The 57,671-nt window shown below is 50.5% G+C and carries 51 protein-coding genes, 1 riboswitch and 1 other annotated feature (1 of these 53 only partly in view); of the genes, 34 read left to right on the plus strand and 17 right to left on the minus strand.

Translation table 11 applies throughout. From position 1 onward, the window contains the following. The 15 genes from HMPREF9453_RS12130 to HMPREF9453_RS07455 all read left to right on the plus strand — a co-directional run. Positions 1–473, plus strand: a 473-nt coding sequence (locus HMPREF9453_RS12130) for a hypothetical protein (RefSeq protein WP_008859934.1), incomplete at its 5' end; no start/stop codon positions are given. Between the two features lie 135 nt (positions 474–608). After that, positions 609–773 carry a hypothetical protein gene (locus tag HMPREF9453_RS12135; protein WP_187368067.1) on the plus strand — a complete coding sequence of 55 codons (165 nt, stop codon included), beginning with the start codon at positions 609–611 and terminating at the stop codon, positions 771–773. A gap of 109 nt (positions 774–882) precedes the next feature. Next, the gene (locus HMPREF9453_RS12140) at positions 883–1,272 is read left to right on the plus strand and encodes a hypothetical protein (RefSeq protein WP_187368068.1); all 390 of its coding nucleotides are present in this window, start codon (positions 883–885) and stop codon (positions 1,270–1,272) included. 146 nt (positions 1,273–1,418) lie between these two features. Continuing rightward, positions 1,419–1,589, plus strand: coding sequence for a hypothetical protein (locus tag HMPREF9453_RS12285; RefSeq protein WP_008859935.1), 171 nt, complete (start codon positions 1,419–1,421; stop codon positions 1,587–1,589). Positions 1,590–1,639: 50 nt separating this feature from the next. Continuing rightward, positions 1,640–2,050 carry a hypothetical protein gene (locus tag HMPREF9453_RS07405; RefSeq protein ID WP_008859936.1) on the plus strand — a complete coding sequence of 137 codons (411 nt, stop codon included), beginning with the start codon at positions 1,640–1,642 and terminating at the stop codon, positions 2,048–2,050. Positions 2,051–2,226: 176 nt separating this feature from the next. Further along, positions 2,227–2,460 carry a hypothetical protein gene (locus HMPREF9453_RS07410; protein ID WP_040380176.1) on the plus strand — a complete coding sequence of 78 codons (234 nt, stop codon included), beginning with the start codon at positions 2,227–2,229 and terminating at the stop codon, positions 2,458–2,460. Continuing rightward, a complete protein-coding gene (locus HMPREF9453_RS07415) occupies positions 2,457–2,969 on the plus strand; it encodes a hypothetical protein (RefSeq protein ID WP_008859937.1) in 513 nt (170 codons plus the stop codon). Before HMPREF9453_RS07410 ends, HMPREF9453_RS07415 begins: the two co-directional genes overlap by 4 nt. Positions 2,970–3,219: 250 nt before the next feature. Continuing rightward, positions 3,220–3,858: a hypothetical protein gene (locus HMPREF9453_RS07420; RefSeq protein ID WP_008859938.1), complete on the plus strand. Its 639-nt coding sequence runs from the start codon at positions 3,220–3,222 to the stop codon at positions 3,856–3,858. Next, the gene (locus tag HMPREF9453_RS07425) at positions 3,858–4,274 is read left to right on the plus strand and encodes a hypothetical protein (protein ID WP_008859939.1); all 417 of its coding nucleotides are present in this window, start codon (positions 3,858–3,860) and stop codon (positions 4,272–4,274) included. Before HMPREF9453_RS07420 ends, HMPREF9453_RS07425 begins: the two co-directional genes overlap by 1 nt. Before the next feature lie 267 nt (positions 4,275–4,541). Beyond that, entirely contained in the window at positions 4,542–5,927 is a 1,386-nt protein-coding gene (locus HMPREF9453_RS07430; protein ID WP_187368069.1) for a DUF2157 domain-containing protein, read from the plus strand. Then, complete coding sequence (locus HMPREF9453_RS07435) at positions 5,924–6,595, plus strand: hypothetical protein (protein ID WP_008859941.1); 672 nt, start codon at positions 5,924–5,926, stop codon at positions 6,593–6,595. Before HMPREF9453_RS07430 ends, HMPREF9453_RS07435 begins: the two co-directional genes overlap by 4 nt. A gap of 17 nt (positions 6,596–6,612) precedes the next feature. Beyond that, positions 6,613–7,086, plus strand: a complete 474-nt coding sequence (locus HMPREF9453_RS07440) for a SixA phosphatase family protein (protein WP_008859942.1) — start codon at positions 6,613–6,615, stop codon at positions 7,084–7,086. A gap of 3 nt (positions 7,087–7,089) precedes the next feature. After that, positions 7,090–7,899 (plus strand): bifunctional hydroxymethylpyrimidine kinase/phosphomethylpyrimidine kinase, encoded by an 810-nt coding sequence (gene thiD, locus HMPREF9453_RS07445; protein ID WP_008859943.1) that lies wholly within the window; start codon positions 7,090–7,092, stop codon positions 7,897–7,899. After that, entirely contained in the window at positions 7,896–8,486 is a 591-nt protein-coding gene (gene yfbR / locus HMPREF9453_RS07450) for a 5'-deoxynucleotidase (RefSeq protein WP_008859944.1), read from the plus strand. The genes thiD and yfbR overlap by 4 nt, the downstream gene beginning before the upstream one ends. 285 nt (positions 8,487–8,771) lie before the next feature. After that, entirely contained in the window at positions 8,772–9,596 is an 825-nt protein-coding gene (locus HMPREF9453_RS07455; protein WP_008859945.1) for a basic amino acid ABC transporter substrate-binding protein, read from the plus strand. 589 nt (positions 9,597–10,185) lie between these two features. On the opposite strand, the gene addA is transcribed toward HMPREF9453_RS07455, so the two are convergent. Both addA and HMPREF9453_RS07465 read right to left on the minus strand, forming a co-directional pair. Continuing rightward, the gene (gene addA, locus HMPREF9453_RS07460; protein WP_008859946.1) at positions 10,186–14,040 is read right to left on the minus strand and encodes a helicase-exonuclease AddAB subunit AddA; all 3,855 of its coding nucleotides are present in this window, start codon (positions 14,038–14,040) and stop codon (positions 10,186–10,188) included. A 487-nt stretch (positions 14,041–14,527) separates the two neighbouring features. Continuing rightward, entirely contained in the window at positions 14,528–17,962 is a 3,435-nt protein-coding gene (locus tag HMPREF9453_RS07465) for a PD-(D/E)XK nuclease family protein (protein ID WP_008859947.1), read from the minus strand. A gap of 194 nt (positions 17,963–18,156) precedes the next feature. Here HMPREF9453_RS07465 and HMPREF9453_RS07470 point away from each other — a divergent pair, with 194 nt between their 5' ends. The 3 genes from HMPREF9453_RS07470 (at position 18,157) to HMPREF9453_RS07480 (ending at position 20,981) form a co-directional block, all read left to right on the plus strand. After that, the gene (locus tag HMPREF9453_RS07470) at positions 18,157–19,323 is read left to right on the plus strand and encodes an MFS transporter (protein ID WP_008859948.1); all 1,167 of its coding nucleotides are present in this window, start codon (positions 18,157–18,159) and stop codon (positions 19,321–19,323) included. A 237-nt stretch (positions 19,324–19,560) separates the two neighbouring features. Next, entirely contained in the window at positions 19,561–20,178 is a 618-nt protein-coding gene (gene tatC / locus HMPREF9453_RS07475) for a twin-arginine translocase subunit TatC (protein WP_050805711.1), read from the plus strand. 161 nt (positions 20,179–20,339) lie between these two features. Then, the gene (locus HMPREF9453_RS07480; RefSeq protein ID WP_008859950.1) at positions 20,340–20,981 is read left to right on the plus strand and encodes a Flp family type IVb pilin; all 642 of its coding nucleotides are present in this window, start codon (positions 20,340–20,342) and stop codon (positions 20,979–20,981) included. Between the two features lie 172 nt (positions 20,982–21,153). Here HMPREF9453_RS07480 and HMPREF9453_RS07485 read toward each other — a convergent pair whose 3' ends face one another. The 3 genes from HMPREF9453_RS07485 to HMPREF9453_RS07495 all read right to left on the minus strand — a co-directional run bounded on the left by HMPREF9453_RS07485 (position 21,154) and on the right by HMPREF9453_RS07495 (position 23,805). After that, a complete protein-coding gene (locus tag HMPREF9453_RS07485; protein WP_008859951.1) occupies positions 21,154–21,849 on the minus strand; it encodes a hypothetical protein in 696 nt (231 codons plus the stop codon). 139 nt (positions 21,850–21,988) lie between these two features. After that, on the minus strand, positions 21,989–22,825 hold the full coding sequence (locus tag HMPREF9453_RS07490) for a formate/nitrite transporter family protein (protein WP_008859952.1): 837 nt from the start codon (positions 22,823–22,825) through the stop codon (positions 21,989–21,991). A 65-nt stretch (positions 22,826–22,890) separates the two neighbouring features. Then, positions 22,891–23,805 carry a LysR family transcriptional regulator gene (locus tag HMPREF9453_RS07495; RefSeq protein ID WP_008859953.1) on the minus strand — a complete coding sequence of 305 codons (915 nt, stop codon included), beginning with the start codon at positions 23,803–23,805 and terminating at the stop codon, positions 22,891–22,893. A 518-nt stretch (positions 23,806–24,323) separates the two neighbouring features. On the opposite strand from HMPREF9453_RS07495, the gene fsa reads away from it, so the two are divergent. The 3 genes from fsa (at position 24,324) to HMPREF9453_RS07515 (ending at position 27,741) form a co-directional block, all read left to right on the plus strand. Continuing rightward, positions 24,324–24,971, plus strand: a complete 648-nt coding sequence (gene fsa / locus HMPREF9453_RS07505) for a fructose-6-phosphate aldolase (RefSeq protein ID WP_008859954.1) — start codon at positions 24,324–24,326, stop codon at positions 24,969–24,971. A gap of 178 nt (positions 24,972–25,149) precedes the next feature. Continuing rightward, positions 25,150–26,472: an MATE family efflux transporter gene (locus tag HMPREF9453_RS07510; protein ID WP_008859955.1), complete on the plus strand. Its 1,323-nt coding sequence runs from the start codon at positions 25,150–25,152 to the stop codon at positions 26,470–26,472. 252 nt (positions 26,473–26,724) lie between these two features. Then, positions 26,725–27,741: a uroporphyrinogen decarboxylase family protein gene (locus HMPREF9453_RS07515; protein WP_008859956.1), complete on the plus strand. Its 1,017-nt coding sequence runs from the start codon at positions 26,725–26,727 to the stop codon at positions 27,739–27,741. A 253-nt stretch (positions 27,742–27,994) separates the two neighbouring features. Here the strand turns inward: HMPREF9453_RS07515 and HMPREF9453_RS07520 are convergent, their stop codons facing one another. The 3 genes from HMPREF9453_RS07520 to potE form a co-directional block, all read right to left on the minus strand. Continuing rightward, positions 27,995–28,861, minus strand: a complete 867-nt coding sequence (locus tag HMPREF9453_RS07520; RefSeq protein ID WP_008859957.1) for an EamA family transporter — start codon at positions 28,859–28,861, stop codon at positions 27,995–27,997. A 167-nt stretch (positions 28,862–29,028) separates the two neighbouring features. Continuing rightward, complete coding sequence (locus tag HMPREF9453_RS07525; RefSeq protein WP_008859958.1) at positions 29,029–30,159, minus strand: aminotransferase; 1,131 nt, start codon at positions 30,157–30,159, stop codon at positions 29,029–29,031. A 282-nt stretch (positions 30,160–30,441) separates the two neighbouring features. Next, positions 30,442–31,785: a putrescine-ornithine antiporter gene (potE, locus tag HMPREF9453_RS07530; RefSeq protein WP_008859959.1), complete on the minus strand. Its 1,344-nt coding sequence runs from the start codon at positions 31,783–31,785 to the stop codon at positions 30,442–30,444. A 671-nt stretch (positions 31,786–32,456) separates the two neighbouring features. Here potE and HMPREF9453_RS12145 point away from each other — a divergent pair. From HMPREF9453_RS12145 to HMPREF9453_RS07550, 4 genes are all read left to right on the plus strand, one after another. Beyond that, positions 32,457–32,690 carry a hypothetical protein gene (locus HMPREF9453_RS12145; protein WP_187368070.1) on the plus strand — a complete coding sequence of 78 codons (234 nt, stop codon included), beginning with the start codon at positions 32,457–32,459 and terminating at the stop codon, positions 32,688–32,690. A 57-nt stretch (positions 32,691–32,747) separates the two neighbouring features. Continuing rightward, complete coding sequence (greA, locus tag HMPREF9453_RS07535) at positions 32,748–33,221, plus strand: transcription elongation factor GreA (protein ID WP_008859960.1); 474 nt, start codon at positions 32,748–32,750, stop codon at positions 33,219–33,221. A gap of 28 nt (positions 33,222–33,249) precedes the next feature. Further along, complete coding sequence (gene lysS, locus HMPREF9453_RS07540) at positions 33,250–35,190, plus strand: lysine--tRNA ligase (protein ID WP_008859961.1); 1,941 nt, start codon at positions 33,250–33,252, stop codon at positions 35,188–35,190. A 95-nt stretch (positions 35,191–35,285) separates the two neighbouring features. Next, a riboswitch (THF riboswitch) is annotated at positions 35,286–35,409 on the plus strand. Between the two features lie 50 nt (positions 35,410–35,459). Beyond that, positions 35,460–35,975: a folate family ECF transporter S component gene (locus HMPREF9453_RS07550; protein ID WP_008859962.1), complete on the plus strand. Its 516-nt coding sequence runs from the start codon at positions 35,460–35,462 to the stop codon at positions 35,973–35,975. 99 nt (positions 35,976–36,074) lie between these two features. Here the strand turns inward: HMPREF9453_RS07550 and HMPREF9453_RS07555 are convergent, their stop codons facing one another. The 3 genes from HMPREF9453_RS07555 to HMPREF9453_RS07570 all read right to left on the minus strand — a co-directional run bounded on the left by HMPREF9453_RS07555 (position 36,075) and on the right by HMPREF9453_RS07570 (position 39,601). Next, positions 36,075–37,580 (minus strand): IMP dehydrogenase, encoded by a 1,506-nt coding sequence (locus HMPREF9453_RS07555; RefSeq protein ID WP_008859963.1) that lies wholly within the window; start codon positions 37,578–37,580, stop codon positions 36,075–36,077. A 325-nt stretch (positions 37,581–37,905) separates the two neighbouring features. Further along, complete coding sequence (locus tag HMPREF9453_RS07565) at positions 37,906–38,466, minus strand: TetR/AcrR family transcriptional regulator (protein WP_008859964.1); 561 nt, start codon at positions 38,464–38,466, stop codon at positions 37,906–37,908. A 301-nt stretch (positions 38,467–38,767) separates the two neighbouring features. Beyond that, positions 38,768–39,601: a MetQ/NlpA family ABC transporter substrate-binding protein gene (locus HMPREF9453_RS07570; protein WP_008859965.1), complete on the minus strand. Its 834-nt coding sequence runs from the start codon at positions 39,599–39,601 to the stop codon at positions 38,768–38,770. Between the two features lie 44 nt (positions 39,602–39,645). Next, positions 39,646–39,890 (minus strand) — a binding site (T-box leader). 270 nt (positions 39,891–40,160) lie between these two features. Here HMPREF9453_RS07570 and HMPREF9453_RS07575 point away from each other — a divergent pair. The 4 genes from HMPREF9453_RS07575 (at position 40,161) to HMPREF9453_RS07590 (ending at position 43,450) form a co-directional block, all read left to right on the plus strand. After that, positions 40,161–40,649 carry a MarR family winged helix-turn-helix transcriptional regulator gene (locus HMPREF9453_RS07575; protein WP_008859966.1) on the plus strand — a complete coding sequence of 163 codons (489 nt, stop codon included), beginning with the start codon at positions 40,161–40,163 and terminating at the stop codon, positions 40,647–40,649. 103 nt (positions 40,650–40,752) lie between these two features. Further along, on the plus strand, positions 40,753–41,865 hold the full coding sequence (locus tag HMPREF9453_RS07580; protein ID WP_008859967.1) for an HlyD family secretion protein: 1,113 nt from the start codon (positions 40,753–40,755) through the stop codon (positions 41,863–41,865). Further along, positions 41,846–42,964 carry an ABC transporter permease gene (locus tag HMPREF9453_RS07585; RefSeq protein WP_008859968.1) on the plus strand — a complete coding sequence of 373 codons (1,119 nt, stop codon included), beginning with the start codon at positions 41,846–41,848 and terminating at the stop codon, positions 42,962–42,964. Before HMPREF9453_RS07580 ends, HMPREF9453_RS07585 begins: the two co-directional genes overlap by 20 nt. A gap of 57 nt (positions 42,965–43,021) precedes the next feature. After that, complete coding sequence (locus HMPREF9453_RS07590) at positions 43,022–43,450, plus strand: universal stress protein (RefSeq protein WP_008859969.1); 429 nt, start codon at positions 43,022–43,024, stop codon at positions 43,448–43,450. Between the two features lie 81 nt (positions 43,451–43,531). Here the strand turns inward: HMPREF9453_RS07590 and HMPREF9453_RS07595 are convergent, their stop codons facing one another. The 5 genes from HMPREF9453_RS07595 to HMPREF9453_RS07620 all read right to left on the minus strand — a co-directional run bounded on the left by HMPREF9453_RS07595 (position 43,532) and on the right by HMPREF9453_RS07620 (position 49,351). After that, entirely contained in the window at positions 43,532–44,707 is a 1,176-nt protein-coding gene (locus HMPREF9453_RS07595) for an acetylornithine/succinylornithine family transaminase (protein ID WP_008859970.1), read from the minus strand. Positions 44,708–44,770: 63 nt separating this feature from the next. Next, complete coding sequence (gene argB / locus HMPREF9453_RS07600) at positions 44,771–45,625, minus strand: acetylglutamate kinase (protein WP_008859971.1); 855 nt, start codon at positions 45,623–45,625, stop codon at positions 44,771–44,773. A 486-nt stretch (positions 45,626–46,111) separates the two neighbouring features. Continuing rightward, positions 46,112–47,080: an N-acetyl-gamma-glutamyl-phosphate reductase gene (gene argC, locus HMPREF9453_RS07610; protein WP_008859972.1), complete on the minus strand. Its 969-nt coding sequence runs from the start codon at positions 47,078–47,080 to the stop codon at positions 46,112–46,114. 14 nt (positions 47,081–47,094) lie between these two features. Then, a complete protein-coding gene (argF, locus tag HMPREF9453_RS07615; RefSeq protein WP_008859973.1) occupies positions 47,095–48,105 on the minus strand; it encodes an ornithine carbamoyltransferase in 1,011 nt (336 codons plus the stop codon). Between the two features lie 67 nt (positions 48,106–48,172). Continuing rightward, a complete protein-coding gene (locus tag HMPREF9453_RS07620; protein WP_008859974.1) occupies positions 48,173–49,351 on the minus strand; it encodes a M20 metallopeptidase family protein in 1,179 nt (392 codons plus the stop codon). Between the two features lie 587 nt (positions 49,352–49,938). On the opposite strand from HMPREF9453_RS07620, the gene HMPREF9453_RS07625 reads away from it, so the two are divergent. The 3 genes from HMPREF9453_RS07625 to HMPREF9453_RS07635 all read left to right on the plus strand — a co-directional run bounded on the left by HMPREF9453_RS07625 (position 49,939) and on the right by HMPREF9453_RS07635 (position 52,707). Next, positions 49,939–51,453 carry a DEAD/DEAH box helicase gene (locus HMPREF9453_RS07625; RefSeq protein ID WP_008859975.1) on the plus strand — a complete coding sequence of 505 codons (1,515 nt, stop codon included), beginning with the start codon at positions 49,939–49,941 and terminating at the stop codon, positions 51,451–51,453. A gap of 182 nt (positions 51,454–51,635) precedes the next feature. Continuing rightward, positions 51,636–51,920, plus strand: a complete 285-nt coding sequence (locus HMPREF9453_RS07630) for a glutaredoxin family protein (RefSeq protein WP_008859976.1) — start codon at positions 51,636–51,638, stop codon at positions 51,918–51,920. 67 nt (positions 51,921–51,987) lie between these two features. Further along, positions 51,988–52,707 (plus strand): class I SAM-dependent methyltransferase, encoded by a 720-nt coding sequence (locus HMPREF9453_RS07635; RefSeq protein WP_008859977.1) that lies wholly within the window; start codon positions 51,988–51,990, stop codon positions 52,705–52,707. A gap of 222 nt (positions 52,708–52,929) precedes the next feature. Here HMPREF9453_RS07635 and nadE read toward each other — a convergent pair whose 3' ends face one another. Further along, positions 52,930–54,810, minus strand: a complete 1,881-nt coding sequence (gene nadE / locus HMPREF9453_RS07640) for an NAD(+) synthase (RefSeq protein WP_008859978.1) — start codon at positions 54,808–54,810, stop codon at positions 52,930–52,932. Between the two features lie 190 nt (positions 54,811–55,000). On the opposite strand from nadE, the gene HMPREF9453_RS07645 reads away from it, so the two are divergent. Next, entirely contained in the window at positions 55,001–56,101 is a 1,101-nt protein-coding gene (locus HMPREF9453_RS07645; protein WP_008859979.1) for an MBL fold metallo-hydrolase, read from the plus strand. Positions 56,102–56,358: 257 nt separating this feature from the next. Continuing rightward, on the plus strand, positions 56,359–57,671 hold the 5' portion of the coding sequence (typA, locus tag HMPREF9453_RS07650; RefSeq protein WP_008859980.1) for a translational GTPase TypA. The gene runs 508 nt beyond the window's last position; only the first 1,313 of its 1,821 coding nucleotides appear in the window; it begins with the start codon at positions 56,359–56,361; the stop codon falls past the right edge of the window.

The raw sequence follows: 57,671 nt of genomic DNA on the forward strand, positions 1-57,671 counted from the left end.
AATTATACCAAACTGGCAAGACTCATGCTATTTTTCTGTTTACAAAGCCTGGACTTTCAAGGGGTGCAGGGGATTTTTACCTGCGAAGTTTGAGTCAAAACGTAAAAAATCATGAGCTGAATATATTTTTGTATATTGTACCTATCCTTTTCACTGCTCTAAGTGGAATAAATTGCGCAATGTTGCAATTACTAACGTCGACAAATCTGACGGAAATCATTATGGGGTTTGGTCATGGGATGGATAGAGGAACTATAATTATGTCTTTTGGAATTTTAGGTATAGCTGATTATGCAGTGGCTTTATATTATTATCTACATAACAATAACCAAAGCAATTCGACCAAATGTGCCCAAAAGCAAAAAAGGGCTAATCCATTAATTCTTCCAATTTTAATGATTGTTAATATTGGCTGGCTGTATTTATGGAAAGATGCAGTTTATGTTTTGGTGAAATTGATTTTGCATATTTAGAACTAATATTATTAATAATTATTCACCGTTGAGGATCGATTTACATTGAAAAAGCCATTCTCTGTACTTGGCGCATTAAATTGAGAAATATGGGGAACAAGGAAGATTACAAAACAGACGGTATGTATATTTCCTATGTTTTATCATATCTCTCATATGGCACAAACTATTTCGTACGTAGCTGCAGAAACTAATCATCCCATCATAGGAGCAGTCATATCTATTATTGGAGAAAGTGTATCAGATGAACTCTCTGAACAGCTGAAGGATAAAGCAAAAAAATCTTTTGGTAACCGATGAGGAAAAAGAAAGTGAAAAAGAAATAGAAAGGGTCAAGATACAGAAGGATAATTAATTAAATGTCTTATCCAAAGAAAGGGATGCTATATTGATACAGTATAGATTGATTTTGCTTATGGACAGCGTTTTATTTATGATAAGCAATCGCCTGCAGCAAGGCGAGACGAAAACGCAAAAATTATATTATTATGCAGGCGGTTTATCAGGCTTATTATATTTTTCATGGCTTTTATACATTAGTGTAAACCATTATGATTTTAATGTAGCAGTCATGTTCTGCTTTATTTGTGCTATTTTTATTCTGCAGAATAGAAGATCTCAGTGGTGCTCCAGAAAAAAATATGATATACAGATAAAACTATATGGGGATAATTCAAAAGAAGCAAAGCAATGCAGGAGGCATATCAGCTGTTTGCGGATATTAAATAAAGCTTATTATATTGGATTGGCGATTTTTATATTTGTGCTTGGGGTTGGATTCCATAATGGAAAACTTTAAGGGAATATATTTGGCTAGACAAGATTTCTTATGCTGCTTTCATCTATTACATATCTGTTGTAGCAAACTTCATGCAACTCCACAACCACAATGACGCTTTTGGAAAGTATTGATACTTTAATGGGATTATTTCTTAATTTGCGTTTTTGGGGGACTGGGGGATTAGTGCAGGAGAAAACATCCACCTCACTGGAAGCACCCTGGAAGCCTTGGGAGACCGGGGATCCCTTATCCTCCATGCAGGAAAGAACATCACCCTGGACACCGGCACCCTGAGTGCCAGGAAAGACATGACGGAAAACAGGGACACTATATAAGGACCTATCGGAAAACGGAAATGGGCAATACCTTAATGGTAGGAAAAGATATGACCTTATCTTCCGGAGGGAATCTTTCTGCAAGAAGCAGCATCCTGGCTTCAGAAAATGGTAAAGTCACCCTGGCAGCGGGGGATGACGTGATCTTTTCAAACGGGTATAATGAAGCCAGGAATGACTACGGCCTGAAATACAAAGAAAAGGGCTTCCTCTCCGGCAAGATTACTGCTGTCAAATGCCATGACGAAGAAAAGAAAGCATCGCCTGCCATCATCTCCGGAGACAGTATATCCATTCTCTTCGGAAAGGACACCAGAATATCTGCATCCCAGATCATTGCTTCCCACGATGTGACGGCAGCGGCTGGCGGAATATCCATATTTCCTCAGCCCCTGAATACGAGTCCCATGATTACGAAAAGCAGGTCAAGAAGAACCAGGAGCAGGATATTTCTACCTTGAATCGGAATACAGAAAGCAGCCTGAATAAGCCGAAGGAAATCTTCGATAAATCCAAGGTGGAAGAAAAACAGGAACTCATCCAGATGAAATAGGGAAACCATGGACAGAAATGTATAAACACGGAGTCCGAGGCCCGGGGGGGCGCACTTGGATAATACAATGCAGTCGGAAATGCAGTGGGTGGGATTGTAGATATCACCGGCGATTTTAATACCTATAGCGGAAAAGACTTGGAAATAGCTGTGGGAATTGATACGTTTAAGCTTGCATTTGGAATCTTAGGAGGAGCATTGGCACCAGTTCCTGGTATAGTAATTTCAGTACCATTGGATCACGGCGCTTATTGGATTAAGCAAAATCTTATAATAACTGATAAGCAAAAACAGAAACGGGGAGATAATAAAAAATGATTGCAGCCTTATCTATTATTACCATGCTGGCCTTCTTCATAAGTCTATTATTCAACTGGATAACCTCATACAAAAATATGGAAACGAATGCATTCAAGATTATCTATACGATGGGATATATAGGAGCACTCTTAGCAGTATTCATTATCCTTGATTTTATCTATCGCATTTCTCAGCCATATTCAGTGATTTCAATGAAATTTATTGTAGGAACACTTTTATCCATGGGAATATTATTCCCTGTCTCAGGATATCTTATTATAAGGATGAAGATATTAAATGCTAAATATGCGTATAAAAGACATAATGCTCCTTTCCCTGAAGATTACGAATGGTGGATTGAATTAAAACGGATAGCATTTGTTTTGAACATTGTTGATATTATTATCGCTGCTTTGATTTTATTAGATACAGTTTGCAGCTGGGATGATTCTATCATTGGGCGGAATTGGAATAATACAGTGGTTAATGGTAAAATGATTTCCAATTATAATAAATATGATTGTTGATTTGAAATAATTGCATTCATTGACAAAAGGAGGAAGGACATTAAGAAAGAATGTCGAAAATATTATTGTTGGGACAACGGGAGAATAGGGGGGGTATAGTTTGGGTATAACTATCTAAACTAATCAGCAGGTAGATAAATCAAATAAAAATGGCGTTCTGGTTATCAAAGATAACGAGTCTGGAGCAGGTCGAATCATAGATTTAGAGGGCAGAACTGGAGAAGTATTTAGTAGTTTGGACTATCCGAATATGCTGAATCCTTATTCGACTGATTTGGTATTTACCCGCACAGATTCGGGCAACCAACATCCTCAGGGAATATATTCATTTGGAGAGCATGATGGATATATAGTGATTAATCATGCATTATATCCAGATGCGGTGTATGACTGGACTGAAACAGACGTAATGGGGAAATCCCTGCTTTCGCATAAAACAACAATGTCTATTGATAAGTTCTCGCTTGCTAAGGATACAGTTGAAGGCATCGGCACTTATCCGTTTGCGCTTGCAAATAAATACGGTGTGGATGCAGGTCATGCAAAATTGTTAGCAACAGGTCCGCTAAAAGCATTGGATATTTACCAGACGTGGCAGGACGATTGGAAAAATTATAGTGGTATTGACTGGTGGGGCGCACAGGGGATTAATATTGGGATTCCGGTAATTTTAAAGGTAGGAATTGGCTTTGCATCATCAGCAATTGTAATTAAGTCGACTGATAATCCAGTTTTAGGGACTATGGCAGGAGTGATGGATAGTATGGTTGCCGGTGAAGCAGAAAGTCAAACCATAAAAGAAGTTAAGGAAAAATTATTGAAAGATAATGATTCAAAACGAAATGAAAAGGAAAATAACCAGAATGATGAAAAAGAAGGGGGAATTTGATGATTCTTTCTAGCGCGTTTTTTATCGTACTGTTGACCGTATTTTTAGTAAGCAGCCGATTACATGAGAAAGAAAGTTTGATTCAGAAACTTTCTTATTACATTGGAGGATACGGTGGCTTTATATATTTTTCTTGGCTTTTATGGCTGTCGATAAATGGCATGGAGATAGATACTGTTACTATGCTGGTTGTAATATCCATTGTGTATCTTTGTGTTCTTAACAGGGTTAAATATAACTTTAAAATCAAATACGAAAATGTCAAAAAGCATGATGAACAATCAAAAGATGTACAGAAATATTATGACTTGATTCGATTTGCATCTTATGGACAGGTGGTCGTCTTTATCGGATTTATGATGATTTTGATGGTTATTCTTTTAGGGATTTATAATGGACGCATTGCCTTATTATAGAGTGACCGATTTTGAGCGCCGTTTCCGAAGAAATTCCTTTACTTTGCACAGTCTGTCAAGAATGAGAATCTTTGACGTTATGCCTGACTTGGTATGGCTTGCGGCGTCATATACATTTTCTATAGAAAGCCCCGAGGTAAAGCTCCGGGGCTTTTCACGAAGTAATAGCTTTTTTCCCTGCGGTTGTATAGAATAAAGGAGGAAGTAAATGAATGGATAGGCAGCTCCGGCTGCCGTTGAGATAAAATGAATCGGGATGTGATAGGTATGTCGAATCGAGGATGGCTGAAGCAGGAGATTCCTCACTGGGTGAAGGAAGAGGTCATTACAGAGGATGCGGGGAAGAAGATTCTTTCCCGGTATAAAAGACAGGACAGTGCGGCTTACAGGGAAGCCCTGTTTATCCTGGCTGCAGTGTGTATTATAGGTGGGATTTTCTTTCTCTGTGCCAGCCTGTGGAGCGGACTGGACCAGGATCAGCGGTTCCTGCTGGCCCTGGCGCCGCTGGCTGTGTCTTTTATTCTGGCAGCAGCGGTGGCGCTGGTGGATAAAGGTCTTTTGGCTCCGAAGGAAAAGAAAAAGGAGATGGATGGCGAAGAAACGGAGGAGGAAGTGCTTCTTCCGAAGAAATCGCCACCGGTGCACCGGGTGCCGGTGTTCCTGCGGGAGGCGGCCTCCACTTTCCATGGCATATGTCTCATCGCCGCCTTCTGGATGGTGGGGGATTCTTTCAAGCTGTCTTCTGATTTGTACACGGCTCTTGCCCTCTGCGCCTTTCTTCTTCTCATCATGACGGTGGTAACGGAGTCGGCGGGCATGGGGATTATTTACATGATTGTGTCCGTAGGCATTTTTTATAGTGCGCCGGTGAGGGGCTGGCCGGAGGCGGCATCCTGGATTTACATGTTCCTGGCTCTGGGAATTCTGGGCCACATGCTCCGGAGCCACCGGGACCGGGCGGTGGTGTGCTTTTCCTGGGTGTGGGCGGTAGGCATACTGCTTCTTATTTTCTGGTCTGCAGGAAATATGCTGTGGCAGACGATCTTCTTCTCCCTGGCAGCTTCGCTTACCTGGATGGCAGGGGGGCTTTTCCGTTCCTACGGCCTGGGGGCTGATGCACTCCGTTTCTTCGGCGGTATTGCGGTATTCGCCGTGCTTTTGGAGGGATCCTATGGCGCTGTGTGGGCGGATATTTCCGGCAGCTATGCGCTGTGGTTCATTTTCCTTCTTTTCCTGGCGGCGGATGGAGTACTTCTTTTCCGTATGGCTTTGAAGAAGGAATGGCTTTCGGTGCTGGCGGGGCTCACGCCCTTTGTCATGGGCCTTTCGGCTATTGTGTCTATTTTTGAAACTTCCGGTGCCCTGCCGGCCATTATCGTTTCCGTATATACGGGCATTCTGGCAGGAGGCGTCATCATCCGTGGCCTTCTGACAGACCGGGCGGTGCAGAGCTGGGCCGGTGTGTTCCTTCTGGCCGGTGACGGAGCCATCCGGGTCATTGACTCGGCCCTTACCTTTGCCCAAAGAGGGTTCTTCTTCCTGGGCATCGGCCTTCTGGCGGCGGTAATCTGTTATTTTCTCTACCTTCCTTCCAGGAAAAAGGCGCCGGTCCATAGGGACAGGGAAAATCAGGGAGAGGAGGGATCCCGATGATATCGAAGAAGTTATCCCTTATCCTTCTGGCCGTGGTTTTTGTGATTGAAGGAGTTTCCCTTTTCTGGATTCGCGGTGATTACCGTTCCACCATGATGGACGGAGCAGAATACGAGGTACCGGCAGCCATCGATTTCAAAGGGGATTTTTACGGGAGAAATTATCTGCCCATTTATATTCCTCTCACCGAAGCGCCCTGGAAGGGCACGGCCACGCCGGAAAAGGGAGAGGAGATCTACCTGTCCTTTGATAAGAACGGGGAGGGGCTGCTGGAAATTACAGGCGCCTCTGACAGGAAGCCCGGCGGTATGTATATCATAACCCGGGTGGTTTCTGCATCGGACGGGCTTGTACATTTCCGCTTCCCTGCGGACCGCATGTACATGCTGCCGGAGCAGCTGAAGAAGCTGTCGGTGGTAGAGCTGTCGGAACGGGTGCAGCTGAAGGATAAGAGCGGGAAGAAGACGGAAACAAGGATGAAGAACGACCTCACTGCCCTGATCCATATCAAGGACGGCAGAGTGGTGATTTCCAAGGTGCTGGCCAATGGTTCTCCGGTGGAGCAGACCTACACCACAGTGGGAAAGAATCTGTCTGTGAAATATGCCAGAAGCGGAAAGGAAAAGGATGCCTATTCCGTAGGCAGGGATATGGAAGAAAAACAATAAGAAATGGAGGGAGACCTATGTACATTATTTTGATGCGTCACGGGGAAGCGGTTCCCCAGACGGAAGATATAACGAACAGGGAAAGAGGGCTTACGCCCAAGGGCATGCGGCAGGCCCGCCGGTCCTCCCGCATGCTGGCCCGTTTTCTGAAGGATCATCCGATCCGGATTTTTACATCCCCCTATGTGCGGACCAGGCAGACTGCCGGTATCCTGGCGGAGGAGTGCTTTGCCGAGGAAATCCATACGGCCGATGAGCTGCTCCAGCCCAACTGGCAGATGGTACGGAATCATCTTCTGCAGGAGGGCTCTCCCATTGCCCTGGTGAGTCACCATCCTTTCCTGCAGTCCTATCTCCTGACCACCTGCAGTGCGGCTGTGAAATTTGACCTGGCCGGCATTGCGGTGATTGATTATGATCTGAAATGGAACCAGGGAAAGCTGATAGGCTATTTCACTTCCGATCTTCGTCAGCTGAAAAAGGAGGACTGAATCTTGATACCAGTACTGACAGTGGCAGGCTCTGATTCTTCCGGCGGCGCCGGTATCCAGGCGGATCTCAAGACTTTTGCCGCCCTTGGCACCTACGGCATGAGCTGCATCTGTGCTTTAACGGCCCAAAATACGAAGGGGGTCACCATGGTGGTGAATACGCCGGTGGACATGGTGAAGGCCCAGCTGGAGGCTGTATTTGATGATATTCCGCCCAGGGCGGTGAAAACGGGCATGCTTTCTTCTGCCCCCATTGTGGAGACGGTGGCCGATTTCCTTTCTTCCCATGGAAAGGTGCCCCTGGTGGTGGATCCGGTGATGGTGGCCACCAGCGGCGCCGTGCTGCTGGAAGAAGAGGCCATTCAAAGCTATAAGGAAAAGCTCATTCCCCTCTCCACCCTGATTACCCCTAATATCCCGGAGGCAGAGGTGCTGTCGGGTCTTTCCATTCAGAATGAGGAGGACATGAAAAAGGCGGCTCTGGCCCTGATGGACCTGGGTCCTTCGGCGGTGCTGGTGAAGGGCGGCCACAGCGTGGAAGATGCCAGGGATATCCTCTATGATGGCAGGGAGTTTCATGTATTTTCCGGCAGGCGGATTTCTACGGAAAACACCCATGGCACCGGCTGCACTCTTTCAAGCGCCATTGCAGCTTCCATGGCTCGGGGTCTTTCCCTCACCGAAGCGGTGGGAGAAGCGAAAAAGTATATGGAAGGGGCGATTAGAAGGGCCGCGGTGGATTCCGTAGGACATGGACACGGTCCGGTGCACCATTTCTGGTTCTATGGGGAAAACTGGGGGCACATGGAATGAACTATCCCTTCTTCGCCTTCATGGCCCGGCTGAAATATATCTCCCGCTGGGGTCTCATGCGGAATTCCATTTCTGAAAACGATGCAGAGCATACCCTGCAGACCGTCATGATTGCTCATGCACTGGCGGTCATAGGAAGGGATATCTTCCACAAGGACCTGGACCCGGAGCGGGCGGCCCTGCTGGCGCTCTATCACGATGCCAGCGAAGTTTTTACCGGGGATATGCCGACGCCGGTGAAATATTTCACCAGTGATCTTCGGGAGCAGTACCAGAAGATAGAAGATCAGGCCCGGGAAAAGCTCCTCCGTACCCTGCCGGAAAGGCTCCGGCCTTCCTATAAACCCTATGTGGTGGATATGGAAAAAGATCCCCTCTGGCCCCTGGCCAAGGCGGCGGACACCATGAGCGCCTACCTGAAATGCATGGAAGAAATCCGGGATGGCAACAGCGAGTTCAAGGAAGCCTTCAAGTCTACGGAAGAAAAGCTGAAGGCTCTTCATATGGAAGAAGTGGACTGGTTTATGAAACACTTTGCTTCAAGCTTCATGGAAACACTGGACGAATTGAATAGAAATATCCGATAAAAAAGGGACTGCGAAGAAAGGTCAATCATTTCTTTGCAGCCCTTTTTTCAGAAAGCACGGATTTTCTGGAGGCCTTTTTGGATTCTTCCCTTTTTATGCCATGGGGGGAAGGCGCCATGGGAACAGCCGTCCTGTGTACGAATCCTTATGACGATGCAGGGCATGAGAATTTTGATTAAGGCAGATTTTATGAATGAATCCATGCTTCCTTATAGACAGAAGGAACATGGGAGTGTATAATTATTTACATAAAACGTATAAATTGCATAAAAATGAGGTGCTCCTATGAAACTTTGGAAAAAAGGCATATTGATTACATCGGCTCTTCTGCTGGCGGCAGGCATGATGGCAGGCTGCGGCGGAGAAAAACAGGCCGCTTCCTCCGCTTCCGGAAAAAATGTGCTGAAGGTAGCTACCAATGCCACCTATGTGCCCTTTGAATTCAAAACAAAGGACGGCAAGGATTATACAGGCTATGAAATCGACGTGGTCAGGGCGGTGGCAAAGGAAATGGGCCGGGATGTGGAGTTTAGAAACATTGCCTTCGACGGTCTCATCCCATCCCTCCAGTCTAAGGAAGTGGATATGTCTGCTTCCGGTATGACGGCTACGAAAGAAAGGGCGGAAAAAATCCTTTTCGCGGCTCCTTTCTATGAAACCAAGCTGGCAGTGGTCACCAAGGCAGACAGTGACATCCACTCTGTAGATGACATGAACAAGGGCCAGGAAATTGCCGTGCAGGTAGGCACCACAGCTGCCTACTACGCCCAGGATAAGGGTATGAAAACAAGAAACTTCGATCACTCTTCCGATATTATTATGGAACTGAAAGCCGGCGGCGCTGTAGCAGGCATTCTGGATAAACCGGCGGCCGATTACTTCGTAGCCACCGATGGCAAAGGCGCTTTCCGGGTGGTGGATGTGCCGGACTCCAAGGTCCAGTACTTCGCCTTCGGCTTCAACAAGGACAATAAACAGCTGCAGCAGGAAGTCAATAAAGCCATTGCGAACCTGAAACAGAAGGGTACGCTGAATGAACTTCATGAAAAATGGTTCAAGACGCCGCTCCCCGATATGCCGGCCACTGCAGAAGAAGCCCTGGGCATCTGATAGACATAAAAAAGAGCTCCCGAAAGGGGCTCTTTTTTAGTGAGCTGGTGGACTGGCAGGACAGCTATCCGCTATCCGCTATCCGCTTCCCGCCGACTGGTACTTATTACCGATTGTCTCATATGCTTCGGGTACCGAGATTCTTCACTTCGCTCAGAATGGCGACACCGGCGGGAAGGGAAAGCCGTAACACCGTCTGATTTCTAACGTCAAATTCACGCCCCTATCCTCCGTCGCCTAACGGCGTGCACAGCGAACAGATTTTGAAGGAGCGAAAGCGACGCACAAAATGTAGTGAGTCGTTTCTCCACGGGAAAGCATGTCACTGGATTCTCGGGTCCCTATGCTCCCCTACGAATCCAGTTCCTTTGCCACTCTTTAGGGGCCATCCCCTTTCTTAGGAAGGGGGCTTTATCACTTCGCCATGCAGTACTGGAGACACAAAGGTAAATTCCGTAACGCTGCCTTTATATTCATCGCCGAAGGCGATACCACAACCCTCGGGCCCTAGGCCCGTCAAACCTGAGAACCTTCCGGCCTTTAGGCCGGTCAATCTTAATAACCTTTGCGCCTTAAGGGCGCAGGACCCCTACATCTTCTCCACTTCTATGGCTTTCCCGTAGGTGAAGGACCAGAGGTAGAGGTGGGACACCGGTTTGCCCAGCAGTTTTTCTGCTGCTTCTCCATAGACCTGGAGCTGGATTTTGTAATGCTCTTTCAGCTCTTCTTCTGTCATGGTGCGGTCGGTTTTGTAGTCGATGATGATGAAATCCTTTTCGTATTCCAGAAGACAGTCCATAACGCCCTGGAGGAAAATATTTTCTCCTTCTTCACATTTCGGGTAGAAGGAACGGGCTGGGAGAAGGATGGAAAAAGGCATTTCTTTGCGGATGTGGGAGGCGGTTTTCATCTTTTCTGCCAGCGGTCCTCTGGCGAAGGCAAGGAGGGAGGACAGGGGGCTGGGTTTTCTCTTTTGAGAGAGAAGGATTTTCCCTTCCTCTTCGGTGAAAACCTTCTCTTCCACCAGCTGCCGCAGGGCGGCTTTCAGGGATTCTGCATCGGCTGGAAGGGTGGTGAAGTCTATCATTTCCATGGCTTTATGCATGAGGGTGCCGAAAGAGGTGCCCTGGTATTTCGTTTCATCGCCTGAGAGGAAGAGGGGCGGTGCCGCATAGTCTGCGTCCAGACTGTCTCCATCATCTGCCAGTATCACCGAAGGCTGCGGCGGCTCATCGCTTGCTGCATATTCTGCCAGTTCCCGGAGGTGCACGGCGGCAGTGGCAGTGAGCTTGGCCGGCGTTTCGAGGGCACCTTGCCAGGGGTAGGTCCAGGAGAGCTGGGCGTCCATCCAGTCTGGCGCCTTGGCTGGAAGATGAGCGAGGAAATGGGAAAGCTCTGTTTTTTCTTCCCGATTTTCTTCCTTTGGTGACGGAAGGAGGCTGTCCTTTCCGTTTATAGGGGAAGCCTCTTTTTCGTCTTCTGTGAGAAGGTCCATCTGGCTGGTGATGGAAAAGGAAAAGCGGGAGTGGTCTCTTGGGGCGTCGTTCCGATAGGAAGGGATTTTTCCTGCCCTGTCCCAGGCATCTTTCATGGTGCGGTGCCGCAGGGCGGCGGGCATGATCCAGTCCAAAAAGGATTTGGCGTTGGCCGTGAGGTGGGCAGGAAGAGGAGAAAGGGCCTCACCGGATCCGGCAGAGGAAAGGGACGTGGTCCAGCGGTCCAGGTCCGAGGCAGCGTCTTTCATGACCGCTGTAACGAAGAGCTTGTCCCGGGCCCTTGTCATGGCCACGTAGAGAAGGCGGGCTTCCTCAGCCAGGTTTTCTCTGTGGGACGCTTCCCTGAGGGCATACCAGTACAGGCTGGGCCAGCGGACCCTGTTCTTTTTGTCGTAGTACTGGATGCCAAGGCCCAGGTCTTTATGACAAATCGCAGTCTGCCAGGTATCCCGAAGGTTGAATTCTTTCCGGGCATCTGCCAGGAAGACCACGGGAAATTCAAGGCCCTTGCTCTTGTGGATGGTCATAATGTGGACAGAGTCGGGCACGGCAGAAATAGCCAGGGCTTTGAAAGATTTCTTTTCCTTTTTCAGCTTGGACAGATAGTTCAGGAAGGAGTAGAGCCCGCTTTGCGGGGCGCTGTCCCGCTCCAGAGCCAGATGGTAGAAGGAAAGGATATGCCCTGCCCGCCAGGCGCCGCCGGAAAGGCCGGATACATAGGTGAGGTAGTCCGTATCTCCCAGTATACGGCGCAGCAGGGGCGCTGTGCCGTCCTGCATGCCGTTTTCCCGCCAGTCACGGTAATGGTGGAGGAATCGGTGGAGCTTCTCTTCCTTTTCTTTCGAAAGGACCGATGATGTAAGGACGGGCCAGAGGTTCGTCTCTCCCTGACGTACCTTTTCCAGATAAAGGAGGGAAAGGTCCTTTTCGTCCAGCCCTGCAAAGAAGGAGCGGAGTACTGCTGCCAGGGCCAGGTCCTGCCGGGGATTGTCCAGAATTTTTAAAAGGGCCCACAGGACTTCCACTTCGCTGTTTTCCATGAAGTCTTCTTCCTTATCAGAAACGGCGGGAATGTGGTTCTCTTCCAGCACCTTCATGAGCTGAGGCCCTTTTCCGGCAATGGAACGGAGAAGGATGACAATATCCCCATACTTTATGGGTCGGAAGGTGCCGTTTTTTTCCATCACCATGCCGCCGTCCATGATTTCATGGATACGGCGGGCGATGAGGCGCCCTTCCAGCGCTATATTTTCCAAGTCCCGCACATCTTCGGACACCTCCGCATCTTTGAGGCCCTCCCTGTCGATGAGGTCCATGGAAACGCTGCCGCCCACATAGGACAGGGGCCTTTCTTCTTCATGGCGGCCGGCATAGAGGGCTTCCGCATCGCCGTAGTCCAGCTCCAGGGATTTGGCTGTCATGATCTGGCGGAAAATGAAATTGATGGACGAAAGAATGGCGGCGTCGCTTCGAAAATTGCGGTTCAGGTCGATTCGATGGCAAGGGGCGTCTTTATCCAGGGAATAGGTGTGGTATTTCTCAAGGAAAATGGTGGGATCCGCCTGGCGGAAGCGGTAAATGCTCTGCTTGATATCGCCCACCATGAAGCGGCTGCTGCCGCTCGATACCAGGGCGGTAATGAGTTCCTGCACGCCGTTGGTGTCCTGGTATTCATCAATCATCACTTCCTTGAACTGGCGGCGGATGGACAGGGCGGCGGCAGAAGGGAAAAGGGCCGCCTTTTCCGGCGTGAAATGAGGATTATCCCTGTCCAGAAGGATGTCCAGGGCGTAATGCTCCATGTCATTGAAATCCATGAGGCCTTCCTGCTTCTTCCTGGTCCTGAGGGCGGCAGAAAAATCCAGGGCCAGACGGGAAAGGACGGTGACTGTGGGAAGCATGGCTGCCGTTTCAGAAATCCATTGCTTTTCCGGTATCTGGGCAAAGGGGGCAATTTCCTTCTGCCACAGCTTTTTGGCGCCCTCCCGAAGGGTCTTGATGGTTTCCGCCTCCGGCGATTTGGTGAAATCGGCGGGTTTGGCAAAATGGTAGGCTTCCGCCTGGGCCTTGCTCATACTTTTCAGCCGGTCAAAGGTAAAAGAAGGCAGGGAAAACCAGTCCTTCCAGCTTTTCATGGCAGAAAGGGTAGAAAAATAGGCATATTCATTGCTCATCTGCTCGCCGTATACCGCTTTTGCGGCGGGGCTCATTTCCATGATGGCAAATATCTGGCGATAGGAGTCCATAATCTTTTCGGAAAGGGACATGAGCTTTTCCAGTACTGGCCTGTCCCAGGCAAGGTCATCCATGGTGGCCTTTTCCGGAATGCGGTAGTGGGAAGGAAGGCGGCGAATCCAGTCCTCCGGAAAGGGGAGGGAGGAGGCAAAATGGAAAATGCGGAGCACCATATCCTTTAAGGCCCGGTCCTGGTAGCGGTCGGCAAAAAGGTCGACGGTGTCAAGAAAATGGACATCTCCCTTTTCATACCATTTCTCCAGTACTGAGGACAGCACGTCATCTTCCAGCAGGAATTCCTCATTTTCGTCGGAAATAATCCTTGTTTTCGGATCCAGGTCCAGAAGGTAGAAATACTGGCGGATAATGGACTGGAAATAAGAATCCAGCGTAGAAATCTGGGCGCTTCCCAGGAGGGAAATCTGTTTTTCCAGATGGCGGATCCGCCCTTCATCATCTGCTTCGTCGGCTTCCTTCAAGGCGTCGGACAAAGCCTGGGAAATACGGGCTTTCATTTCGCTGGCGGCGGCTTTCGTGAAGGTAAGCACCAGAAGCTCATTAATATCCGTATGGTTTGCAGGATCCTTGACCAGACGGGCAATCCGTTCCGTAAGGACCGCTGTTTTTCCACTGCCGGCGGCAGCAGAAAGAAGAAGATTCTTCCCTCTCACCGAAAGGGCTTCTTCCTGTTCTTTTGTCCAGTGGTTACTCATAGTATTTCTCCTTTCAGTGAGGCCATAGTGTGCTGATGTATTCGTGTGCTGGTGGGACAGTGGGAGAGTGAGGGGGCTGTCGGCTTCCGGCTCCCGGCTCCACGCTGGCTGGTATTTACTAACTTTTGTGTCACTATCGGCAGGTGCTGACGTTCAGGATGATGGGTGGGAGGCGGGGAGGAAAGCGTAACGCAGGCTCCTTCCCGCAGACCAGTATTTACTACCGATTGTCTCATATGCTTCGAGTACCGAGATTCTTTGCTTCGCTCAGAATGACGAGCCCGGCGGGAAAGGGGCCGCGAAGCGGCATACATATTCACCGCCGAAGGCGATACCCCCCCTCTGAACCCTTTGAACCGACACGCCCATCAGGGCGTGTCAAATGGCGATACCACCACCCTCGGAGGCGAAGGCCAATGATGCCCCTTGAGCGAAGCGAACACAACCTGCTGCGGAGCGGCCATAACCTTCGGGGCCGCCGGCCCCGTCAACCTTCCCCTTTTGAACCCTCTGAACTCTCTGGTCCTTGGGGTTTCTCCATTGCCCTTTCCGCCAGCTGTTTTTTCAGTTCCCTGTCGGTGGGAAGATTGACATAGTCGTAGCTTTCCCCTTCACCTTTTGGATCGAAGCGGCAGATGGCATGGAAGGGGCAGTAGGTGCAGGGTACCTGGTTTTTGTATCGTACCGGACGGATGGGGATATGGCCTTTTTCCATGTGATGATAGATTTCCAGCAGTTTTCTTTTCACTATGGTGAGAAGGTTTTGGAAATCTTCGGCAGACAGAGTGGAGGCGGTCTGGGTGAGAGTGCCTTTCCCTGACAATTTGACAGGGAGGAAGGAGTCCTCCTCTCCGGCGGCACCATCGAGGCGGCGCAGGATGTCGGTGTCGGAAAGAATCCAGCCGGAGGTATACTCCTTATCTTTCAGCGGCGGATTTCCTCCCGGCGGCACGGCAGGGAGGCTCTTCACATCGCCGGACAGGTAGATGTACATGAGGGCGGCGGGAAGAAGTCCCCCGCCTCCTTCTTCTTCCACGTCCAAAAGGTAGGTGAGAAGCTGCAGTTTCAGCCCTGCCACTGCTTCCTGAAGGGTGGCGGTGGTATGACCGGTTTTGTAGTCGAAAATGGCCACGGCCTCCCCGCAGCTGTCGATACGGTCGATTTTGCCGTTCAGGGTGAACGTATCCTTTTCGCCGGAAAGGTGAAGGTAGAATTCCTTTTCCAGCGCCTTTGTGTCAAAGGAGCTGTTCTGACTCCATTTGCGGAGGGCTGTAAGGGAGCGGCGGAAAGTTTCGTTCAGTGCCTTTTCCGTATAACGGGAGGCGCCGTCGGCGTGGAGGGCACCGTAGCGGACCTTGGGGGCCAGGCGGGAGGCAATGGTTTCTGAAAGATTCTGGATATCTTCGTCCGTGGCATCCCGCCACTGTTTCTTTTCTTTTGACAGGGACTGCCCGAACTGGTGGAGTCCTGCATGCAGATAGCTGCCGAAATCCATGGATTCCATTTCCCCTTCGTCCCGTTTGTCGATTTTAAGTCCGTAACGGACAAAGTACATGAAGGGGCAGCGGCGGTAGTTTTCAAAGCGGGTGACAGAACCGAAGAAGCGGCCCTGGGGCTTGAAAAGCTGATCCGCCAGGTCTTTCGGAAGGGGCGGCGCCTCGTTTTTGTACTGGTATCCGGCGAGGGCGTCCTTCACATCCTCTTCATAGCCATTATCCCGGGCCCAGCGGACCAGGGCGGCCCAGGGAGAGTTTTTCTCGGGGATTTTCTCCCGGAGAAGGGCAGGAAGAAGGGAGAGGGCCTGCCGGGGATTGGCGAAATAGGAGCGGTCCGTTTCCCTATCCTCCGGCGTCAAGGTGCGCTCCTCCGAGGTATAGCCCAGGCGGCGGAGCTGGGAAAGGAGGAAAGAAGGCTCCGTGTCATTGTGGTCATCGTTCACGGAAGGCATGGTCATGTACAGCACCTTCTCTGCCCTGGTGAGGGCCAGGTAGGTGAAGAACTGCTCTTTATGCACTTCCTCCAGCAGGCTTTCACCGAAAATGAGGCGGCTGTCTTTGAAAATCTTCTGCCGCTCCAGCTCGGTGAAGAAGCCTCCTTCCTCCACGCGGCGGGGAAATTCCCCTTCTACGGTGCCGGGAATGAAGACAGCTGCAGCTTCCATGGCATAGCCCCTGTCCATGCCGGTGACGGTGACATGGTCCAGGGTAGGGGGGATGGTGGAGTAGGTGAGGGCAGTGAGGCCGTCTTCGAAGATGGAGAGAAAATTTTTTTCTGAAATCTCGTCATCACCAGCGGTGTGGACGATTTCATCCAGAAGGGAAAGGATTTTCTTCCACACCTGCAGGTGAGGACGAAGGTTGGTGCGGAGCGCTTCCTTTTCATCCATGGCTGAGAGGGTGTCCGGTATCTTTTTATCCATCATCCACTGGTAGAGGAGGCGGCAGCGGTCTTTAGACTTTGGGCTCTGGCTCCATTTTTCTGCCAGTTCGTCCAGCATGGCAGTGAGGCGGGTGCGCCAGGCATTGACCTCTGTGAGCTTTGCCTGTTCTTTTTCGGAAAGAGCAGGCGGCGGTGCATCCAGATCCCGGTAGGTGCGGAATTCCCATGGTTCGTGGTACTGCCAGGGGCGGATGCCATGGGAGAGCACATAATTCTCCAGCCGGTCCACCTCTTCCTCCTGCCATTCCGGAAGGAGGAAGGTTTTCAGCATGCGGAAAATGGTTTCCCGCTGCCAGCCGCTGTTTTTCCGGCTGCATTCAGCGGTGAGGAAACGGACCAGACTGTCCAGAAGCACCACCAGGGGATGGTTGTTCATAGGATGCTTCCGGTCGATGAATCCGGGGATTTCATAGCGCTTGAAGGACCGCTCCAATGTATCGTCATAGTCCTCCGGGTTTCGGAGAAGGACCAGAATATCCCTGAAACGGAGATGCCGGTCCCGCACCAGGGACAGAATGGTTCTGGAAATGAAATCCACTTCCTCAGCCCTGTGGGAGGCGGTGATGAGGTGAAGACCTTCATCGGAAGCCGGGTTGGCTGCTGGAGGAAGGGGAGAATGGGCTGCCCGCCGGTTGAAGAAAAAGCGGGCCATGGCTTTCAGGCGGGGAGAAGCAAAGCGGCAGTCCTCGGACAGGAGAATGGATGAAAAGTGGCGCTCCTCTGCGGAAAGGAGGGAGAAAAGATGGAAGGGGCGGGCAAAATTGGGATTGACTGCCGCTTCTTCCGGCCTGTCCATCTGCAGTGTCATGGTGACTTCTTCTGCCGTGTGTAAAAGGGCGTAAACAATGTGGATTTTCTGGGGCGCCATGCCGTTGAACCCGTCAATCCATACACGGGAGGAACGGAGGGTGGGAGATTTGGGAATTTCCCGGGCCAGCAGGTCGAAAAGGCTCCCTTGGTAGTCGAAGTGGTCTTTCAGGTATTGGTGGTAGGCGCGGTAAAGGAGGGAAAGGTCCTTCATTTTCCGCCCCAGCGGCGTGTCGCCCTGGGCTGTGGCGGCGTTTTCCAGATCCTTCTCTGATACGCAGAACATATCCAGCTGATGGAAAAAGCCCGTCAGCTCTTCAGAAAAATGGGGCTGGGAAGCCGCTTTCATCATCATTTGCAGCTGGTCCCTGTTTTCCTCCAGAAGACGGCGGAGAATGATCTGCTGTCCAAGCGGTGACAGGGCATCGCTCACCGGCGAATGAAGCTCCTGAAATACGCGGTAGGCCAGGCGGGAAAAACCGCACACCGTTACATTGGTAAATCCTTTGCCGGGGAAGGATTCTGCCAGCCGGTACTCTGCAGTGTATGTGCCCTGGTCAGGCACCAGAAGAAAAGCCTTCCGCTCCGGATGGCCTTCCACGTATTCCCTGATTTCCCGGCAGCATCGCTCTGTTTTTCCCGTGCCAGCGCGGCCGAATATAAAATGAAGTCCCATCACTCTATCTCCCTTCACCCTGTAATATATTCATTATACTATGACAGATAGAAAACCGCAGGAAGAAAAGGGCAGGCCCAGGGGATCAAAGTACCATGATATCCACGAGCACTGGAATATCTGAAACTGTTTACTTTCCGTCATTTTGTGATACAATAGGATTACTTCGTTGTCGTAATAATGAAAGGTATGCTATGTCGGAAAATAAAATCTGGACCCGGGAATTCGTGGGAATGGGACTCACGAATTTCTTTTATTTTATGTCCCAGTACATATTGATCGCCGCTCTTCCTGTGTTCATCATGGACGATTTAGGGAAGGGGCAGTGGGAGGCAGGCATGGCCATGACCTGCTTCCAGATCGGCACGGTGCTCTGCCGGCCCCTGGCGGGACGGATTATTGATGGGGTAAACAAGCAGAAACTTCTTTTCGGAGCGTCCTTCTTGTTTTTCCTGCTCATGGCCGGTTTCTACTTTGCCTCTTCTCTTCATGCGGTGTGGTTTCTCCGCCTTGTCCATGGCGCCGTGTTTGCTTTGGGCACCACTGCCTCTGCAGCCATGGCGGCTCTTGTACTTCCTCGGCGGCGTAAGGGAGAGGGCATCGGTTATTTTGCAGTCTGCGGGAACATGGCCATGGTCATCGGGCCGCTGGTGGGACTTTTGATTATGGATTACCTGGGAGCCCATCCCCTCTTTATTTTCCTGGCCCTGCTGGCGCTGGGAGCCATTGTGGCAGGAAATGGAAAGAAGCTGCCCGATGAAACCATCCTGCCTGGCGGAAAAAGGCAGAAGGGTTTCCATATCAGCGATTTCATAGAAAAAAGAGCCCTTCCTTCCGTTATCCTGGGAGGTCTTGTGTTTTTTGCCTACGGCGGCGTGCTGACCTTTATCCCCATGTATACCAGAAGTCTGGGCATGGGCGGGAGCACCAGCCTTTTCTTCCTGGTTTTTGCCCTGGTTATCGTGGTGACAAGGCCTTTTGTGGGCTATCTCTTTGACCATCATGGCCCCAATGCCACCGTGTATCCGGGATTTGCCTTTTTCTCCCTGGGTTTCATCCTTTTCAGCCTGGCAGGAAATCTGACGGTCCTTCTCCTTTCAGCAGCGGTGCTGGGAATCGGATTTGGCGCTCTGGCTCCCGCTTTCCAGACTCTGGCAGTGCAGAGCGCCCCGGCATCCCGGGCAGGGGTGGCTACTTCCACCTATTTCTGGTCTCTCGATATTTCCGTAGGCCTGGCGGCAGCAGTGCTGGGCGTGGCAGCCAATGCCTTCGGCTATCCCTTCATGTACGGCGTCATCTGTCTTTCTTCTTCCCTCCTGGGCCTTGCCTACTACTTTTTCTGGAGGAGAAGTCTTTCCTGATTCTTTGCATTTCAAAAGGGGCTGTAAAAAAATGGTAATCATTTTTTCACAGCCCCTTTTTGCTGCCTTTCCCAAAACATGGGCCTGTTGTCAGGACAGGGCGGGAAGATGCAGCCTCAGTCCTTGATTATAATTTTTTCTACCAGCCCTTCAATCTGCTTTTCTCCGTCAGGGAAGGAGGACAGGTGGTTGATGTACATGAAGGAAACCTGGGAACCGATATAATTCCGGAAGCGGTTGAATTTTTCAGGATTTTTTTCAGCATCAATTCTTACAGCACCGGCGGGCCATCTTTACTTTGCTCGGCCGGCGGAGGTCTTTGTCATTTATATGAAGACGGCAGTAATCGCCGGTTTCATCCTGGCGTCGCCGGTGGTTTTCTTCCAGTTCTGGCGTTTTATCCTGCCGGCCATGACGGACAGGGAACGGACCTGGACCATTCTCTTCGTCCCCCTCTCGGTGGCACTTTTCCTTGGGGGCATTGGATTTTCCTATTTCCTTGTCATGCCCCAAAGTCTCCATTTCCTCATGGCCTTCGGCGGGGAGAATTTCACGCCTCTTCTTTCCATGGAAAGCTATCTGGAGTTTGTGCTCCTCATGATTCTTCCTTTCGGAGTCATCTTTAATATGCCCCTCCTTATGACCGCCCTTTCCCTGGCGGGGCTGGTACAGGGAAAGACACTGAAAATGGGAAGAAAATTTATCATCCTTGGCTCTTTCATTCTGGCCGCCGTGATAACGCCCACTCCAGATATTCTCACCCAGTCTCTCCTGGCTCTGCCTGCTATTGGCCTTTATGAGATTTCTCTTCATGTCATGGGCCTGCTGGAAAGGGCAAGGAACCGCAGATTGTAAAACCATACACACTGCTTTTCTCCATCAAAGGAAAAGACCGCCTTTCAGGACGGTCTTTTTTCTTTGGTGTCATGGGATTTTAGACAGAGGATTTTGGGATATGATATAATTAAGATAGAACAATGTGTGAAAATCAAGGTAAGGATAAAGAGGTGAGAACCATGTGGAAGGAAAAAGGACAGAACATCATTGAATATGCCCTCATGCTGGCACTGGTGGTAGGCATCGGAAGCTTTATCTACACCCAGGGGTATGGGGACAACATTTCCGCCGTTTTCAACAATGCAGGAAACCTGTTGGAAGAGGTGAATACAACCCAGGAAGAGGCGAAAAAGGAAGCGGACAGGAACGCGGACAGGAGCTATGCGGAACATCTGGGAGACCTGCTGAAAAATGCAGTGACTGATGGATCCATAAAGCTGGGTGATGGCAGCTCTGTCTACCTGCTGGTGCAGAATGAGCCAAACTCCAAATATCATAATCTGCATATGAATGGGGCCAAAACCGGCGGCAAGGTCTGGATTAAAAATGCCAATGGAAATCTGGTTGATTATGGCAACGCTGGATTTGATACCATGTTGGATACGGTAGGCGGCAATTATCACAATTATCAGGATGCAGCGGTGAAGCAGGATGGTGTCTACTGGTACGGCGTGCAGATTAAAAAGGATTCCACCGGTAACAGCTATACCCTCTCCTACATGGACAGCAATATAGACAGTTATAAAAATAATTATTCCGGTTTTGATATAAATCAGGCCAATGCGCCCTATAAAACAGAAACCTGGCCTCCGACTCCCTGAAGGACGGAGACATGCAAAAAGGGCTTAGAAGAAATGGATGGTATTTCTTCTAAGCCCTTTTGACTGTTTGCAGGAGAAAGGCGGAAGGGGAAGCATGGAACCCTGTCTATACCCAGAGCCGGAGGGGCAGCGTCAAAGTCCCTGAACCCCTTCGAAGCCGGAGAGCGCGGCTTCATTTTTCCTCATACAGGGGATTCACCAGGCGGATGATCCAGGTTTCGCCTCCGGTGAATTTACTGTTGTATTTCCTTGCCGTATCTTCATAGCGCTTTTTCAAGTCCCTGACCGTTTCTTCCAAAGTGGTTATGTTTTTGACGGCAGTGTCGGAACGCATGTCTTTGCCGCACACCGGGCAGAGGGGCGGATGGATGAAGCTGCGGTTCACTCTGGATTTGCAGTGGGGGCAGGATACGAAGGGAGCGGTGAATTTCTTCTCGTTCTGTTCCTTTGTATAGGTTGACAGCTTTTCTTCTTTTTCCCGGAGCCTTTTTTCCAGGGATACCATTTTAGGGGAAGGGGTGATGCCGATTTTATATTTCACGGCATAGGAGGTGGGGATGGACTTCAGGTATTCCAGCGCCTGGGTGCGGGTATTGCAGACCTTTTCCTTGAAGAAGAGGCCCTTGAATACTTTATTGGCTTCCCTTTTGCCGAAGCCTTCTTTGAGCATGTCTTCTTTCATGGTATCCTTCATCCACTGGGAAGGCTTTGTGAGGTCAAACTCCCAGATTTTTTCCTTCCAGGCGTGGGCGGCCGCTTCTTCCGCAGGGCGGAGGGGCTGGGCGGTCTTTGTATTCTCAGTGCCTTTCGGGGGCATATCAGTTTGGGAAAAGAGGCTGCCTTCTTCCATTTCTGCTTTCCTTTTCATTGATGTCTCCTTATGTTCATTTAGGTTTCGTGAATTTTTGTTCTTATACACTATAAACCATATGGTTCCATTCATCAACTGTTGAAGAGAGGCATGAAAAATCCGTGAAGAAATCATTCATCATTTCTTCACGGATTTTTTATTTCCGTTCCACCTTCACCTGGGCGGAGACGAGAAGAGTAAAGATGCCGGTGCCGCCGATGATGTTGCCAAGGCCGGTGGGAATCAGGAATCGGAAGAAATAGTCGTAAACCGAAGAATCGCCCATGAGCACGGCATAGGCTGCTTCTCCGGAGCCTACCACCACATGGGCGAAGCCGCCGATGGCGATGAAGTAGGTGAAGGTGAAGATGGTGAAGAAGGAAAAGCCCCGGGACATGGGAATCATCCAGACCACTGCGGCAATGAGCATGCCGGCGGGAATCCCTTTGAAAATGTTCTCCAGGGGAGTAGGGGTCATGATGTGGTGGGCGGTGGAGAGAAGGAAGGATGTGATTTCCGACGATGCAAAACAGGAGGAGGTCATGAAGAGGGCGGAAAGCAGGGTACCGGCCATATTGGAAAGAAGGACGATGGCCCATAGCCGCCCTATACGAAGGAGGGTTTTCCAGGAAGGGCTTTCAAAGAAGGGAATCACGGTGGTAATGGTATTTTCCGTGAAAAGCTGAAGCCTTCCCAGAATGACGATAAGAAAGCCCGTGGTGTAGCCTATGCCGCTGATGGCGTCGGCCCAGGGGCTATGGCCGGCATACATGGAGAGGACGGCGCGGAAATAAAAGGAGAAGGAAATCATAAGTCCTGCAGCCAGGGCGGAAAAGATGAGGGGCACCGTGGCCCGGTCCAGTTCCTTTTCTCCATCATGACGGATGATTTCAAAAATCAGGGAGGAGGACAGTTTCTCGTATTCCTCGACAATGACTTTGGTTTTGGACTGTTTGACTTCTTCCTCAAAACGGGAATCAGCGGTTTCTTTCATAGGGGCTCCTTGGGCGAATAAAAAAGGGCTGTGAAAAGAAGAGTCTTTTTCACAGTCCCATGGATTTATCTTTCCGGCGGAAGGCCGGCGTATTCTCTGGCGAAGTCGGAGAAGTTGTCGATAATGTATTTCTTCAGCATTTCTGCCGGCGGCGAAAGCTTCTCGCCTTTCTTCCAGGACAGGCTGATGTAGCGCTGGCAGTTCGGAGAGGCAATAGGCACCAGGGCCACATGGTCTCCGCCTACGCCATGCCAGGTAATGCGGGGCGCAAAGGATACGCCCAGGCCTGCGCGGATAAATTCACGCACGGTCATGGGGCTGTCGCTTTCCAGCACCACATGGGGGACGAAACCGGCCATGCGGCAGTAGAAATCGGTGATGGTTCGAAGGCTGGCTCCGGCTTCCAGGGAAATAAAGCCGGCTTTTTCAAATTCATCCAGGTTGACTGAGGATTTCCGGGCATGGGGATCCGTGTCCGGCATGGCCAGCATAATGTCTTCCTTCAGCAGGGTGACGGAGTGATCATTTTCGATGGGGTTGATGGAGGAGGACAGGAAAAGGTCCACATGATTCTGGCTCTGCTGCCCTGGTTTGCTGCGCTGCTGCAGGATTTCAAAGCGGATATCCGGATGCTCCTGGCGGAAGCGGGTAAGGAAGGCAGGAATAATCATGGAAGCGGCAAAAAGGGAAATGGTGACCGTCAGTTTCTGGGCTTCCTTGGTATCTGCCAGTTCTTTCTGGGCGCCGTGAAGTTCCTGCATGATGCGGTTCGTGTGTCGGAGAAGAATTTCGCCGTACTTGGTGAGTACGATATTGCGGCCGCTTCTGGAGAAAAGCGGTACGCCCAGCTCCGTTTCCAGCACTTTGATGGTGTGGGACAGAGAAGGCTGGGAAATATGAAGGGCTTCAGCCGCCCGGGTCAGGTGCTGGAGCTCAGCTGTTTTCTGGAAATAGCTCAAAGCGAGGAGCGTTAATTTCATAATATCCCCCTCAATTCCAATGGTGGAGTTCGAATTAAAAACAATAGTTTCTTTTATTTAATTATACACTTCACTCTATCAATAATCAATGAATATAAAATATCATGCATTGTAATTTAGAAATTCCGGTAAATGATTCATTTTTGCAAAATCCGAGGAAAACATAGAAAACAGGGGGGATCGAAAAATAACCGGAGAGAAATGGGAACAGGAATGGGTATTTATAAAAATTTTTTATAGAATCATCTAAGGGAGGACTGATTGATAAGGGAGGACTGATTGAATCATTGACTTGTTTTATTCCTGAAATTGTATACAATGCAGGAACCGGGGAACCGCAGGAGCTGTTTAAGCCCCCGGTCACCCGGCAGGGCATGATTTCCTGCGAAAACAGACTTCGTGACCTCTGCGATTTGCGGCGGCTTCCATCATTGGATGGCGTTTTCATTTTTTCATTGACAGAAGGGGCAGATGGTGTGAAAATGTACTATATACATTGAAGCAAAGGAGAAAAACAAATGGAATTTTTTATTGATACTGCTGATGTAGAGGCCATTCGCAAGGCCAATGATATGGGATTTATTTCCGGTGTAACCACCAATCCTTCCCTGATTGCCAAGGAAGGAAAAGATTTCCATGCCACCATTAAGGAAATCGCATCCATTGTGGACGGCCCTATTTCCGCCGAAGTACTGGCTGACGATGCAGAAGGCATGATTGAAGAAGGCAAAGTACTGGCTGGACTGGATCCTCACGTGGTAGTGAAGATTCCTATGACCCCGGAAGGCATGAAAGCAGTCAAGGGCCTGAAAAAACTGGGTATCCGTACCAATGTGACCCTGGTATTCTCTGCCAACCAGGCACTGCTCGCAGCCCGCGCAGGCGCTTCCTATGTAAGCCCCTTCGTAGGCCGTATCGATGATATTGGCTGGGATGGCATCGAACTGATCCAGACCATTTCTGAAATCTTTGAACTCCATGGCATTGAAACAAAGATTATTGCCGCTTCCATCAGAAAGCCCCAGCACATTATGCAGTGTGCCCTGGCCGGCGCTGATATTGCTACCGTTCCATTCCAGGTGCTCATGGATGCCATGAAACATCCGCTCACCGATAACGGCATTGCCCGGTTCAAAGCAGACTGGGCCAAAGCCAACATGAAATAAGTACAGAAAATGAAAAAGAGCTGTGAAGAAATGATTGACATTTTTTCACAGCTTTTTTTGCCCGGGAAATCATCATTTCAAGTAAACATTTCATTTTTGAAGGGGTCCTACTATAATAAATATATAAAATCTGAATATGACGGCCTGCTGCAGAGGAAGACAGGCCGCAGGGGGTAAAATGAGACATATTGATTTCACATCAGGCCCGGTAGGAAGGAAAATTCTGCTCTTTTCCCTGCCTCTCATGGTGGGGAATGTATTCCAGCAGCTTTACAATGTGGTGGATACACTGGTGGTGGGAAAATTTTTGGGAGAAGCGCCGCTGGCGGCGGTAGGGAGCGCCTATACCCTCATGATTTTCCTCACTTCCATACTGATTGGCCTTACCATGGGCGCAGGCGTTTATTTTTCCCTCTGCTTCGGCAGGAAAAATTTTGACCGCATGAAACAGGCTGTTTTTATTTCCTTTCTGTCCATCGGTCTTCTGACGGTCATCATGAACGGTGCTGCTTACCTTCTTCTGGATGAGCTCATTTCCTTCATGCAGGTGCCCTTTGAGGTCATTCCCTATATCCGGGACTATTTATGGTGGATATTGACAGGGCTTTTGGCGGTGTTTCTCTATAATTTCGGCGCCGCACTCCTGAGGGCCGTGGGAGATTCCGTGACGCCCCTTCTCTTTCTCATTCTCTCTTCGCTCATGAATGTGGCGCTGGACATTCTTTTCGTGGTGTATCTGGATTTCGGCGTAAGTGGTGCTGCAGAGGCCACCGTGATTTCCCAGTACGCGTCCGGCGCAGGTATCTTTATTTACTGCCTGTTTCGGCGGGAGTTCCATATTTCAGGGAAAGACAGGGTCTGGAGCCGTGAAATCTTCTGGGACATGTCGAAGCTCTCCCTTCTGACCAGTCTCCAGCAGAGCATTATGAATTTTGGCATTCTTCTGGTGCAGGGGCTGGTGAACAGCTTTGGCACCACTGTGATGGCAGCCTTTGCGGCAGGCGTGAAAATCGATACCATTGCCTATTCGCCGCTTCAGGACTTCGGCAACGCTTTTTCCACCTATGTGGCCCAGAACTGGGGTGCAGGAAAGAAAGCACGTATCCGGCAGGGCGTGATTACAGCAGGAAAGATGATTTTCCTTTTCTCCATCCTGGCCAGCTGCCTGGTATCCCTCCTGGCGCCAACGCTTATGGGCTTCTTCGTACCGGAAACGGCAGAAGAGGTGATTGCAGTGGGGGCGCACTACCTTCGCATTGAAGGCAGCTGCTACCTGGGCATCGGCATCCTTTTCATGCTCTACGGCTTCTACCGCGCCATCAAACGGGCCGGAACGAGTGTCATCCTTACCATCCTCTCCCTGGGCACACGGGTGGTGCTGGCCTACTTTCTTTCCTCTTTCCCTGAAATCGGTGTTACCGGCATCTGGATTTCCATCCCCATCGGCTGGGCCCTGGCAGATATGTATGGTATCATAAAGGGGTACAAATTAGTGAGATAGTGAGATAGTGAGCTAGTGGGACAGTGAAGGCGGCTGTCGTCTATCCGCTGGCTGCGGGGGCTTTCCACGAGGGCTTCCCGCCGACCGGCATTTATCAATATTTCTGTTACTTACGGTTCTTACCGAGATTCTTCGCTTCGCTCAGAATGACACGCAGGGCGGCAAGCCAATCCCGTAACGCTCATTTCATATTCGTCGCCCGCAGGGCGATACCACCGCCCTCTGAACCCTATTTCTTTAAGGAGGTATCCTATGAAAAAGAAAATCATTTCTGTCATGACGAAGAAGGAACGCATCCAGGCGGCCATCCGCGGCGAGGAAGTGGACCGGGTGCCCTATTCCCTGTGGACACATCTGCCTATGATAGACCTGGATCCTGTGAGCAATGCCGAGCATACCTACGATTTCTATAAAAAATATGATGTGGATATTCTGAAAACCATGAATAACGGCATGTACAGCGTCGAGGATTTCGGAGCCAAAACTGATTTCAGCGATGTACCCAAAGGCGGCGTGGCCCGGATTACAGAGACGCCGGTGAAGGAACCGGAGGACTGGCTCAGGCTCAAGCCGGTATCCGTGAATGAAGGGGCCCTGGCCAGGGAGCAGAAGTATCTGAAGCTTCTCCTGAATCAAACAAAGGGAGAAGTGCCCGTCGTATTTACGGTGTTCAGCCCCCTCACCACGGCCAATAAACTCTGCCCCTCCATGATGGACCATATCCGGCAGGGTCATGGAGACAAGGTGAAGGAAGCGCTGAAGGTGATTACAGAAACCACCTGCGCCCTGGTGCAGCGGGTTATCGAACTGGGGGCTGACGGTATCTTTTTTGCCACCCAGCTTTCATCCTATAATCTCACAGAAGAATCCTTCTATCGGGAATATGGCATGCCCTACGATCTGGCAGTGCTCTCCGCCTCGTCGGGCTGGTGCAACGTGCTTCATGCCCATGGCAAAAATATCATGTTCCCCCTCCTTCGCAAATATCCGGTGCAGGTTTTCAACTGGCATGCCTTCGAATCGCTGCCGGAAATCGCAGAAGCCCAGCTCCTGACAGGAAAGTGCATCATGGCAGGTCTGGAGCGGATGGATATTACAGAACACCATAAAAATGAAATCGAACGGGAAATCTATGAAACCCTGAAACAGACAGGCGGCAGAAAAGTCATTCTTTCCCCGGGCTGCGTCATCCGCTATCCCCTGGATGAAGACATGCTCTCCTTCGTGAGAAAGGCAAAGGAAGAAATCGAAGGAAAGATGGAATTGTGAGATGGTGTGCTGGTGACAGGGGAAGGCTGCTGGCTGTCAGTTATCCGCTGTCTGCTTTACGCAGGCTGGTAGACGGCGGGAAAGCAGACAGCGCCTTGCCACCTTCAGCCTGAAAAGCCCCTGCGCCCTGAGTGAAGCGATGCACAAAATGAAGTGCCTCATTTCCCCCTTTGGGACACAACCTGCCTGCGTCAGCAGGCCATAATCTTCGCCTGCGGAGCGGGCGAAGGCTACCCTCTGAACCCTCTAAGCCTTATGAATTCTTAATATTTCCTGCCACAATGCCTGCTCCGATAAGGAAGATGCCTGCCCACTGGATGGGGGTGATGGATTCACCCAGCACCAGAAGGGCCATGACGAGGGCCACAGGAAGTTCCGATGCGGCCAGCACGGAGCCAAGACCGGGGCCTACATGGGGCATGCCCCAGGCCAGAAGAAAAGGCGGCAGGGCTACGCCGAAAATACCAAGGAGGAAGCCATAGGGGAGGAGAAGGGGCCAGGAGGAAAAATCAAGGAGAAAGACCGGCGGAAGGAGAAGGAAGGTCAGCAGGGTATCACCGGTGGACATGAGAGCTCCCTTCAGGGCAGGGGCTATGCCTTTTCCCAGAAGGGAACTGGCACACATCATGGCAGTGTAGGAAAGGGCGGAAAGAAGGCCCCACACCATGCCGGAGGAAAAGGAAAAGTCGGCGCCTTCATCCAGAAAACCGGCTGAGAGCAGGGTGCCTGTGAGGCAGAGAATGATGGAAAGGAGCTGCTTCTTTTCCGGCAGCTTTTTAAAAATCAAAGATTCCGCCGCCGTACCCATCCAGATAGACTGGAACAGGAAAACCACTGCCAGGGAGGCAGAGAGACTTTCCAGGGAATGGTAGTAGAAAATGGTGGTGAGCGCCATGGGAATGCCAATGGCTGCAAGGGACAGAATCTGGAAGAAAGAAGGAATCCGTCTTACGGTAAGTATGGCGGAAAGCCATAGAAAGAGCATGCCGAAAAGACACTGCATACCGCTCACATCGGCGAGAGTGAGGCCAGCGGCATAGGCGGTTTTTACAAAGGTGGAAAGAATGCCGTAGCAGGCGCCGGCGGAAAATACGATAAATGCATAGAATCCTTTATGCATGATTTCCTCCAAAAGAAAAGCACAGTGCAGCATGCACTGTGCGGCGAAAACAGAAAATTCTGAAAAAATCCACAACCATGACGGTTTTATTGTCTGCAGTCTATCATATGGGAAGGGAAAAGGCAAGGCCACCATGATAGAAGGCAGACCTTGAAAAAAGCAGATGATTATTCAGCTTCCAGGGAGTCAAGAAAAGTGCTCATGGCCTGGAGGCCTTTTTTTAATGTGTCCCTGTCGGCGGCATAGCCGATACGCATGGAACGGGGTTCATCGAAGCAGTCCCCCGGGGTTACGAAGGTGCCGCAGCTGTCATACATGCGGCGGCAGAGGGTATAGGAATCTATGGGAAAATCATAATACACCAGTGCGGTGGTACCGGCTTTGGGCTTCACATAGGAAAGGCGAGGTTCTTTTTGAATCCAGTGATCCAGGATATCCAGATTTTCCCGGATGATTTTTTTATTTCTTTCCAGAATCTGATTTTTGGAAGCCAGGGCCAGCGCGGCAATGGCTTCGTCCATCATGCCGCAGCTGATGAGGTTGTAGTCACGATGGGACCAGAACTGCTTTAAGGCATCTTTATCATGGGTGGCAATCCATCCCAGACGGACGCCGGCCAGAGAAAACACTTTGGACATGGAAGAAGTGGAAATGCCTTTTTCGTACATGTCCACAATGGACGGCTGCCATTCGTCATCCTGGGTGAGATGGCGGTATACTTCATCTACCAGAAGGTAGGCGTCAGATTTTTTGGCAATGTCCACCACTTTCTTCAGAATTTCGGGAGACATCAGGGCGCCGGTGGGGTTGTTCGGATTATTGAGGCAGATCATCTTCACACCGCCTCGGGCCATTTCTTCCAGTTCCTCCAGGTCCGGGAGATAGCTGTTTTCCTTTTTCAAATGCAGGATTTCCACCTTTGCTCCCAGGGAGGCAGGAATGGAGTAGAGCTGCTGGTAAGAGGGCATGATGGAAATGACCTTGTCTCCCGGATTGATAAGGGAATAAAAAACATGGTGGTTAGCCCCGGAAGCACCATGGGCAGGAACGATTTCATCGGGCCTGATGGTGTGGTACAGGGCAGCAATGCCTTCCTTCAAATCAGGAGAACCTTCTATATAGCCATAGGTGAGACGGCGGGCACAGAGTTTGTTAAGGAATGATTCCTTATGGGTTCCCGACAGTTCAAAAAGTTCGTCCAGTGAAATGGAATCCACGCAGGTTTCGGCAATATTGTACCGGGCACCTGTTTCATAGGCATTCATCCATTCTTCGACAGCAAAGGGTTTAATGTTCATGATATAACCTCCTTAAAAAAAAGAGGATTTATTCCTGCCTTTCAATGGTTTTCGCCATATTACCTGCAGCAGGAATAAACCCTCTTGGCTCCCTATCCGGTGACAGGGAAGAGTTTCTTATGAAATTACACATATAATAATACATGGGGAAAAAGATTCTGTCAATGGATGGAAAGGTTTCTGCTTTCTTATAGAAGGGCAGACTTGCGATCCCACGGTCAGACCAAAAAGGAGCGGTGAAGAAATGATTTACATTCTTTCACCGCTCCTTTTATTTATTTTTTATTTCTTATCAATAGGCGGATAGGTGGAAACTTCCGGCGTCGGCGCATAGCGGAGGCGGGAGGAAATGAGGGCATAAATGACGAGGCCCATGGCAGCTACGAAAGCGCCTTCCAGAATGACGGTCCAGCCGCAGCCGTATACAGCGTAGCAGCTGTAGATACCGCCTACAATAGCTGCTGCATTGGCCAGCTTTGCCTTGTCATGGGGAATGCCTTCGGCTTTCTGCAGATCCGATACGGCGCCCATGGCGAGAAGGTAGGGGATGAGGTTAATCATGACAGCCAGGTTGATGAGCACATTGAACTGCTTTAAGAGAGTGGGGCTCATGGTGGAGAGGGTCATGATAACCTGGATGGCCACCAGGGATCCGATAGCCACATAGGGAGAACGGAAACGGTTGACCTTGGACAGGAATTTCGGGAAAAGCCCGATGGAGGAAGCTTCTCTTGCTACTTCGGAAACGGTGAACTGCCAGGCAGTGAGGGACACGAAGCAGGAGCATACCAGCATGCAGGAAATAATATATCCTGCTTTTTCTCCGAACATGGTGGCATAAGCCAGTCCGAAGGGAGCTCCGGAAGCCATCAGTTCCTTGTAAGGTACCAGGCCGCCGATGATAGCAGTAGAAGTGGTGTAGCAGGCACCTGCCAGAAGAGTACCGGCCAGTACGGCAATGGGTACATTCTTTTCCGGATTCTCCACGGTGTCGGAGTTAGCGCAGGCAGTTTCCAATCCCAGGAAGGCCCAGATGATGACGGCAATGGAGTCTTTCATGATATCGTAGAATGGCAGGTTTCCGGGATTCCAGGCTTCGCTATAGATACCGGTATCAAAGAAGAAGAAGCCGCAAAGGAGAAGGCCTACCACTGGAGATACGACACAAAAAACGCCGAGGGAAGTGAATTTGCCGAATTTCTTGGGGCCCACCAGACTGATGGTGGCTGCCAGAATGAGGACACCGATGGTGGCCATGCACACTTCCACAGGGGAAAGGGTGAGGCCGAACACGTAGGAGCCGTAGCTGACGACGCCGCTGGCAATGGCTGCATTGGCGATGATTAATGAAATGGTGTAGCAGAAATTGGAAAGGAAATTTCCCGCTCTGCCGAAACGGTACTCCGCATAGCCGCCCATGCCGCCTACCTTGGAAGTATGCATGCCGCAGCGGGCAAAGGCATAAGCCAGAATCGTGGCTCCGATGGAGGCCAGAATCCACGCAAAAATTGAAGCTGTCCCGATTTCTGCCAGTGTGGCCGGCAGAAGGATAATACCGGAACCCATCATGTTGATGGCTGTTACTGTTGTGAGCTGTACCACTCCCATTTTTTTGCTCTTAGACAAGGTTGTTCCCTTCTTTCTTAATCCAAATCGCATGAAGCGTATTGGGGGAAAAATATTGTCCCGGAATAAACCGGATGATGCAGTCATGAAAATCATCAAGGCATGCACGAGCCCCATTTGCTTTCTATAAAGGTGAAAGAAACAGGGCATAAAGAAAACCATCCGTTATTTTTTAACGGTTCGCTGCTCAACTGCTCTCGGGGCAGGGCGCGATGAATTTTTATTTACTGCAATATACCATAAATGAAATCATATGACAAGACTTTTTTACAATTTTTTTTGTAAAATTTTTTCTATGAACTCATATGGACTTTTGAGAACTTTTGAGGAAAAAGAAGAAAAATAGCAAAAAATGCTTGCCATCATGGTTTGGCATGGATTGGAATGATACATCATGATGTATTGTGAAATTTCATGGTAAAAATGAACAAAACCCCGGAAGGGCGTCATGGTGGGCATTCCGGGGAATTCCTCGATTTGGCGGGGATGAATATCCTGCATAAAATTGAAACTAATATGGATAAAAATACAATTTTGTAAAATGGGCGTAAATTTCTATTAGCCCTGTGCCGCCTGAAACAGCCCCAAATTGCCCCATATAACCTCACAGGGGAAATTTCTGATTTTTAATTGAGAAAACAAGCAAAATAATGAGAATAATATATTTTTTCTTGAGTCAATTAGAAAAATGTTTTATAGGAAAAAAGAGGGAAAAATCCCTTCTTCCTGAGGAGAAAGAAGGACCGTTTTGGTGGACACGGTTTTGGCAGAGCAGGGGAGATAGAAAAAAGTTTTCTGTCAAACGCCATCCAAAGAAAGGCATGTTGGGGAAATGGGAAACAATACGTAAATTGTTTGACTACACCCTTCATTTTGCTATATACTATGAAATATGCCCTGTTTAGGATTCCCCTATGATATCTATATAAGGTATAAGTATTAAAGAAAAGAGGCAGATTGTTATGGCAGAAATGCAGCGTACTCTGGTCACCAGAGAAGGCCTTGAAAAGATGCAGAAGGAACTGGATGAACTCCGTTCCACAAAACGTGCGGAAATTGCACAGCGCCTGAAGGCCGCCATCGCAATGGGCGACCTTTCCGAAAACTCCGAATATGATGAAGCTAAGAACGCCCAGGCTTTCCTGGAAGGCCGTATCCTCCAGCTGGAACAGCAGATCCGCACCGCCCAGGTCATTGAAAAGGTGGCTAAGGACCGTGTAGATGTTGGTTCTACCGTACTCATCGAAGATATGGAAGAGCATCTTCAGGAAAAGGTGACCATTGTAGGTTCCACCGAATCCAATCCCTTTGAAGGCCGTATTTCCAACGAATCCCCGGTAGGACGTGCCCTGATGGGAGCCAAGGCCGGCGATACGGTGGAAGCAGAAGCGCCTAACGGCGTTTTGAAATACAAAGTCATTTCGATTGAAGAATAATATGACTGGTAGGAAATGAGGTTAAGGAATGACAGAAAATAAAAACCAGAATACACAGCACAGCGGTCCGAAACTGAATGACCAGATGATCATCCGCCGCGAAAAGCTGGATAAAATCCGTGCACTGGGCGTAGAACCCTACGGACAGAAATTTGAATGGGACCACCATGCTGCCGATATCCGCAAAGAAGCGGAACAGCTGGAGAAGGATGAGACCCATGTCCGCATTGCCGGCAGAATCATGATCCGCCGCGGCCAGGGCAAGACAGCCTTCTGCGTGCTTCGTGACCAGACCGGTGACATCCAGGTTTATTTCAAGAGAGATGAGCTTCCTGAAAATGAATGGGCCCTTTTCAAGCTGGTGGATATCGGTGATATCCTTGGCATTGAAGGCACCGTCTTCACTACCCATACCGGCGAACTGACCGTGCGGGTTCTCCATTTCACTATGCTCTCCAAGTCCCTGCGCCCGCTGCCTGAAAAATGGCATGGCCTCACAGACAAGGAACAGCGCTACCGCCAGAGATATCTGGACCTCATCATGAATCCGGAAGTTCGGGAAACCTTCGTGAAGAGAGCTGCCATGATGTCTGCTATCCGCAAATGGTACACAGACCACGGCTTCCTGGAAGTGGAAACCCCGGTGCTGCAGCCTCTCTATGGCGGCGCCAATGCAAAACCCTTCACCACCCATTTCAATGCCCTGGATATGACCATGTACCTGCGCATTGCTCCGGAACTGTACCTGAAGAGACTTCTGGTAGGCGGCTATGAACGGATTTTTGAAATTACCAGAAACTTCAGGAATGAAGGCATGGACACCCGTCATAATCCGGAATTCACTGCCATCGAAACTTACCAGGCCTATGGTGATATCGAAGATGTCATTAACCAGACAGAACAGATCGTGGCTGCCTGCGCTATGGCTTCCTACGGTTCCATGAAATTCACTTATGAAGATACGGAAATCGATGTCACTCCGCCATGGCCGCGGCTTACCATGGCTGAAGCTGTGAAAAAATACACCGGCGAAGACTTTGATGCCTGCCAGACCATCGAAGACGCCAGAGCCATTGCAGACAAGCTCCATGTGGAATACGGCGAATACGACGGCTTCGGCAAGATTCTTTCCGAATGCTTTGATGCCTATGTGGAAGAACACCTGATTCAGCCGGTGCATATCACAAAGCATCCTATCGAAGTATCCCCTCTTTCCAAACTGGATCCGAAAGATCCGCGCTACACCATCCGTTTCGAATCCTACATTTACGGCCGCGAACTGGCAAATGGCTTCTCCGAATTAAATGATCCCATTGACCAGAGAAAACGGTTCGAACTGCAGGTGGAGGAAAGAAAGCACGGCGACGACGAAGCGCATCCGATTGATGAAGATTTCCTGACTGCTCTGGAATACGGCATGCCTCCTACAGGCGGACTGGGCATCGGCCTCGACCGTCTCTTCATGCTTATGACCAACTCCGCTTCCATCCGCGACGTCCTCCTCTTCCCGGCCATGAAACCGGAAACAGCACTGGAAAAGAAGACGGCCCAGGAAGCTGAAAGACTGGCCAAAGAAGCAGACGATGAACCTATCGACTTCTCCAAAGTAGAAATTGAACCGCTCTTCAAGGACTATGTGGACTTTGATACCTTCAGCAAGTCTGATTTCCGGGCTGTCAAAGTCAAGGCCTGCGAAGCAGTGCCCAAGAGCAAGAAACTCCTGAAGTTCACCCTGGACGATGGTACAGGAGAAGACCGCATCATTCTCTCCGGCATTCATGCCTACTATGAACCGGAAGAACTGGTAGGAAAGACGCTGATTGCCATCGTAAACCTTCCGCCAAGGAAGATGATGGGCATCGACTCCTGCGGCATGCTTCTCTCTGCCATTCATAAAGAAGAAGGGGAAGAAAAGCTTCACCTCCTCATGGTAGACCGTCATATCCCTGCCGGTGCCAAACTTTATTAATCCATGAAGTAACTAATCAAAAAGCTGCCTTACGAGGCAGCTTTTTTGATTGCAATTTTTCACTGTAGTGATATACTGTATCCAATTTATAAGTTAGCAGAGTAAGTGCAGGTGCGCAGGAAAAGGCTGGCCCTTTTCCTCCAGTGCCGGATGAACGGGGAGTTGTCATCCGGACGAAAAGCAGGAATGCTTGCGGTGCCTGTGCTGCATCCCGCTGCTGCATGGAGACTCCTTTCCATGCAGCTCTGCATGAAGGAGGTCTTTTTATAATGCATAAAAATAGAGAAAAGGAAATGGTGGTTCTGGGAATTCTTACGGCACTGGCAGTGCTTCTGTCCTATGTCTTGGCCATACAGACACCCTTTGTGAGGATTACCTTCGGCTTCCTGCCCCTGGCTCTGGCAGGGGCCCTCTATGGGCCATGGAAAGCGGGGCTGGTGGGGGCGCTGGATAACCTGATCGGCACGGCTCTTGTGGGGACAAGCATATTTTTTCCCGGCTTTACCCTGTCCGATTTCCTTACAGGCTTCATTTTCGGCTATTTCTTCTACAAAAAGAAAATCAACTTTCCCTATGTGTGCATTCCGTTCCTTGTCATTATGGTCTTGATCCACCTGGGGCTTAATACCCTGTGGCTGGTACTTTACTATGACAAGGCGGCCTCTGCCATTTTTCTGGGACGACTGATCAAGAATCTGATCTGTTTCCCTATGGAAGTGGGTCTTTTCCTTCTGATATATAAGAAGGCCTATGGGCGGATATCCCTCTTGGCTTTGGGCAGATAGATCATGGGAAATCAGCGGTCAGGCCGGTGGTCATCAAAAAAGCTGTGGAAACAGGATTTTTCTGTTTCCACAGCTTTTTTACATTTTTGGTGAGGAAAATCAGCGGTCGGAGCCGTCTTTTTCTTTCCGGATAACGTCGTGGGCGCCGCCTTCTACGATGGAGGTAGCGGATACGAGGGTGAGCTTTGCTTTCTTCTGCAGTTCCGGAATGGTGATGGCGCCGCAGTTGCACATGGTGGCTTTAATCTTGGCACAGGTCTTTTCTACATTTTCCTTCAGCGGGCCTGCATAGGGAACGTAGGAATCCACCCCTTCTTCAAAGGCCAGTTTCTTGGAACCGTCCAGATCGTAGCGGCCCCAGTTTCTTGCACGGTTGGAACCTTCGCCCCAGTATTCCTTGACCACCGTGCCGCCTACGGTTCTCTTCTGTGTGGGGGATTCGTCGAAACGGGCGAAATATCTGCCCAGCATGACGAAGTCAGCGCCCATGGCCAGGGCCAGGGTGATGTGGTGGTCGTAAACGATGCCGCCGTCGGAGCATACCGGTACGTAAATGCCTGTTTCCTTGTAGTATTCATCTCTGGCCTGGCAGACTTCGATGAGAGCGGTAGCCTGGCCGCGGCCGATGCCCTTTGTTTCACGGGTGATGCAGATGGAACCGCCGCCGATGCCTACTTTTACGAAGTCAGCGCCTGCTTTGGCCAGGAAGAGGAAGCCGTCGCGGTCAACCACGTTGCCGGCACCTACTCTGACCTTGCCGTTGTATTTTTCATGAATCCAGTTCAGGGTGATTTTCTGCCATTCGGAGAAGCCTTCGGAGGAATCAATGCAGAGTACGTCAGCGCCTGCATCTACCAGCTTCGGCACCCTTTCTTCATAGTCCCGGGAGTTGATGCCGGCACCGACGATGAAGCGTTTCTGGGCATCCAGCATTTCGTTGGGGTTTTCCTGATGGGAATCGTAGTCCTTGCGGAATACGAAGCCGTAGAGCTTGCCATCTTCAAAGAGAACGGGGAGGGAATTGATTTTGTTGTCCCAGATAATGTCGTTGGCTTCGGAAAGGGTGATGCCGTACTTGGCGGTGATCAGTTTTTCCAGAGGGGTCATGAAATTTTTAACTTTTTCCGATTTATCCATACGGCTTACGCGATAGTCACGGCTGGAAACGATGCCCACCAGTTTACCGCCGGAAGTGCCGTCGTCGGTAATGGCTACGGTGGAATGGCCGGTCTTTGCTTTCAGAGCCAGTACATCGGCCAGGGTGTTTTCAGGAGAAAGGTTGGAATCGCTGGGAACAAAGCCTGCCTTCTGGGCTTTGACTCTGGCAACCATGGCTGCTTCCTCTTCCGGGGTCTGGGAGCCGTAGATGAAGGAAACGCCGCCGTTTCTTGCCAGTTCCACTGCCAGTCTTTCACCGGATACGGCCTGCATGATTGCAGAAACCATGGGGATATTTAATGTAATAGCCGGTTTTTCACCTTTTTTGAACTTCACCAGCGGTGTCTTCAGGGACACGTTTGCAGGAATGCAGTTCGTATCAGAATATCCCGGAATCAGGAGATATTCATTAAAGGTATGTGCCGGTTCATTAATGTAGGTTGCCATCATTTCCTCCTTGAATAAAAAAATTCCATAACAGGGTATTAAGGATAAATATACATCTTTCCTTGCAAAGGGTCAAGTGCTTTTTGCAGGTTCCCTTCTGCTACGCTGTCATTATATTTTTACCCATTATAGCCTATATTGGAAAGGGAGAAAAGGGGGAACATGGCGGGGCAGCAGAGAGGGATGCCTGCTTTCTGTCAAAGGGCTTGAATAGATCGGGAAGAGGGCTGTTTTTCGTCTTCGGCTCATGGAAGAACTGTGGCGGTACCAATGAAAAAAGGAGCTGTGAAGAAATGATTTACATTTTTTCACAGCCCCGTTCGCTTTACAGCAGGGGTCTGATAACGGCCCTGAAATAGGCGTCCAGTTCTTCCGGCGTTTCCTTCATATTTCGTCTCACCCACCACTGCACCATTTCCACGAAACTTCCGGAAATGTGGTTCAGCAGGAACTCTTCCGGCACCGGGCAGGAAGGCTTTCGGTCCTTTAAAAGGTAGGAGGAAATGAGTCTGTCCAGACTGGATTTGAAAAAACGGAGAAAAATATCGCTGCTTTCTGAGGTGAGAAGATCTCTCACATGGTTGGTGTTGGCATCGATATGCTGCAGCAGATGGCAGAATACAGGATCCGGCACACCGGGTGCCATATGGGCATCGCTGGGAACATTGTCGTGCATGACACCTTCGATGATATGGTCAAAAAGCTCGCTGCACATTTCCTTCAAAAGGCTGTCCTTGGCTTCAAAGTGGGCATAGAAGGTGCTTCTTCCTATATTGGCACGGTCAATAATGTCCTGGATGGTGATTTTAGAGTAGGGCTTTTCTGACAAAAGGGCGCTGAAGGCGCTGAAAATAGCCGCTCTTGTTTTCTGCTGGCGACGGTCCATAAACGTTCTCCCTGTCTGGCTTTCGGAAATCAGGAATCATGGCCTGCCTTCCTGATTTATAGTACTATTTGTTCACTATCAATACTAGTGTAATATAGGAATGGCTGCAATGCAAGCTGGGGAAAGGGAGAAAAAGGAATTTTAACTTTAGTTTACACTTCCCTTATAATTTCATCATCAGAGGCGATGATTCTTTTTATAATTCCATCAAAAAAGATGAGAAAGTAATTTCACTTTCTCATCTTTTAAATGAAGGGTTTCATGGCAGGTCAGCCCTGATTCAGGATTTCCCTGGAGAGGCTTAGAAAGTGGCCTTAATGGAGCCGTTGTATTTCTTGTTGATGAAATCCTTAGCTTCCTGGCTGTTCAGCGCCTTCATGAGCTTCTGCAGTTCCGGACGTTTTTCATCGCCTGCGCGGACAGCTACGATATTGGCATAGGGGGAGTCAGAGCTTTCGGTGTAGATGGAGCTCTTGGGGTCCAGTTTGGCTTCCAGGGCAAAGTTCATGTTAATGACGGCAATGTCCGCATCTTCCAGAGAACGGGGCAGCTGTGGCGCTTCCAGTTCGGAGAACTGAAGGTTCTTCGGGTTTTCAGCAATGTCCTGGGGCGTTGCGGTAATGGGGGCACCGTCGCGGAGCTTAATGAGACCGGCGGACTGGAGTACCAGAAGGGCACGGCCGCCGTTGGTGGGATCATTGGGGATTGCTACATGGGCACCGTCGGGGAGATTTTTGATGTCTTTGATTTTGTTGGAATATACGCCCATGGGTTCCAGATGTACGGTGCCGATGGAAACCAGGTTCAGGCCCCGGGATTTGCAGAATTCGTCCAGATAGGGTTTATGCTGGAAATAGTTGGCATCCAGGCTCTTGTCGTTCAGAGCCAGGTTCGGCTGTACATAATCGGTGAATTCCACGATTTCCACGTTGACCCCTTCCTTGGCCAGCTGGTCCTTTACGGAATTCAGGATTTCTCCATGGGGAACGGGGGAAACGCCGACTTTAATGGTAACGGCTTTGTCCGGAGCGGCAGATTTGGCAGGGGCGGCGGCTTTCTCTCCTCCGCAGCCTGCTAAAAATCCGACAGCTGCCAGTGCGGCAATGGATGCGATCAGGGTCTTCTTGTAGTTCATAATACTCCTCCTATGATGAAATCAATAAAAAAAACCTTCCTCCCGAAAGGGACGAAGGATTCTATTCGTGGTACCACCCAGATTCACTTTTCCGTCGCCGGAAAAGCCTTATGAAGTACGCCGGCTCTGCCTTGATACTTCTTTTCTGTAACGGGAATTCCCGGTCTGCCTGATGATTCAGCAGAGAGGCTCAGAGGCCATGTTCAGCAGGCTATCCAAGGCCCCTTCCCACCTGTGGGGGCTCTCTTTGCTCTTCCTTCCCGCGTACTCTTCTCTTCATTGCCTTTATGAAGTTGAAAATACTATATCACTCTTTCCCTTTTTTCGTCAAGAGGATTTTTGACAGGCTTTGACAATTTTCCTGAAGTGGTTTATTATTTATTTAGTCAGCTTACTAACTAAAAACGCCGCTCATGAAAGAAGTCTGTTCTTATAAGGATTGTCTGGACCGCCGGGTCAGAAAATTATGAAGCAGCCCGGGGCATCCTTTCTGTCCTTTTCCTGCCATGGCAGGAAAAGACACATCATGAAATCGGCCTTTCCTGATACGGGAGGATTTATGTATCGAAATTTTGTGTTTCCATCACGGGAGGAACTGGCATCCCATGCCCGGGAGATGCCGGAAATCCATCCTGACGATGTGATTACCATGCTTACGGTGATGAAGGCGGCCGAGGAAATCAAAGGGAAAACCGATGGTATCCTGGAGCGGAGGTACCACATGTCCCAGGGAAAGCTCTGTGTCATGATTATCCTTCACCAGCACAGGGAAGGGCTGGCACCGTCGAAGCTGGCCGTTATGGCAGGAGTGACGAAGGCCACCATTTCCGTCATGCTGGCCCGCATGGAGCGGGACGGGCTGGTGAAAAAATCGGTGAATGCAGACGATGGAAGAGCCCGGCTGGTGTATCTCACCGACAAGGGCCGGGAGGAAATGGACAGTATCCTGCCGGACCATTATGTACGGATTTCCCGTCTCATCGGCAGGTTGGATGAAGGGGAAAAGAAGGAGCTGGTGCGGCTTCTCCATAAAATCGTGGATGAATAATGGAAATCACTCTGATTTTCCGGTCATTTTCTGATAGAAAGTGACCGGTATTTTCAGCCCTATATAGTCAGCCGGCTAACTAAACAGGTTTGGAGGTCAAGATATGGATATGCATAGTAAACCGGTGAAAATTGGATTGTTTTTTCTGGGGCTCATAGCGGTGTGCGGGCTGGTGCTCCTCTTCAAGGGAAATGATGCCGTAGCCATGGCCAAGGAAAAGCGGGATGGCATTGTGACTGCCGAGCAGATCAAGGTGTCCTTCGATTCTGTCAGCGGCCGCCTGCTGAAGGAAAACGTGAAGGAAGGGGACCGGGTGAAGAAGGGGGATGTGCTCATGGTGATGGACCCAACGGATACGGACCTGGATATTAAAAAACTCCGTTCCCAGATTGCCCAGCTGGATGCACAGATCAGCTCCATGGCAGGAAGCATTGATGTGGCTTACCAGAAAGCGGATACCGACGAAGTGGAAACTCATCGCCAGATCGATCAGCAGAAGGCGGTGCTGGCATCGTCAGAGGCAGTGTATGAAAACAAGCTGTCTGATTACAACAGGAAACGGCAGCTGGTGGAGGCCGGCGCCATTTCCCAGCTGGAAATGGATAATATAACTGCCAGTCTCCGCACTGCCGAGGCAGATGTGCGGGCTCAGCAGGAGCTTCTCCATAAACTGCTGGGCGGTGCAGAGGACCGGGACAATACGGAAGATATTGCTCTTCTCACCATTGCCCAGGAAAGGCAGAGCGCTGACAATAAAGCCAATGACCTGGAATCTCTGAGACAGCAGAAAAAGCAGCTGGAGGTGGCTCTGGAACAGAAGGAGGTCAATAAGAAAAGGCTGATCCTTCGGGCCCCGGAAGACGGGAAAATCCTGAAGGTGATTGCCAAGGAAGGCGAAATGGTTTCAGCTAATACGCCGGTGATTCTTCTGGAAAGCAGCCGCTATTACTATGACATTTATGTGAATGAGGTAGAAAAGGGACAGATGAAGGAAGGAGACCGGCTCACAGGTCATACGGTGTCCGGAAACAGGGAAGTGCCCGGCACGGTGCGTCTCATAGCCAAAGCGCCGGGGTTTGCGGATTTCAAAATGTCCAGGGAAAAGAGCTCGGCTGATCTGACAGCCTTCCAGATTCGTACCTACATCGACCCCGTACCCGGTGTGATTCCGGGAATGACAGTGGAGGTGAACCGTCATGAGTTCACTGGCCGATGAAATCCATTTCCTCTTTTCCGGCAGGGGCATGCCTTATGAAAAGGTATCCCTCCTGGTGGCCATCGTGATTACTGTCTTCTTTACGGCGGCCATGGGCTACAACTATACCAGGGATGTGAATGTGGTGGTGGTGGACCTGGACCATTCCAGGACGAGCCAGGAAGTAGTGGAAATGATTCACTCTTCTCCCCACATGAAGGTGGGCCATGTGCTGTACACTCCGGCGGACCCGAAGGATTTCTTCTATGAAGACAAGGCCTATGCGGTGGTTTGCCTGCCGAAGGACCTGGAACGGGACCTGTATTCCGGCACCTCGGTGAATATAGGCCTTTACTGCGACTACACCAATATCGCCCTGACCGCCGATATCCAGGCTGCCATGAATGAAATCGCCGCGGAGCTGAATGGAATGAACAGCGGCTCTACCGAAAGCGGTCTGGTGGTGAGTACCCGTTACCTTTTCAACCCCACAAGCAGTACCAGCAATTCGGAAACCGAAGGGTTCCTCTTCTTTTTTTCCAGTATGTTCTTTACCTTTGCCACCATCGGCATGGTGCCAAGGCTGAAGCTGGAGGACAAATGGGAGGCCCTTCTGGAGAAGGGATCCCCCTTTGACCTTATGGTGCGGATTCTTCCCTACATGGGCTGCCTGATTACAGCCCTCATGGTGGGTATGGCCATTCTCCGCATCTGGGGCAATATGGTTATATCCGGCAGCTTTCTTCTTTTCATGGCCCTCCAGATTTTCTACATCTGGGGTGTAGGCATGATGAGCATTCTTTTCGGCTGGACCGCCGCCAACCCCGGCGTGGCTTCCAGCCGCATGATTCTTTTCATCCCCGGCGGTTTCATTCTGGGCGGACAGACGGCGCCCCTGGTTTTTATTCCCTACTGGGCCCAGGTGCTGTCCCATTTCTTTCCGCTGACCTGGGAATTCCATTTCGTCAGGGATATCCTCATGCGGGGCGCCGGTTTTGGCGATATAATGCAGGAAATCGGGGCGTTCTTCCTCTATCTCCTGGCCATTGCGGCGGTTTTCTGCCTCCGCTTTGAAAAGGCCCGGAAAGACTGCGTGAAGGAAGGGCTGATTCATTCGTAACGCTTTGCTTCGAGAGGGCATTCTTTTAACAGCAGAAATTGCAGAACAGGAGGCAGTATGGAAATCAAAAAGATCCTGGTTCCTCTGGACGGCTCACCGGAATCAGAGAAAGCCTTCACCTTCGGGCTGGACCTGGCGGAAAAGTATGATGCCCGCCTGGTGCTGGCCCATGTGGTGGACATGAATGAAAAAATGACGGCCCTGGATCAGGTCACCATGAGCGGTTATGTGCCTTCGGAAATACTGGATGAAGGGTACCGGCTTCTTTCCCGGTCTGCCCGCAAGGTGCCGCCCCATATCCGTCTTGATACCATGGTCCGTATCGGCGCTCCGCCGCAGACCCTCCTTTCCATGGCAGAAGATACAGGAGCGGATCTTATCGTCATGGGAAGCCGGGGCCTTGGCGCTGTGCGGAGCATCGTCATGGGCAGCGTGAGCCAGTATATCCTTCACCATGCCAGGGCCATGGTGACCATAGTGAAATAGAAAAAGGGGCAGTGAAGAAATGTTTTACATTTCTTCACTGCCCTTTTTGATTTCCTGAAAAATCAGCCCGGTTCAGGGGTTTTAAATGATGGATTCTGCAAGTACATCCTTCATGAGGGAGACTGCCTTTTTCAAATCTGTCCAGGGAATGTTCAAAGCCGGCAGAAGACGGATTTTTTCCTTGGCCGTAAGCACCACCACCCCTTTGGCCAGGAGCCGGGGCACGATTTCCTTCACGTCCTTATCCGGCTCTATGCCCCACATAAGGCCCATGCCGGCCACCGATTTCACGCCTTTGGCACCGGTGAATTCATCTTTGATGTACTGCCCTTTGGCGGTTACTTCCTTTAATAGAGCATCATCGATTCTTGCCATAATGGACAGGGCACCGGCGCAGGCAATGGGGTTGCCGCCGAAGGTGGAACCGTGGGTGCCGGGGGTGTATACATTTTCTGTCTTTTCATTGAACATGGTAACACCCAGGGGAAGACCGCCGCCGATACCTTTGGCGGTGGACACGATATCCGGTTCCACGTCATAGTTCATATAGCCGTAAAGCTTTCCGGTGCGGCCGTTGCCGGTCTGCACTTCATCCACGATGAGAAGGATATCATGGTCTTTGGCATATTGGCCGACGCCTTCGAAAAATTCTTTGGACAGCGGGTGGACGCCGCCTTCACCCTGGATGGGTTCCACCATGACAGCGCAGACCTGGGGGTGTTCTTCGCAGAGTTTGATGAAAGATGGCAGGTCATTGGCCGGAGTATAGAGGAAGCCCGGTGTGAAGGGGAAGAAATCCTTGTGGAAAATGTCCTGGCCTGTGGCGGCAAGGGTGGTAATGGTGCGGCCGTGGAACCCATTGATGAGGGTAATGATTTCATTTCTTTCTTTTCCATACTTGTCAATGGAGTACTTCCGAGCTCCCTTGATGGCGCATTCATTGGCTTCGGCACCGGAGTTGGAAAAGAAAACCTTCTTCATGCCGGTCTTTTGACAGAGCATTTCCGCCAGGCCGGCCATGGGCTTCGTGTAGAAAAGATTGGAAACGTGGTTCAGCACATGAAGCTGGCTGGTTACGGCGTCCATCCATTTCTCGTCGGCCACGCCGAAAATATCAACGCCGATACCGCTTCCCATGTCGATGTAATCTTTTCCCTCTTCATCTATGAGGTGGGAGCCTTTTCCTTTCACAAAGCATACGGGATATCTGGAATAGGTATGGGCTATATAGGCAGCATCTTTTTCTTCTGTATTCATAGTGAATCTCCTTTATGAGTGGGCTGGTGACCTTTTGAACCCGGGGGCGGGGAATCGGTCCTTTTATTTCGTAAACATGGTTCCCAGTCCTTCATCGGTGAGCAGTTCGATGAGGATGGCATGGGGGATTTCTCCATTTATGATGAAAACTTTCTTTACCCCTTCTTTGACGGCGTTGGTGCAGCAGTCTACTTTGGGAATCATGCCGCCGGCAATGATTCCGCTCTTTTTCAGCTCTTCTGCGTCAGCAAGGGACATCTGGCTGATCAGGGAGTTTTCATCGTCCTTATCCCTGAGCACGCCGTTAATATTGCTCATGACTACCATGGATTCGGCGTGAAGGGCGGCGGCAATTTTGGCTGCCGCCGTATCGGCATTGATGTTGTAGGGGGTTCCGTCGTCGTCAATGCCGATGGAGGAAATGACGGGGATGAAGCCGCCATCCAGAAGGTCATCCAGGATTTTCGTATTGATTTCATCGATTTCGCCTACATGACCCAGCTTTTCATTTTTCTGGTGGACCTTGATGAGGCCGCCGTCGATGCCGCAGAGGCCTACGGCCTTTCCGCCCAGGGCGGACAGGTCAGCCGCCAGGCTTTTGTTGACCTTGCCGGCCAGGACCATCTGCACCACTTCCATGGTGTCATCGTCGGTGACGCGGAGGCCGTTTTCGAAATGGGACTCGATGGACAGTTTCTTCAGCATGGCGCTGATTTCAGGTCCTCCGCCGTGAACGAGGATAACCTTGACGCCTACCAGCTGGAGAAGAAGAATGTCCTGCATCACTGATTTTTTCAGCTGGGGATCGGTCATGGCGTTTCCGCCATACTTGGCTACTACATATTTTCCTGTATATTCTTTAATGTAAGGGACGGCCTGGGTCAGGATTTCCGCCCGTACTGCATTGGATGTATTCATAGTGGACTCCTTTATTTAGTGGGCTGGTGGGCTAGTGGGATAGTGGGCTGTATTCCCGTACACAAGAGGGTTCAGGCACCTATGGCGTTCGGGTTCAAGCAGCCGCCGGGCCTGCGCCCTGGGCTGCTTGAACCCGGGTTCGGCCTGGGATTGGCTGCCGCCTTCGGCGCCTTTTTAATATCAGCGCCAGCCGAGCCCCTTTTTTCAATATGCGCCCATAGGGCGCCACCACAACCTTCGGCCCGAAGGACCGTTAAACCTAAGAACCCTCCGGCCATTAGGGAAGCGCTGATTAAATCGTTGTTTGCTTTTATTCTTGAATTTTTATGCAATGCAAGGAATGAGGCGACGCGAATAGCGAGCTATTTAAGGAGCCTCATGACGAAGCAGTGCATGAAAATTCTTATAAAAGCAAACTCTATGAATTAATCAGTGCTTCCCTAGGCCGGTCAATCTTAAGAACCCTGTGAAAGCGGCTCGCCGCTTTCAGATCACCAGTCCCGTTTCTTCCGGCATACCCAGCATGAGGTTCATGCATTCGATGGCGGCGCCGGATGCGCCTTTGCCCAGGTTGTCGAAGGTGGAAATGACAAGGACCCGGTCATCGTTGCCGGCGATATGGATGGTGAGGCTGTCTTTTCCTGCGTTTTCATTGGCAGAGAGGAAGAGGCCGTTTGTCTCTTCCAGAGACAGGGGGGAGAGGTGAATGAGCTTGGAATTTTCATAATGTTTTTTGAAAATCATATGAAAATCATCGGTGTCGATATCACCGGGCAGTCCGCAGGGCAGCTGGAGAAAGTGGGTGTGGAAGCCGATGGTGACTTCCATGCCTTCGAAGAAGTCGTCCACCACCGGGGAAAAGAGGGGCGCTTCACAGAGGTGGCACACTTTCATGATTTCCGGAAGGTGCTTATGGTTCTGGGAAAGGCCGTACTGCCGGGGCGCCTTGAAGTCGGCTCCTTCTTCTTCGTTGTACTGGGCAATCATTTTCTTTCCGCCGCCGCTGTAGCCGGTGAGGGAGAAGCAGTGGAGGGGATAGTTGATGGGAAGGATGCCTGCATGGATCAGGGGGTAGAGGATGGAAATAACGCCGCTGGCATGGCAGCCGGGAACGGCTACTTTCTGCGCTTTGGAAATGGCTTCTTTCTGGTCTTTGGAAAGTTCCGGGAATCCATATACCCAGTCGTCGTCGGTGCGGTGGGCGGTGGAGGTGTCAAGGATGCGGATGGGGATATCCTTCACGGCCTCTACCACTTCTTTCGAGGCGGCGTCGGGAAGGCAGAGGAACATGAGGTCTGCTTTTTTTGCAAAGGCTTGAATGGTTTGAATATCTTTTCTTTTATCTTCCGGCAGATGGAGGAGTTCTATATCTTTTCTTTCGGACAGCCGGTCCTGAAGACGGAGTCCTGTGGTTCCCGATTCACCTACAATGAATACTTTCGGCAGTGTTTTCATGATGGTTCCTCCTTTCAGTCCATGGGATATTCGCCGAAGGTGGCTACCATGACTGCTTTAATAGTGGGAAGCCGGTTGGCTGCTTCCTGGAAAGCCAGGGAGAAGGGGGCTTCGAATACATCATCGGTCACTTCGATGCCATTCAGGCCGAAACGTTCATAAATGTCTTTTCCCACCTTTGTTTCTGTGTTGTGGAAGGAAGGCAGGCAGTGGCAGAAAACGGTATCCGGATTTCCTGTATTTTTTATCATGTTCATGGTAATACGGTAAGGCATGAAGAGCTTGATTCTTTCGCCCCACAGGTCGTAGGGGTCTCCCATGGTTACCCATACGCCGGTGTAAATGACATCCAGTCCCTTCACTCCTTCCACCGGATCATCGGTGAAGGTAAAGGAAGCTCCTGTTTTCTCGGCTATCTTCTTGCACTTGGCGGTGAAATCATCTTCCGGGAAATACTGGGCAGGGCCGATGATTCTGAAATCCATACCGGCAAGGGCGGCGCCGGCCATGAGGGCGTGGGCCATATTGGACTGGCCATGACCTACATAGGCATAGGACAGCTGATTCAAGGGCTTTTTGAAATGTTCCTTCAGGGTAAGGAAATTGGCCAGGGTCTGGGTGGGATGGTCATAGTCCGTAAGACCGTTCCATACGGGAACGCCGGCTTTGGCGGAAAGCTCTTCCACCGCGCTCTGGGCATACCCCCGGAATTCAATGGCGTCGAACATGCTTCCCAGTACCCGGGCGGTGTCGGCAATGGATTCCTTCTTGCCAATCTGGGTGCCTGTGGGCCCCAGGTAGGTGGTGAAGGCTCCCTGGTCATGGGCTGCCACTTCGAAAGCACACCGGGTGCGGGTGGAGTCTTTCTCGAAAATAAGGGCAAAATTTTTACCGTTTAAAGTTTTGATTTCTTTTCCGGCGGCCTTGTCCTGCTTCAGCTTTTCCGCCAGGTCCAGATAGTAGGCGAATTCTTCCGGTGTGTAGTCCAGCATGGAGAGAAAGGAATGGTTCAGTAAGCTTTTCATGATATACCTCGTTGTATGTTTTTAACTTTTTTGGAATCTGGATATATGGTTTATGAGTGAACCATTCTCATCGGGAGAGGGCCTCCAGGGCAGCTGCTGCTTCCAGGGTGATGCCCAGAGGAAGGATGGATTCATTGATGGCAAAGGATGCATTGTGCAGGGCCGGCGTATTTCCGTCGCCGGTGCCCAGCCAGAAGAAGGCGCCGGGGAATTTTTCAAGGTAGGAGGAGAAGTCTTCCGCGCACATGGATGGGAACTCTGGCTCTGTGATATGTTCTTCTCCCAGGTAAGCTTTTCCCACTTTCTTCAGGAAATCAATCTTTTCCGGTGTATTGATGGTGGCGCTGTGGCCTCTGACATAGTTCAGCTCCGAATGGGTGTGGAACATGACATCCAGACCTTTCAGGATTTCCCCCAGCCTTGCTTCCATCTTGTCCCGAAGCTCCGGACGGTAGGTACGGCAGGTGCCTTCCAGATAAGCATCCTCAACCCCTACGTTGTAACGGGTGCCCGCATTCATGAGGCCGATGGTGCACACCACATTGTCCATGGGGTTCATTTCCCTAGAAATCAGGGACTGTACATCAATGATGAAATGAGCTGCTGCCACCAGGGCGTCGGTGCCGTTATGAGGCTGGGCAGCATGGGTGGATTTCCCTTTGATATGGACATAGAAACGATCAGATGCCGCCATGAGGGAACCGGGCTTTAATCCCACCTGGCCCGTGGGAAGCTCCGGCCATACATGAAGGCCATAGATTTCCGATACATCGTCCAGCTTCCCGCTGGCTGCAATGTGGCGGCCGCCGCCGATGGCTGCTTCTTCCTCGGCCGGCTGGAAAACGATTTTTACAGTGCCGTGAATCTGATCCTTCATTTCATTCAGTACGGCGGCAGCGCCCAGAAGGATGGACATGTGACCGTCATGGCCGCAGGCATGCATGACCCCTTCGTTTTTGGAAGCAAAAGGAAGGCCTGTAAGCTCTGTCACCGGAAGGGCATCCATGTCGGCCCGGAGGGCCACCGTCTTCCCCGGATGGCTGCCTTTGATGATGCCCAATACGGCATTCTGGAAAAATCCTGTTTCATAGGGGATGCCCAGATTTTTGAAAACCTCCTGGATATAGGCTGAAGTTTTGACTTCCTTTCCGGAGAGTTCCGGATATTCATGGAAATGTCGTCTCCAGGTCACCACCTGTGGCAGAATGGCTGTGACTTTTTCCTTAACTTCTTTTTCGTACATCATTGAGACGACCTCTTTTCCTGACTTTAATTGGCGTTTTTGTATATACATGAATATTTATTCAAGTAAAATAGACTAAAATATATGAAACTCAACAGATCTTCATGAAATATAGCGAAAATACAAAAAACGTGTGCAAATTTGGTTGCAATAATAATACAACTTTACGAATATATATGCAAGAGGGAAAGGAAAATTTTTTATCAAAAAGATGAAACCGGCACCTGCCGGTGAAGAACAGCATGGGAAGAAGGCGGAAGCAGCGGAGAAAATATTTCTTAAGAATTTCGACAAAGTATGATATAATGGCAATAATATGCAGGCATCCAGCGAGAACGGACAATCATAGATCTGAATCATGGGAGAGACGCATGGGGCGTTCTCTTTTTTTTAGGAAGCGCTGATTCATTCACTTTGTGAATCAATCAGTGCTTCCTTAATGCCCCGGAAGGAAACCGGGAAGATATACCGGAAAGAAACTGACAGGGTCAGCTCTTTCCGATATATAGGTATTATTTATATCAAAGGCCTGCTTTTACTTATCATTGGGCACCATGCCCGCGTACCCATGAACGCATACAGGAGGAAACATGTACGACACATTTAAAGAATTGGGAATTGCGCCGGAAATACTGAAGGCCGTGGAGGATATGGGATTCGAGGAACCAAGTCCCATCCAGAAGGCAGCCATTCCTATTGCCCTCACCGGAAAGGATCTGATCGGCCAGGCCCAGACCGGCACCGGCAAAACCGCAGCTTTTGGCATTCCCATCCTGGAAAGGATTGACACATCCAAGCCGGGACCCCAGGCCGTTGTCCTTTCCCCTACCAGGGAACTGGCCATCCAGTCTGCTGAAGAAATCAACCATCTGGCTCAGTACCTTCCCATTCATGCCCTTCCCATTTACGGCGGGCAGGACATTGAAAGGCAGTTCAAAGCTCTCCGGAAGCATCCCAACATTATCGTGGCCACTCCGGGCCGTCTCATGGACCATATGAAGAGAGGCACCATTGACCTGTCCCATGTACAGGTTCTTGTGCTGGACGAAGGGGACGAAATGGTGGATATGGGATTCATCGACGATATCCGCACCATTCTGGCCGGCATTCCGGAAGAAAGACAGACCATGTTCTTCTCCGCCACCATGCCGGAACCGATTCGCCAGCTGGCTGAGACCTTCCTCAAAGATCCGGAACTGGTGAAAATCAAAGCGGCCACTGTGACCATTGACCTCATCGAACAGGAATACATCGAACTGCCGGACCGCCAGAAATTTGATGCCCTCTGCCGCCTGCTGGATATGCAGGATCCGGAACTGGCCATCGTTTTCGTCCGTACCAAGAGAAGATGCGATGAAGTGACGGAAGCCCTGAAGAAGAGGGGATACATGGCAGAAGGTCTTCATGGCGACCTGTCCCAGCAGAAAAGAGACACTGTGGTGCGCCAGTTCAAAGAAGGCACCATTGATATTCTGGTAGCCACCGATGTGGCAGCCAGAGGCCTTGATATTTCCGGTGTGACCCATGTATACAACTTCGATATGCCCCAGGATCCGGAGATCTACGTACACCGCGTAGGACGTACCGGCCGCGCAGGCAAGACAGGCCTGGCAGTGACATTCGTCATTTCCAGGGAAATGGGACAGCTCCGGGATATTGAAAGAGTCATCCGCCGCCGTATCAAGAGACGGTCTGTTCCTACCCTTTCTGAAGTCATCGAAGGCAACCAGAAGGCTGCCATTGAAAGCCTTTCCGACACGGCCCAGGGCGGCGGCCTGGAGGAATACAGGGAAAGCGCGGAAGATCTCCTGAATGATGTGGACTCCGTATCCCTGGTGGCTGCTGCTATCAAGCTGCTCACCAAACAGCCCGATGTGACACCGGTAAAGATTACAGAAGAAATGCCCAATTTCCGCAGACGCAAAGGAGCTCCCCGCCGTCACTTCGATGGAGACCGTCCCCGGAGAAGAAGAAATTCTGAAGGCGGCTGCCGCTTTGAAGGCAAAAGGCAGCGCCGTTTCGACAGCCATTCCGGCCAGCCCCGTCAGAATAACGGCAAAAACATTCACGAATCCAATTTCAAACCCTACTTCAGGGAAAACTGATAGAAAAGCAGGAAGGGAAGGTGCCCTTCCTGCTTTTAAGGTGGGCCGGGATATGACGCCTGCGCCTGTCCTGGCACAGGTTGCTTTGCGGTCCTTTTTGCCAGTTCAGCCGAAAGACTTGTTAAAAAAGGAGACATAGTGTATTCTATATTCATAGAAATAAATATAAAGGAGGCTGTCCTATGAAAAAAGTGATTATGATTAAAATTCCCGGCTGTCCCTACTGCGCTAAGGCCAGAAAGGCCATTGGCCTTCTGCAGGAAGAAGAACCATACAAAGACATCAAGGTGGAGGAAATCGATGAAACCACCCAGCCGGACCTGGCGGCGCCCTATGGAAAGGATTACTATTATGTGCCCAGCCTTTTCATTGAGGGGAAGAAGTACTTTGAAGCCAAACCGGGTATGGACTACGATACCATTGAAAAAGCGGTGAGGGACGTATTTGAGGAAGCACGGAAGGCTTGACCTGTAAAAACCAAAGGCCGTTTCGCAGAGGAAACGGCCTTTTCGCTGTGGAAGAAAGGAAAATGGGATGGACAATTTCGAGGAGAAGAACAGAGGCTATTGGAATGAGCGGAGCCGCGGCTACAGCAGTCTTAGACAAAAGGAACTGTCCGGGCCGGACAGCAGGGCCTGGGAAAGGTTCCTGATGGAAAGGCTTCCGAAGGGAAGACCTCTTCGTGTTCTGGATGCAGGCACGGGGCCTGCCTTCCTTGCCATTATCCTGGCAAAGACAGGATGCAGAGTGACGGCCCTTGATTTCTCTGCCTCCATGCTGAAAGAGGGGGCGGCTAATGCGGAAAAGGCGGGAGTTTCCATTTCTTTCACGCAGGGCGATGTGATGAACCTGCCCTTTCCGGAAAGCAGCTTTGATGCCATTGTGACCCGCAATGTGACCTGGAACCTGCCCGATGTGCCCAGGGCCTATGCGTCCTGGCAGAGGGCTTTGAAAAAAGGGGGCGTCCTTCTTAACATGGACTCCAACTACGGTCCCATGGATTTCACTGCCGCTGCGAAACTTACCAAAAATGCGCACCACGGTGTGGCGGAAAGTCTTATAGAGACCTGCCAGGAACTGAAGGACTCCATCCGTATCAGCACCCACAGCCGGCCGGCCTGGGATGTGGAACGGCTGCGGCTTCTGGGCTTTTCTTCCGTCACATGGGAAGAGGATATACGCCCTCTTGTGCACCTATCCAAAGAATGGGACTACGACCCGCTGCCTCTTTTCTGCATCAGGGCGGTGAAATAGAAGGGAGACGGTAGAAAGCAGAGGCCCATGATTTCATCTGCGGACCTGCTTTTCCTTTATTTCACTGCATACGTATGGAGGAATCAGGAGTTTTGACATGGGAAAAGGGCTGTGAAGAAATGGTCATCATTTCTTCACAGCCCCTTTTGGGATATGATGAAAATGTATCAAACTCCGGCAAAGCTGCCGCAGCAGCCCTCAGGCGCAGAACGCCAGTCAAACTTAAGAACCTTTCACGACCTTCAGCATTTCTTCCTTCATTTCCAGATACCGGTCCGTATAGTAGGGGCCTGCCTGGGATTCCCGAAGATCGTAGCCGTAGGGACGCCGGCTGATGGCGATGAGGGGCGGCGCCTGGATTCGTTTGGCTACGGCAAATCCTGCAAAAAGGTTCCACCAGCGCTCCAGGTCCTGAATGAAAGCGGCGTGAGTGGGAAAGAGGTCTTTTACCTTTACGGAACAGCCCAGATGCTCTTCTAGCGTTCCTTCCCTGTACCAGGCCAGGATGTCCTCCGGTGTATTTCTCTGCCAGGGTTCTACAAAGCTTTTCAGCAAATAGTCATGGTATTCGTAAATGAGAGGATCCCCCAGGCCTTTGGTGACATCCTGGTTCTCCGACAGTTCGGCACTGGGTTTTACGGTGAAAATCCCTTTGGGAATGACTTCCTGCCCGTACCATTCATTCAGGGCCCTGCCCAGTTCATAGATCTGGTATTTCCACAAATCCGCCGTAGCCGCCAGGGCGCCGGCCAGGTCGCCGTAGAGGGTGCCATAGCCTACGGTCATTTCCGTTTTATTGGCGTTGCAGGTGAAGATACCGCCGAAGGCGGCGGAGAGTGCGGAAAGAATGCGGCTGCTCCGGTCCCGGGCCTGCATGTTTTCTTTCATAAATCCGGTGAGATGGATTTTTTCTTTTCCCACAGGAAGTCCTTCCAGGGCCCGGGCCGTTTCATCAATGAAGGAACCGATGGGAATGGTCAGATAGGGGGATTCCAGATGATCGGCCAGTTTTCTGGCCAGGTCCTTTGTCATTTCTGAATTGAAACGGGTAGGCGTATTCACTAGAAGGAGATGATCTTTGGGCAGCACTGAACGGTAGAGGGCGGCGTTTACGGCAGAGTCGATGCCGCCGGATACGCCAATCACCACCTTGCCCACGTGGATGGCAGAAAGGAATTTTCTGACTCCGTAACGGAGAGCAGGAAGAAGCATGCGGCCCTGGAAGGGAGCCATAGGCTTTTCAGACATCAGATTTCCAGAGTCCCTGTGGAAAAGGAAGAGGCACCGGGGCTCTTCATAGGGGCGGGCTTCGGCGATGAGGGTCCCTTCTTTATCATAGGCGGCGGTCATGCCGTCGAAGGTATAGCAGGTTTTTCCGTTATTCTGCAGGCCCCGCTGATTGACGTAAATCATGGGGATGTGGAGTTTGGAAAGGGCATCGCCCAGCATGCGGTGCCGCTTTTCATTTTTCCCCAGAGTAAAGGGGGAGGCCGACAGGTTGAGGAAAAGGGAAATATCCTTCTTAGCCAGAATGGACATGGGGGAAAGACTGTAGTTTTCATCCCAGCTGTCTTCGCAGAGAAGGACACCGGTGCGAATGGTTTCGCTGCCGGCAGGAAGGAGGAAGGGCGTCAGCGCCTCTTCTAAGGAAAGGCCTTCTTCCAGGGCCTCCTGGCGAAGGGAGGTAAAGTAGCGGCGGTCATCGAAGCAGCGGTAATTGGGAAGAAGGGTTTTAATAACAAAAGGATGCCTGCCGTTTTCCGGAATGAGGAAATGACCACCGGCGGCGGCAAAGGCGGCGTTGTATTTCCGGGGCCTGCCGTCGTCGTTTGTCTTTTCCCAGTCTATGGCGCAGCTGCCCCAGAGGATGGTGATGTCCCGGGAGGCGGCGGCTATTTTTTTATTATAGGCTTCGCATTCCCGGAGAAAAGCGTTTTGGTCCCACAAATCGCCGATGAGGTAGCCGGTGAGGCACATTTCCGGAAGCACCAGCATATGGGCCCCTTTCTCCCTGGCCCTTTGGATTTCTTTTTCTATCTGCTTCCAGTTTTCCCGGATGTTTCCGGGAATCACATCAATCTGGGCGGTGGCAATTTTTATCATGACAAAGCCTCTTTTCCATGAAATCTTGTTCTTTTCTCCATTGTACAGGCAGGAAGCAGGCCTGTAAATCTTTTATTTCCTCAATCATAGATTGACTTGCATCGAGCTTTAACCAGTATAATAAAATAATGGCTATATGGCTCGATGGATGTACTGATTCCATCATCGTTTCCCTATGAAAGGAGAACCTATGCTTTCTTTGATCAAAATTTCAGCCCTGGGGGCAGCCTGCCTCCTGCTGGCGGGCTTCTGGTTTATCAACCGGGACGAAATGGATCCTTTGATGACGCCGGCAAGGAAGGCGCGCATCGAAGCGTCACCTCATTACAGGGACGGTGAATTCCATCCGGAAGTGCCCCATGAAAAAGTGACAGCGGACATATCCTTTTGGAAGTCCTTCTTGTTCCCCGCCGCCGGCGTGAATATTCCTCAGGATCCCATGGTTCATGAGAAAAAAGACCTGAAATCCATTCCCCCATGGGACGATGTGGTGGTGTGGCTGGGGCATTCCTCCTTCTATATGCAGCTGGGCGGAAAGAAAATACTTATTGACCCTGTATCTTCCCTGTACGCTTCGCCTTTTCCGTTCATCGACAGAGCCTTTGACGGGAGCAATGTGTACGGTCCGGAGGACATTCCCGATGATTTGGATGTCATGGTGCTGTCCCATGATCACTGGGATCATCTGGATTATGATTTCGTGAAGAAAATAGAACCGAAAGTACATCATGTGGTGACGGGCCTTGGAAATGGAGGCTATTATGAAAAATGGGGCTATCCCCTTTCCAAAATCCATGAAGCCGACTGGAATGAAGAGGTAAAGCTGGATGGTCTTTCTGTCTGGGTACTTCCTACCCGCCATTTTTCCGGGCGCCTGCTCAAAAGGAACCAGACCCTTCCTGTTTCTTTTGCCTTCATTACGCCGAATCGGAAGGTGTACTACAGCGGCGACGGCGGTTATGACGGAAGATTCAGGGACATGGGAAAGCAGTTCGGCGGCTTTGACCTGGCTTTGATGGAAGACGGCCAGTATAATCAAAATTGGCACTCTGTCCATATGCTGCCGGAGGAAAGTGCAAAGGCAGTGGAGGAAATCGGGGCCAGAGCGCTCATTCCCTGCCACAATGGTAAATACGCCCTCTCCACCCACACCTGGCAGGAGCCCTATGAAAGAATGAAACTGGCGGCGGAAGGTAAATCCTTCCGCCTTCTGACCCCGGAAATCGGGGAAGCCGTCCATATAGGCGATGATACCCAGCAATTCAGGGAATGGTGGAACATGATGAAGTGACAATTTCATAAAGAATGAAAACCTTCACCCTGACAGCAGGGATTGCGCTTCGCGCCAGGGAGCTGTGGATAAAGGGCAGAGATTTTTCCACAGCCCTTTGGCAGCCTTTCTTCCGGAAGGAAGATAAAAAATCTTCTCAAACAGGAAAAACCATGGTATAATGAATTGTATTTTCTAGATATGAAAAGCTTTGCATCTTTGTGGTATAATGACAGAGATACATTGATTTTATAGTACCCGAGGGGGAAAAAGAAAGAATGAAAAGAGAAGATATCCGCAACATTGCCATTATCGCCCATGTCGACCATGGCAAGACGACTCTTGTCGATGCCATGCTGAAACAGAGTCATGTTTTCAGGGACAACCAGAAAGTGGCAGAACGTGTCATGGACTCCAACCCGCTGGAAAGGGAAAGAGGCATTACCATTCTGGCAAAGAACACTTCCGTCATGCACAATGGTGTTAAAATCAACATCGTTGATACCCCAGGGCATGCTGACTTCGGCGGCGAAGTGGAACGTATCCTGAACATGGTAGACGGCGTGCTCCTTCTGGTAGACGCCCATGAAGGCCCTATGCCCCAGACCAAGTACGTTCTCAGAAAAGCACTGGAACATAAGCTGAAACCGATTGTTGTCATCAATAAGATCGACCGTCCGGACCAGCGTATTTCTGACGTGGAAGGCGAAATTCTGGACCTCTTCATCGAACTGGAAGCAGATGATGACCAGCTGGATTTCCCGCTGATTTACTGCTCTGCCAGAAACGGCATTGCCAAGCTCCATATGAATGATGAAGGCAAGGATCTGGGCCCCCTCTTCGATGCCATTCTTAAATACTGCCCCTGCCCCGATGTGGATCCCGACGGCGGCCTGCAGGTTATGGTGACCACCCTGGAAGCCGATGATTATCTGGGTAAAGTAGCCATCGGCCGTCTGACCCGGGGCACTGCCAAACAGGGCATGCCGGTAGCCATCACTGACGGCACCAAGATCCGCAGCGACCATATCGGCTCCCTCTTCACCTGGCAGGGAATGAAACGGACTCCCGTACAGGAAGCCAAAGCCGGCGACATCATCGCCATGGCAGGCTTCAAGGATATCAACATCGGTGAAACCGTAGCCGATGCTGCCAATCCGGAAGCCCTCCCGTCCATCCACATCGACGAACCGACCCTGTCCATGGTATTCCATGTCAACAAGAGCCCCTTTGCTGGCAAGGAAGGGGACTTCGTGACCTCCCGTCACATTCGTGCCCGTCTCTACAAGGAAATTGAAACCAATGTGGCTCTTCGCGTAGAAGACACCGATACATCCGATGCTTTCAAAGTGTCCGGCCGCGGCGAACTCCATCTCTCCGTACTCATCGAAACCATGCGTCGTGAAGGCTTTGAACTGGAAGTTTCCAAACCCCAGGTTATTTACAAAGTCATCAATGGCAAGAAGTGCGAACCGCTGGAAAGACTGACCATCGAAGTACCGCAGGAATTCATGGGCGCTGTTATGGAAGGCCTTGGCCCCAGAAGAGCGGAAATGATTTCCATGGAAGAACTGGCCGGCTACATGAAGAT

It is taken from the genome of Dialister succinatiphilus YIT 11850, assembly GCF_000242435.1.
GTDB lineage: Bacteria > Bacillota > Negativicutes > Veillonellales > Dialisteraceae > Dialister > Dialister succinatiphilus.

Excerpts from the sequence above, each read along its gene's own strand:
- HMPREF9453_RS07635 (WP_008859977.1), top strand. The coding sequence starts at position 51,988 with ATGGACAATTTCGAGGAGAAGAACAGAGGCTATTGGAATGAGCGGAGC.
- HMPREF9453_RS07455 (WP_008859945.1), top strand. The coding sequence starts at position 8,772 with ATGAAACTTTGGAAAAAAGGCATATTGATTACATCGGCTCTTCTGCTG.
- HMPREF9453_RS07590 (WP_008859969.1), top strand. The coding sequence starts at position 43,022 with ATGGAAATCAAAAAGATCCTGGTTCCTCTGGACGGCTCACCGGAATCA.
- HMPREF9453_RS07525 (WP_008859958.1), bottom strand. The coding sequence starts at position 30,159 with ATGAACATTAAACCCTTTGCTGTCGAAGAATGGATGAATGCCTATGAA.
- HMPREF9453_RS07435 (WP_008859941.1), top strand. The coding sequence starts at position 5,924 with ATGATATCGAAGAAGTTATCCCTTATCCTTCTGGCCGTGGTTTTTGTG.
- HMPREF9453_RS07550 (WP_008859962.1), top strand. The coding sequence starts at position 35,460 with ATGCATAAAAATAGAGAAAAGGAAATGGTGGTTCTGGGAATTCTTACG.
- HMPREF9453_RS07620 (WP_008859974.1), bottom strand. The coding sequence starts at position 49,351 with ATGATGTACGAAAAAGAAGTTAAGGAAAAAGTCACAGCCATTCTGCCA.
- HMPREF9453_RS07630 (WP_008859976.1), top strand. The coding sequence starts at position 51,636 with ATGAAAAAAGTGATTATGATTAAAATTCCCGGCTGTCCCTACTGCGCT.
- nadE (WP_008859978.1), bottom strand. The coding sequence starts at position 54,810 with ATGATAAAAATTGCCACCGCCCAGATTGATGTGATTCCCGGAAACATC.
- HMPREF9453_RS07490 (WP_008859952.1), bottom strand. The coding sequence starts at position 22,825 with ATGAAAGAAACCGCTGATTCCCGTTTTGAGGAAGAAGTCAAACAGTCC.
- HMPREF9453_RS07430 (WP_187368069.1), top strand. The coding sequence starts at position 4,542 with ATGTCGAATCGAGGATGGCTGAAGCAGGAGATTCCTCACTGGGTGAAG.
- HMPREF9453_RS07480 (WP_008859950.1), top strand. The coding sequence starts at position 20,340 with ATGTGGAAGGAAAAAGGACAGAACATCATTGAATATGCCCTCATGCTG.
- HMPREF9453_RS07565 (WP_008859964.1), bottom strand. The coding sequence starts at position 38,466 with ATGGACCGTCGCCAGCAGAAAACAAGAGCGGCTATTTTCAGCGCCTTC.
- yfbR (WP_008859944.1), top strand. The coding sequence starts at position 7,896 with ATGAACTATCCCTTCTTCGCCTTCATGGCCCGGCTGAAATATATCTCC.
- HMPREF9453_RS07485 (WP_008859951.1), bottom strand. The coding sequence starts at position 21,849 with ATGAAAAGGAAAGCAGAAATGGAAGAAGGCAGCCTCTTTTCCCAAACT.
- argF (WP_008859973.1), bottom strand. The coding sequence starts at position 48,105 with ATGAAAAGCTTACTGAACCATTCCTTTCTCTCCATGCTGGACTACACA.
- HMPREF9453_RS07520 (WP_008859957.1), bottom strand. The coding sequence starts at position 28,861 with ATGCATAAAGGATTCTATGCATTTATCGTATTTTCCGCCGGCGCCTGC.
- argC (WP_008859972.1), bottom strand. The coding sequence starts at position 47,080 with ATGAAAACACTGCCGAAAGTATTCATTGTAGGTGAATCGGGAACCACA.
- HMPREF9453_RS07570 (WP_008859965.1), bottom strand. The coding sequence starts at position 39,601 with ATGAACTACAAGAAGACCCTGATCGCATCCATTGCCGCACTGGCAGCT.
- HMPREF9453_RS07495 (WP_008859953.1), bottom strand. The coding sequence starts at position 23,805 with ATGAAATTAACGCTCCTCGCTTTGAGCTATTTCCAGAAAACAGCTGAG.
- greA (WP_008859960.1), top strand. The coding sequence starts at position 32,748 with ATGGCAGAAATGCAGCGTACTCTGGTCACCAGAGAAGGCCTTGAAAAG.
- HMPREF9453_RS07415 (WP_008859937.1), top strand. The coding sequence starts at position 2,457 with ATGATTGCAGCCTTATCTATTATTACCATGCTGGCCTTCTTCATAAGT.
- argB (WP_008859971.1), bottom strand. The coding sequence starts at position 45,625 with ATGAATACATCCAATGCAGTACGGGCGGAAATCCTGACCCAGGCCGTC.
- HMPREF9453_RS07510 (WP_008859955.1), top strand. The coding sequence starts at position 25,150 with ATGAGACATATTGATTTCACATCAGGCCCGGTAGGAAGGAAAATTCTG.
- HMPREF9453_RS07580 (WP_008859967.1), top strand. The coding sequence starts at position 40,753 with ATGGATATGCATAGTAAACCGGTGAAAATTGGATTGTTTTTTCTGGGG.
- HMPREF9453_RS07625 (WP_008859975.1), top strand. The coding sequence starts at position 49,939 with ATGTACGACACATTTAAAGAATTGGGAATTGCGCCGGAAATACTGAAG.
- HMPREF9453_RS07425 (WP_008859939.1), top strand. The coding sequence starts at position 3,858 with ATGATTCTTTCTAGCGCGTTTTTTATCGTACTGTTGACCGTATTTTTA.
- lysS (WP_008859961.1), top strand. The coding sequence starts at position 33,250 with ATGACAGAAAATAAAAACCAGAATACACAGCACAGCGGTCCGAAACTG.
- HMPREF9453_RS07440 (WP_008859942.1), top strand. The coding sequence starts at position 6,613 with ATGTACATTATTTTGATGCGTCACGGGGAAGCGGTTCCCCAGACGGAA.
- HMPREF9453_RS07575 (WP_008859966.1), top strand. The coding sequence starts at position 40,161 with ATGTATCGAAATTTTGTGTTTCCATCACGGGAGGAACTGGCATCCCAT.
- HMPREF9453_RS07585 (WP_008859968.1), top strand. The coding sequence starts at position 41,846 with ATGAGTTCACTGGCCGATGAAATCCATTTCCTCTTTTCCGGCAGGGGC.
- HMPREF9453_RS07595 (WP_008859970.1), bottom strand. The coding sequence starts at position 44,707 with ATGAATACAGAAGAAAAAGATGCTGCCTATATAGCCCATACCTATTCC.
- HMPREF9453_RS07470 (WP_008859948.1), top strand. The coding sequence starts at position 18,157 with ATGTCGGAAAATAAAATCTGGACCCGGGAATTCGTGGGAATGGGACTC.
- HMPREF9453_RS07515 (WP_008859956.1), top strand. The coding sequence starts at position 26,725 with ATGAAAAAGAAAATCATTTCTGTCATGACGAAGAAGGAACGCATCCAG.
- HMPREF9453_RS07555 (WP_008859963.1), bottom strand. The coding sequence starts at position 37,580 with ATGGCAACCTACATTAATGAACCGGCACATACCTTTAATGAATATCTC.
- fsa (WP_008859954.1), top strand. The coding sequence starts at position 24,324 with ATGGAATTTTTTATTGATACTGCTGATGTAGAGGCCATTCGCAAGGCC.
- HMPREF9453_RS07465 (WP_008859947.1), bottom strand. The coding sequence starts at position 17,962 with ATGGGACTTCATTTTATATTCGGCCGCGCTGGCACGGGAAAAACAGAG.
- HMPREF9453_RS07420 (WP_008859938.1), top strand. The coding sequence starts at position 3,220 with ATGCTGAATCCTTATTCGACTGATTTGGTATTTACCCGCACAGATTCG.
- HMPREF9453_RS07645 (WP_008859979.1), top strand. The coding sequence starts at position 55,001 with ATGCTTTCTTTGATCAAAATTTCAGCCCTGGGGGCAGCCTGCCTCCTG.
- HMPREF9453_RS12135 (WP_187368067.1), top strand. The coding sequence starts at position 609 with ATGTTTTATCATATCTCTCATATGGCACAAACTATTTCGTACGTAGCT.
- addA (WP_008859946.1), bottom strand. The coding sequence starts at position 14,040 with ATGAGTAACCACTGGACAAAAGAACAGGAAGAAGCCCTTTCGGTGAGA.
- HMPREF9453_RS07405 (WP_008859936.1), top strand. The coding sequence starts at position 1,640 with ATGACCTTATCTTCCGGAGGGAATCTTTCTGCAAGAAGCAGCATCCTG.